Here is a 44,896-nt window from a genome sequence, read left to right on the forward strand (position 1 = left end):
GCCGGCTGACCGCCCGGTGCGCGTCGGCCACCCCGTGTCCGCCGTCCGTACCCGCGTGCCGGTCCGCCGTTTCGTCGTTTCCGCGCTGTGCAATGATCCTGGCGGGCCCGGGGGTGCGCGTGCGCCGTGGTGTCGCCGGCGGGCTCCGGCACACGAGAGGAATGGACGGACGTGACCGCGCAGAGACCGGACGACGGCGGAGCGCCGCGGGATCGGGAGGACGGCGTGCCGTCCCTGTCCGACGACGTCTGGCAGCGGTTCCTCATGGACAGCGAGCACGCCATCCGCACGTCCGCCCCGAAGGAGCCCTCCGCACGGCAACGGGCGGCGGGGCGGTCCCCGCACCCAGCGCCTCAGGCACCACCGCGGCCGCCCCGCCACGACGGCGCGGACGCCGTCGGCGACCTCTGGCACCCCGACGACCCCTGGGAGGGCCCCGCCTGGCGCGGACTCGACGGGCGCGCCCGGCTGCGCCGGATCGGACGCGTCGTGGGGGCGGCCGCCGCGATCGCCCTGGCCCTGGGCGCCTGGTCCCAGCTGTCCACCGGCGCCGGCACGCCCGCCGAGGGACCCGGCGACACCGTGCTCCAGCAGTCCGAGGAGGCCCCCGTGACGCTGCCCCCGGGGACGTCCGTGCCGGCCGGGCTCACCACCCCGTCGGCCACCGGGATCCAGGCCGGCTGACATATCCGGCTGAAGGATCCGGCCGACGGACCCGGCTGGCGGGCACGGCCGGCAAGGCCGCCTGACGATCCGGCCGGCACGCCGCCGCCCCGCGCCGTGTGAGCACGGCGCGGGGCGGACGGCATCCGCTCAGCCGCCCAGCGCCGCCAGGACGACCCCCTTGGCCTCCTCCTGCACCCGGCGCAGGTGCTCGGGGCCCCGGAACGACTCGGCGTAGATCTTGTACACGTCCTCGGTGCCCGACGGGCGGGCCGCGAACCAGGCGTTCTCCGTGGTCACCTTGATGCCGCCGATGGGCGCGCCGTTGCCGGGCGCCTCGGTGAGCACCGCGGTGACCGGCTCCCCCGCCAGGGTGTCCGCGGTGACCTGGGCCGGCGAGAGCTTCGCCAGGCGGGCCTTCTCCTCGCGGGTCGCCGGGGCGTCGATCCGCTCGTAGGCGGGCTCCCCGAAGCGCGCGGTCAGTCCGGCGTAGTGCCGGGACGGCGTCTTCCCGGTGACCGCGGTGATCTCGGAGGCGAGCAGCGCCAGGATGATGCCGTCCTTGTCGGTGGTCCACACCGAGCCGTCGCGGCGCAGGAAGGACGCCCCCGCCGACTCCTCGCCGCCGAAGCCGAGCGTCCCGTCGCTCAGTCCGTCCACGAACCACTTGAAGCCGACCGGCACTTCGACCAGCTCACGCTTCAGGTCGGCGGCGACGCGGTCGATCATCGCGGACGACACCAGGGTCTTGCCGACGCCCGCTCCCGAGGGCCACCGCTCGCGGTGCGCGTACAGGTAGCCGATCGCGACGGCGAGATAGTGGTTGGGGTTCATCAGGCCGGCGTCCGGGGTGACGATGCCGTGCCGGTCGGCGTCCGCGTCGTTGCCGGTCGCGATGTCGAAGCGGTCGCGCTGTCCGATGAGGGACGCCATTGCGTGCGGCGACGAGCAGTCCATGCGGATCTTGCCGTCCCAGTCGAGCGTCATGAACCGCCAGGTGGGATCGGTGAGCGGGTTGACCACCGTGAGGTCCAGCCGGTGTTCCTCGGCGATCCGGCCCCAGTAGGCGACGGACGCCCCGCCCAGCGGGTCGGCGCCGATGCGGACGCCGGCCGCGCGGATCGCGTCCAGGTCCAGCACGTTCGGCAGGTCGGTGACGTACGTGCCGAGGAAGTCGTACCGGCCGGTGCCGGGCGCGGCGAGGGCGCGGGCGTACGGGATGCGGCGGACGTCCTTCAGGCCGCCGCGGATGATCTCGTTGGCGCGTTCCTGGATCCAGCCGGTGGCGTCCGAGCCCGCGGGGCCGCCGCTGGGCGGGTTGTACTTGAACCCCCCGTCGACGGGCGGGTTGTGGGACGGGGTGACGACGACGCCGTCGGCGAGTCCCGTGCCGCGGCCCCGGTTGTGGGTGAGCACGGCGTGCGAGACGGCCGGGGTGGGCGTGTGGCCGTCGGCGCTGTCGATGAGCACCGTCACGCCGTTGGCGGCGAACACCTCCAGGGCGGTGACCCGCGCCGGTTCGGAGAGAGCGTGGGTGTCCGCGCCGAGGAAGAGCGGTCCGTCGGTGCCCTGTGCGGCGCGGTACTCGCAGATGGCCTGGCTGGTCGCGGCGATGTGGTCCTCGTTGAACGCGGCCGCCAGCGACGAGCCGCGGTGACCCGAGGTGCCGAACGCGACGCGCTGCCCCGGGTCGTCCGGGTCGGGGTGGAGCGCGTAGTACGCCGTGACCAGCCGAGCGACGTCGACGAGATCCTCGGGACCGGCCGGACCGCCCGCTCGCTCGTGCTGCATGTGCCCACTCCTCCGCAAAAAGTCGGTTGTCACGCTTGCGGAGACATCTTTCCCCGCCGGGGCGTCGCCGCGCGAACGGGGTCGGTCCGCTCCGGCCCCCGGTGCCGTCAGATACGTCCGCCGGTCATCCGGGTCAGGGGCCCGTGGGTGTGACGTTCCGCACGGCGGCCCACCGCGTAGGAGGCGGCGGTCAGCGCGGTCAGTCCGGCGGCCGCGCCGGCGGCGACCAGCCTGCGGTTGGCGATGACCGTCCATGCGGTCTTGGCGCCCGCGGCGACCTGCCCGGAGGCGGTGACGACGGCCCGGCGGCCGGCCTCCACGCCCTTGACGGCGGACTGGGCGGCGCCGTTCGCCGCGCGGGCCGCGCGCTGGGTGCCGGACGCGGCCGCCGACGCGGCGTCAGCAGCCTTGCCCGCGACGCCGTCGGCGGCGCTCTTCGCGGACTCGGTCGTCTTGTCGGTGGCCTGCGCGGTGGCCGACTTGGCCTTGGACGCCGTGGCCCCGACGGTCGAGGTCTTCCGGTTCGCGTTCTTGTTCTGTTCGGTCATGGACACCTGTTTGCCGCAGACCCGGGCGGCAAACACATCCGGTCACGAGGCGCTGCTCACGGTCGGCGATCGTCAACGCGTCGCGATCGGGCGGTGTTTGAGATTCCCGCCCCGCGCCGGGCTGTACCCGGCCGCAGGGGGTAGAGAGGTAGACGAAGGACGGCGGGGACGACACCGCCGACGCTACCGAGAGGAGCTGCCATGCCCGGCATGGTGGAACGCATCAAGCAGTTCGCCCGGAGTCCGCAGGGACGCCGCACGACCGAGCAGCTGCGGCGGACCGCGGCCGACCCCCGGCGGCGGGCGCAGGCCCAGCGGCTGCTGGGACGGCTGCGCGGCGGCCGGCGCTGAGCCGGCCCCTCGCCCGCACCGTCCGGCACGCATCCGTGCGGACGGCAGGCCGATGACCGGAAAGGACTTCATGAACGAATCGTCGGTCCGCACCGTGGGCTGGGCCCGCTCCCTGCCGATGGGCCAGGGTGTCAAGGCGGCCCGTGACTGGGCGCAGGAGCACCTCGCCTCCCTGGGGTGGGACGAGACCGCTCCCGAGACGGTCCATGACGTGCTGCTCACGGTGTCGGAGCTGGTCACCAACGCGCATGTGCACGCCGGTACCGACGCGCAGCTGGTCATGTCGTGGGACACCCGCTGCCTGCACATCTCGGTGCACGACGGGTCCGCCTCCCTGCCCACGCCCCGCGAACCGAGCGAGGAGCGGGTCGGCGGGCGCGGCATGCTGCTGGTCGACGTCCTGGCCGACACGTGGGAGGCCCGCCCCTGCCCCCACGGCAAGACGGTCACCGCCTGCTTCCGCGCGCCGGAGGCCGTCTCCGGGTGATCACCCCGGCGCGGGGCGCGGCCCCGGCACGGCCTACGATCGGCCGGGCCGACCCCCCGCAAGGAGCCCCGCACGGTGACCGCCGTACTGCCCCCGCACCCCGCCACGCCCGCCCTGCCGGCTCCGCGCCGTCTGACCCGTACCGAGGACGGTGAACGGCTGCACGCCCTGCTGTGGACCGCCGGGCCCGGGCGCCGGATGATCAGCAGTGCGGTGCTGGGCGGCGGCATCGGCGAGCGGGCCTGGGTCCTCAACGCGCAGGTGGCGCACGGCTACCGGCGCACCGACCCGGAGCGGCACCTCGCCTCCCTCGCCGCGGACGCGGGCGTGCGCGGGCCGGGGGTGGGCCTGATGACGGCCGCCGACGTGTCGTCGTACGCGCACGCGCGTGACGCGGGGGCCGAGGCGTTCGTCACAGCGGGGATCGACGTGCGCGGCTGGGCCGCGTGGCCCGGTGAGGGCGCGGCGGGCGCCCCGGACCCCGGCACCGTCAACGTCGTGGTGGCCGTGCCGGCCGCGCTGTCCGACGCGGCCCTGGTGAACGCGGTGGCCACCGCCACGGAGGCGAAGGTCCAGGCGCTGGTGGAGAGCGGGTACGACTGCTCCGGCACCCCCACCGACGCGGTGTGCGTCGTCGCCGACGCCCCGGCCCCGCACCGGGAGGCGCACGCGTTCGCCGGGCCCCGGTCGCTGTGGGGGGCGCGACTGGCGCGCGCCGTGCACCGGGCCGTACGGGACGCCGTGACCGCGGCCGGCCGGGACCGTCCTGCCGTCCGCCGCCGGACATGAAACACCTGTTCCGGGGTACACGGCGTCGCATGGACGGCCTGGCCGAGCGGGCAGGTTGCTTCGCGGGCACAGATGGGGGACCGTTGCCGCCGTACCTGCTCACGCCGACGAGAAGGGGGGTGGGTGCGCGGCGCGCACCTCGTTCGTGATTCCTTCCCCCGGTTCCGGTGCCGGTCCGTGCGATACGCGCGACGGATCCGTTCCCACGTGGGACGACGCGCCCTGCCCCGTTCTGGTGCTGGACGCCCGCGGCCGGATCGTCGGCCGCAACCGCGCCGCCCGCCGCCTCACCGCGGCCTCCCCCGCCTCCGACACCCCGCCGTCCTGGCTGGCCGACGCGCACCGGCGCCAGGTCGCCGGAACCGACGTCCCGACGGCGGACACGCCGGCCGGGACCTTCGGCGACCGCTCCTACGAGGCCCGGCCCTCCCCCGCCGGCGACGGCCACGTGGCCTGGTGGCTGTTCGACCGTACCGACCTCGTGCGGGCTCAGGCGGCCGTACGGGAGACCCGTGAGCGGGCCGACGCCACCTCCGGCCTCTTCAGCACCCTGCTGTCCTCCCTCAACGTGCCGCGCTGCGCGGAGGTCGCCGCCCGGATGGCCACCGACCACCTCGCCGAGGCCGCCGTGCTGATCACCCCGCCGACCGGCCACCGGTACGCCGTCACCCACGCCCTGCGCGGGCAGCGGGTGGTGCGGGAGACCCGGCAGATCGACCCGCTCACCGTCCCCGGCCTCGACGAGGCCCTGCGCGGCTTCCCGCCGGTGCCGGCCCGCTGGATCAACCCGGACGCCGTACCGGACTGGGTGGTCCCCGAGGGCTTCTCCGGGCCGGTCGGCTCCGTGCTGGTCACGCCGCTGCCCGGGCACGGGGTGCCCGCCGGCGCTCTGATCCTGCTGCGCTCGGACACCGAGAAGGGGTTCTCGTCCGAGGAGGAGGCCTTCGCCCGGCTGTTCGCCTCACGCGCGGGCACCGCCCTGTCGGCGGCGCGCCTGTACAGCGAGCAGACCGCCATCACCGGCACCCTGATGCGGGAGCTGCTGCCGCCGCCGCTGAGCCGCGTGCACGGCGTCGACTACGCGGGCCGCTACCGCACCGCCATGGACCACGAGCGGGTCGGCGGCGACTTCTACGACGTCCACCCCGGCCCGGACGAGTCCGCCGAGACGTTCGTCGCGCTGGGCGACGTGGCCGGCAAGGGACTGGACGCGGCGGTGCTCACCGGGAAGATCCGCAACACGCTGCACGCGCTGCTGCCGCTCGCCTCCGACCACCTCCGGGTGCTGCGCATGCTCAACAGCGCCCTGCTCACCTCCCACCACGCCCGGTTCGCCACCCTGGTGCTGGCCTCCGTGGACCGCCGGGACGACGGCTCGGTACGGCTGCGGCTCACCAGCGCCGGGCATCTGCCGCCGCTCGTGGTGCGCACGGACGGCCGGGTCGAGGAGATGCCCACGCAGGGCACCCTCGTGGGCGCGCTGCCCGAGGTGACCGCGCGCACCGTGGAGACCGTCCTCGCCCCCGGCGACACGTGCCTGCTCTACACCGACGGCATCACCGAGGCCCGCGGCGGGCCCCTGGGCGGTGAGCTGTTCGGCGAGGAGCGGCTGCGGCAGGCCCTCGGGGGATGCGGCGGCATGCCGGGCGAGGCGCTGGTGGAACATGTGCAGATGCTGGCCGCGCAGTGGCTGGAGCCGGGCAGCCGGCACGACGACATGGCCGTCGTCGCCATTGGCGCCCCGCGCAACGGCCACCCGGCGGACGACGGCGCGCCGGCCGGTGGGCGCGGACGAGCACGGAGGAAGGCATGAGCGGTCCCCGGTCCTCGGCCGGTGAACTGGGCGAGGCGCTGTGGAAGGCGGTCGTCGAGGGCGACGAGTACGAGGCCGTCGACGTCGTCCGCGGCGCCCTGGCGGACGGCTGGCAGGAGGAGGACCTGCTGCTCGACGTGGTCGCGGCGGTGCAGGCGAGGGTCGGTGTCGAGTGGGCGGCCGACCGCATCAGCGTCGCCCAGGAGCACGCCGCCACGGCGATCAACGAGCGGGTGATCACCGCCCTCGCGCATCTGTCCCCCGGCATCCGGCCGGCGGCCCGCCGGGGCCGGGTCACGGTGAGCTGTGTGGACGGCGAGTGGCACGCGTTCCCGGCGCGGCTGGTCGCCGAGACGCTGCGGCTGCGCGGCTGGCAGGTGGACTACCTCGGCGCGCAGACGCCGACGCCGCACCTGGTCGCCCACCAGCACCACACCGACTCCGACGCCGTGCTGCTGTCCGGGTCGATCCCCACCCATCTGCCGCGGGCGCACACCGCCATCACCGCCTGCCGGTCGGTCGGCGTGCCGGTGGTGGCGGGAGGCAGGGCGTTCGGCGTGGACGGGCGGTACGCGCGCGCCTTGGGCGCCGACGGGTGGGCCCCGGACGCGCGGGGCGCCGCGGCCGTGCTGGAGGCCGGGCTGGACAGGCCCACGGGCGTCCGGCAGGCCGTCGACGACCTGCCGCACCTGGCCGACCAGGAGTACAGCGTGGTCGCCCAGTCGCGCGGCCGGCTGGTCAAGGAGACGCTGACGGAGCTGGAACGCCGCTTCCCGCCGATGCGGGAGTACAGCGAGGCGCAGCGGGAGCGCACGGCGGAGGACCTGGCGCACGTCGTGGACTTCCTGGCCACCGCCCTCTACGTGGACGCCGTGGAGGTGTTCACCGACTTCCTGGGCTGGACGGCGGACGTGCTGTCCGCGCGCAACGTCCCGCCGCACTCCCTGGTGACCGGCCTGGACATCCTCGCCGACCACCTGTACGACTTCCCGCGCGCCCTCGCCATGGTCCGGGCCGGCGCCGCCCGTCTGACCGGCAGGACCGACCCGGCGGTCACGGACACGGTGGTCTGACGGGAAGGGAGCGTGAGCGTCACGCTCCCCGGGCATGAGCGGTCACGCCCCCTCCCGTCGCCTCCGGCGCCCCACCGCCCCCGCCAGCCCGCGCAGCACCGCGCTGCGGCCGCGGTCGGGGACCGTCCAGAGCGGCTGGCCCCGTACGCCCCAGCGTTCCAGCAGGGCGTTCGCGGCGAGGAAGCCGGTGGTCGCCGCGCGTTCCATCAGGGCGACCGGCAGGGACGTGCGGACCAGGTCGCCGGCCACCACCAGGCCCGGGTCGGGCGTGCGGACCGTGGGCCGGTCCTCGTGGCCGCCCACCGGGAAGAGGGGGCAGTCGGTGCCCCACTCGTGGCGGGCGTCGACGATCGCCGCGTTCCGGGTCTCCGGATAGACGCGGTGCACCTGGTCGAGCAGCCGCTTCTGTTCGACCTCCGGGGACGACTCCGGGGGCAGGGCGTAGGCGTGCAGTTCGACGACGGATCCGCCGGTGCGGGCGGCCCAGCGGGCGGCCTCGTCCTCGTACCGTTCGAGGACGCTGACGTTGTCGAGGGTGCCGTAGCCGCTGGTGCCGAGGAAGCCGGGCCGGTCGGGGGCGACCGGGCGGTCCAGCCAGAGGCGGGAGACCAGGAACGGCGGGGCGTTGCGCAGCCGGGCGATCCGCTCCCGCCAGGGGGTGTCGCCGAGCCGGACGGAGCGGTCGACGAGGGCGCGCAGTCCGACGGCGTCCAGGGCGAGCACCACGGTGTCGTGGCGCTGCTCGTCCCGGTCGGTGGCGACCGCGTACCCCCCGCCGTCCAGGGGTTCGACGTGCTCGACGGGGGTGGAGGTGCGCAGGTTCGCGCCGTGCCGGTCGAGCAGGGCGGCGAGCGGCTCCCACAGGGCCGCCGGGAAGGGCGCGGCCGGCACGTCGAACAGCAGGCCCTCGGAGGAGCCGAGGAAGTAGATGTGGAACATCAGCGCCATCTCCGCGGCCGACAGCAGCCGCGGGTCGGCGAAGAAACTGCGCGAGAACACCTCGAACGCCAGGTGCCGGGCGCTCCGCGGGAAGCGGACCGCGTCGAGGAAGTCGTGCGCGCTGACGGAGTCGAGGCGCTCGTACACCTCGGGCACGCGGACGTCGAGCAGCGGCAGCGCGGCCGCCGCGTCCATCCGGGGCAGGTCGCGCAGCGGGAAGGACGGGCTGAGCGCGGCGAACCCGAGCGCGCTCCACGGCGGGGTGCGGGGCACGTGCCGGAAGCTGTCGCAGGTGCCGTCGCTGTGCCGCAGCGGGTAGTCGGGCAGCGGGGTGAGGCGTTCCAGGGCGGGGTCGGTGCGCCGGAGCAGGCCGCGCAGGTTGTAGTACTGGCGGAAGAAGGCGTGGAAGCCGCGGCTCATCGTCGCGGGCGTGCCGTCCTTCAGGTCGACGGGCCAGCCGCCGACGCGTCCGCCCAGGTAGGGCCGGGCTTCGTAGAGGGTGACGGCGACGCCGCGCTCGGCGAGGGCGGTGGCGGCGGCCAGTCCGGCGATGCCGCCGCCGACGACGGCGGTGCCGGGCCGGCGGTCGCCGTCGACGCGCGGCGCGCCGGGCGGGGGCATCAGCACGCGGGCGCGGCGGTCACGTCCGCGGCGGGCGGCGGCGGGGCGGTGCGGGCGGGTCATCGCGCGTCCTCCGGCACGGTGAGGGGCCGGCGCCCGGTGAAGGTGTGGGTGATGCCGGTCTGCCAGCCGGGCAGCGGCAGGCGGCGCACACGGTCGAAGCCGTTCGCCCGCAGCCGGTCCGCGAACCGGTCGGCGGTGTCGAACTCCACGACGCTGCGCCACAGATGGCGGTACAGGTCGCCGTCCCCGAGCAGGGTCGCCACGGGCTGGACGACGCCCCGGCAGACCAGGGTCCACACGGCACGGTCGGTGCGGCGTCCGCCGAGGGTGTACTCGTGCACCGCGAGGCGTCCGCCGGGCACGAGCAGTGCGCGCACGGTGCGCAGTACGGCGTCGGGGTCGGTGACGTTGCGGAACAGGTAGGCGGCGAAGACCGCGTCGAAGGGTCCGGTCACGCCGGCCTGCGCGAGCCGTTCGGCGGGCGCGTGGGTGAACGTCACGTTCGGCGGCCAGGTCTTGGCGGCGGCCCGCTCCAGCATGCCCGCGGAGGCGTCCACGGCGGTGATGTCCGCGCCCGGCAGCGCCTCGGCGAGCGCGGCGGTGGAGGCGCCGGTGCCGCAGCCGAGGTCGAGCACGCGCAGCCCCTCGCCGCCGCAGGGCAGGCCGAGCCGGCGTGCGGAGCGGCGCAGATGGGCGTGGTAGCCGGGGTTGGCGGCGACCAGGGTGTCGTAGCTGCGGGCGGCGTGGTCGAAGGCGGCGGCGAGGTTCTCGTCGCGCAGGAGGGTCATGGGGTCTCCGGGGTGGCAGGGACTGGACGTACCGGGGGCGGTCAGGGGCCTTCGTAGGGGCGGCGGGGCAGGCCGGGCAGTTCGAGCGCGGAGCGGAGCATCGGGCCGGCCGGTGCGTGCAGGCCGACGGCGAGGTCCTCGTGCAGGCGGGTGTCGCCGTCGAGGAACCGCAGCAGCCGGCGCATGGGGACGCGGTCGAAGAGCCGGCAGAACAGGGCGGGCCCGTCGGCGCGGCCGCCGGCCAGGGCGCGCAGCAGCACGGCGTCCATCGCCCGGGAACGGGCCGAGTGGGCGGGCGGCGGCACCGGGCGGCGGCCCTCGCGCAGGGCGGCGGCGACGGCCCGGGTCTGCCGCTGGAGACCGGCGAAGGTGTAGCCGGTGGAGGGGCGGGTGGCGCCGCCCGCGGCCCCGATGCGGAACACGGACTGGCCGGTCTGCCGGGGCATCACCGCGTCGGTCATCGGGATGACACCCGTCTCGGTGGACAGCACCTCGAGGTCGCCGAGCCGCAGCACGTCGTCCGTGTAGTGCCGTACGGCCGCCTCGTAGGCGTCGGGGGCGAGGGGCCGGGGGGAGAACTCGGTGTACTCCACCAGGGCGTCGTGCCGGCCGAGGGGCAGGACGTAGCCGAAGGACAGACCGTCGGCGGGCTGCGGGGTGCGGAAGTCCATCAGTTCGGCGGTGCCGGGCTCGAAGGCGGGCCGGGCGGTGCGCACGAACCAGCCGTGGAAGTGCTGGAGCAGCGTGGTGCGGGCGGCCGGCAGGCTGCCCGGCGGACGGGAGTCGAACACCCAGCGGGCCCGGACGACACGGGCGTGGCCGTCGCCGTCACGCAGCCGGACCAGCGCTCCCCGGGGCACGTCCTCCACGGTGTCGACGGTGCCCTCCACGCGCCGGACGTCCGCGCGGTCCGCCAGGTCGCGGGCGACGAGGTGCTCGAAGTCGTCGGAGCGGATCATCTTGTAGCGCAGCGGCGCGATGTCCCCGTCGATGCCGCGCCCGGCGGGATCGCGGACCCGCAGGCGCCGCCAGGACGCGGTGACCGCGGCGTCGAAGCGGCCGGGGCCCGCCTCCCAGAAGCACCAGGTGCGGCGCGGCGGCCGCAGCGGTCCGGGCGGCGCGTCCAGCAGGGCGACGGACGGCGCCCGGCCCCCGCTGCCGGGCCCGGCCAGCCGGTGGGCCAGGGACAGCCCGGCCGCCCCCGCCCCGACGATCGCGACGTCCGCGTCCAGCACGCCGGCACCACCCTCCTCCGTACGACACGACTCCGTACGCATCCGCGTGACCAGTTGTTTCCGTCCGTGTGCCCGGTCGGATCCGGGTCACTCGGGCGTGAGACGACGGGCGCGACCGGGAAGGCATGCGCCGGTCGTCCGGCGTACCGGAGCGATGCGCATGCCGATGAGAGGAAGACACCGGATGCTCCCCACTGGGGCCAAGGAACACCGCGCGGCGCTCGGGCCGCGCGCGCCGCGCCCGGCTCACCCGCCGGGACCCACCGTCCGGGTGCCGTCCGTCCGCGTGACGGCGGGGCCCGCGGACGGCCGTACGACAGGGCGCCGCGTGCCGTACGGGTACGCGGCCGGAGCGGGGGCCGGCCGGTGACCCGTACCGTTCCGGGGCGCACGGACCATGTCGTCGTCGTGGGGGCCGGGCTGGCCGGTCTGTCGGCGGCGCTGCACCTGCTCGGCGCGGGCCGGCGCGTGACCGTCGTCGAGCGCGACGGACTGCCGGGCGGACGCGCCGGGCGGACGGAGCTGGACGGGTACCGGATCGACACCGGGCCCACCGTGCTGACCATGCCCGACCTGGCGGACGAGCCGTTCGCCGCGGTCGGGGACAGCCTGCGCAAGCGGGTGGAGCTGGTGGAGCTGCACCCCGCCTACCGGGCGCGGTTCGCCGACGGCAGCAGCCTCGACGTGCACACCGGAGGCGAGGCGATGGCCGCCGAGGTGGAGCGGTTCGCCGGGGCCCGGGAGGCGGCGGGCTACCTGCGGATGCGGGACTGGCTGGAGCGGCTGTACCGGGCGCAGATGCGCCGGTTCATCGACGCGAACTTCGACTCGCCGCTGGGCCTGCTCCACCCGGACCTGGTGCGGCTGGCGGCGCTCGGCGGCTTCGGACGGCTGGACGCGCGCATCGGGAGCTTCCTGAAGGACGAGCGGCTGCGCCGGGTGTTCTCCTTCCAGGCGCTGTACGCGGGCGTCCCCCCGGCGCGGGCGCTGGCCGCGTACGCGGTGATCGCGTACATGGACACGGTCGCCGGCGTGTACTTCCCGCGCGGCGGCATGCACGCGCTGCCGCAGGCGATGGCGGACGCCGCCGCCGACGCGGGCGCCGGCCTGCGGTTCGGCCGGGAGGTGACCCGGCTGGAGCGCTCCGGCGGCCGGGTCACGGCGGTGGTCGCGGGCGACGAGCGGATCCCCTGCGACGCGGTCGTCCTCACCCCCGACCTGCCCGTCGCCTACCGGCTGCTCGGCGGGGCGCCCCGGCGTCCGGTGCGGCTGCGGCACTCCCCCTCGGCGGTGGTGCTGCACCTCGGCACCGACCGGACCTGGCCCGAGCTGGCCCACCACACCCTCTCCTTCGGCAAGGCGTGGCGCGGCACCTTCGACGAGCTCACCCGTGCCGGGCGGCTGATGAGCGACCCGTCGCTGCTGATCACCCGGCCCACCGCCACCGACCCGTCGCTCGCGCCGCCGGGACGCCATCTGCACTACGTCCTCGCGCCGTGCCCGAACACCGACATCGGGCCGGGCGCGGCCGAGTGGACGGACCTGGCGCCGCGTTACCGCGACTCGGTGCTGCGGGAGCTGGAGGGGCGCGGTCTGACCGGGCTGGCGTCCGCCGTCGAGGCGGAGTGCGTGGTCACGCCCGCCGACTGGGCCGCGCAGGGGCACGCGGCCGGCACGCCGTTCGCCACCGCCCACACCTTCGCGCAGACGGGCCCGTTCCGGCCCCGGAACCTGGTGCGCTCCGCCGAGAACGCGGTGCTGGCCGGCTGCGGCACCACCCCCGGCGTCGGCGTGCCGACCGTGCTGTTGTCCGGGAAACTGGCCGCGGCACGCGTCACCGGCGCCCGCGGCCCCGCCGGACGCGCGTCCCACCTCGCTTTCCGCACAGGAGGCCCCGCATGACCGAGCGTGAACTGGACGCGGCGGGCGTCACGGATCCGGCACTGCGCGAGGCGTACCGCCACTGCCGCCGGCTCAACGCCCGGCACGGCCGGACGTACTTCCTCGCCACCCGGCTGCTGCCCGTGGAGCGGCGGCCCGCCGTGCACGCCCTGTACGGCTTCGCCCGCTGGGCGGACGACATCGTCGACGCGCTCGGCACGGGCGCGGACACCGCCCGCCGGGACGCCGCACTGGCCGCGCTGGAGAGAGAGCTGGAGAAGGGGCTGCGGGACGGGCGGAGCGCCGAGCCGGTGGTGCGGGCCCTCGCCGACACGGCCCGGCGGTACCGCATCGACCACGCCCACTTCGCCGACTTCATGGCCGCCATGCGGTCCGACCTGGTGGTCACCGACTACGCCGACTACGCGGCCCTGCGCCGGTACATGCACGGGTCGGCCGCGGTGATCGGGCTGCAGATGCTGCCCGTCCTCGGCACGGTCACCGACCGCGGGACGGCGGCCCCGCACGCGGCGGCCCTCGGCGTCGCCTTCCAGCTGACCAACTTCCTGCGGGACGTGGGCGAGGACCTGGACCGGGGGCGGGTGTACCTGCCCGCCGACCTGCTCGCCGCGCACGGTGCGGACCGGGAGCTGTTGCGGTGGAGCCGCGACACCGGCCGCCGTGACCCGCGCATCACCTCGGCGCTGCGCGCCTTCGAGGGGCTGACGCGGGGCGTGTACCGGCAGGCGGCGCCGGGCCTCGCGATGCTCGAACCGGTGTCCCGCCCCTGCATCCGCACCGCGTTCGTCCTGTACGGCGGGATCCTGGACGCGGTGGCCGAGGACGGGTACGCGGTGCTGCACCGGCGGGCGGTGGTGCCGCGCAGGCGGCGGACGGCGGTCGCCGCGGACGGACTCGTCCGGGTGGCCGCCGCCAGACTGCGGGGCCGCGGCGCCGCCGTCCGCATGCCCGACCGCCCTCCGCTGACGGCGGCGGAGCCGGCGGCCCCGCGGGTGGTCGAGGAGGTCGCGTGACGGCGGGCGACGGACGCGGACGCCGGCGGCTGCCGCTCTCCCTGCGCCGCAACGCGGTGGCGTGGGAACGGCAGCGTCCCACCTGGCGGGACGCCAGGCCCGCCCTGATCGCCGGCGCGCTGAAACGGGCGCAGGCACGCCCCTCGGGCAACTGGTACGTCGTGGGCGCCTCCCGCGACGTGGGCGGTGACCGCCCGCTGGGCCGGACGGTGGCGGGACGGGAAGTGGTGGTCTGGCGGGACACGGAGGGGCGCGTGGTCGCCGGACCGGGCGTCTGCCCCCACCTGGGCGCACCGCTGCGGGACAGCCCGGTGCGCTGCGGCACGCTCGTCTGCCACTGGCACGGGCTCTCCCTGAACGGCGGGCCGTTCGCGGGCTGGGAGCCGTTCCCCGCGCACGACGACGGGGTGCTCGTGTGGGTACGGCTGGACGCGGTCGGCGGTGAGGAGCCGCTCGACGCGCCGGTCGTACCGCGCCGTCCGCTCCCGGCGCGCGCCCTGACGGCGGTGTACTCCGGGGTGGGCGTCTGCGAGCCCGAGGACGTCGTGGCGAACCGGCTGGACCCCTGGCACGGGGCCTGGTTCCACCCGTACTCGTTCGTCGACCTCACCGTGGCCGACGCGCCGGACGGTGCGAACCGCTCCGACGATCCGCACGGGGACGCGTTCGCCGTGGACGTGTCGTTCAAGGTGGCGGGCCGTCTGGTGGTGCCGGTGCGGGCGGTGTTCACGGCTCCCGAGCCGCGCACGGTCGTCATGCACATCACCGAGGGCGAGGGGGTCGGCTCCGTCGTCGAGACCCACGCCACCCCCCTGGGCCCGGACGCGTCGGGCCGGCCGCGCACGGCGGTGACCGAGGCGGTGGTGGCGGCCTCGGACCGCCGCGGCTTCGCCCTCGCCCGGACCGCCGCCCCCCTCCTCCGCCCCCTTGTCCGCACCGCCTCGGCCCGCCTCTGGCGGGACGACCTCGCCTACGCGGAACGCCGCTGGGCGCTGCGGTCGACGGGGAGGTTCCCGGGGGCGTAGACCCCGGCCCGCCCGGTGGAGACACCGGGCGGGCCGGGACACGCGGCCGGGCACGCCCGGGGGTGTCCTCCCCGTCCCGCCGGGCCCTCGGGGACCGGTCGGCGTGCCCCCGCTCACGGAACCACGCGTACCCCGACGATCGAGTCCGCGCCCGCCCCGGACCGGGCGCCGTCCGGGGGCGACCCCCGGGACGCCCCTCACCCGCCCCGTGCCGCCGCGTCCGCGCGTCCCCCTCCGCCCAGGAGTTCCGTGTGGGTCAAGGACGCACGGGATTCCAGGCGGGGCAGGTAATGGCGGGTCGCCCTGGTGACCACCGACGGCATCGCGGCCCGTACCGGCTGGCCCAGGCGGAGCCAGCGAGGGTAGTACACGGCTGTGCTGCGTCGTTCGACCGCCGTGGCGAGGCGGGCCGCGGCGCGGTCGACCGGGTACACGTTCCGCACCGGCCACGGCATGTGACCCCGTAGTTCCCGCATCACGGTGTGACGGTCGGCGTCCTGGATCAGGTCGGTGCCGATCCAGGTGAGGTAGCCGAGGCCGACGGCCACGCCGAGGTGGGCGACCTCCGCGCGCAGGGAGTGGGCGAAGGCCTCCGCCCCCGCCTTGGAGGCGCAGTACGCGCTCATCATCGGGGCGGCGCCGATGGCGGCCAGCGAGGCGACCTGGAGGTGGTACCCCCGGGTCGCCGTCAGGTCCGGCAGGAACGCGCGGGCGGTGGCCGCGCTGCCGGTGAGGTTGACGTCGATGATGCGCCGCCACCGCGCGGGGTCGGAGTCCGCGAACAGTCCGCCGTCCGTCACGGCGGCGTTGGCGACGACGACCGAGGGGCGGCCGAGCCCGGTCCGGACCGCGTCCGCCGCCCGCGCCAGCGCCGCGTCGTCGGTGACGTCGACCTCGTGCGCGAGGGCGGGCCCGGGCAGCGCGTCGGCGAGTTCCCGCAGCCGCTCGCCCTCGTGGCCGAGCAGCGCCACCCGCATGCCGCGTCCGGCGAGGTCGCGGGCCAGGGCGGCGCCGATCCCGCGCGCGGCCCCGGTGATGACGGCGGTGCGTCCCCGCAGCGGGCCGCCGCTCATCCGCCGTCGCCGCCCTTCCCGCCGGTCACCTGCGGGTCGGTGTCGGGGCGGGCGGTGTGGTGCGGGTGGCCCGCGGTCCTGCGGGCCTCCTTCATCTCCGCCTCGAAGAGGTGGTCGCGGCCGTCGGCCAGCTCCTCCACGGCGGCCTGCTCCAGCTCCCGGAACGGCCGGTAGTAGGTGCGGTCGTACGCCTCGACGATCTGGAACGTCCAGTGGCCGGGGATCACGTTGCGGCCCAGCACCTGGGTGCGCACGGTCTCCGCCCAGTCCGGGTGTCCGGCGTTGTGCAGCAGTTCCACGGCCCGGTCCAGTTCCAGGTCGGCGGTGCCGGTGAGCTGGTGGAAGCTGTAGAGGTGGCCGCGGGCCCGTTCGGTGGTCTCCAGTGCCTTCGACAGTGATCCCAGCGCCTCGACCGTCTCGTCGCTGACGCCCTCCGGGCGCCGGTGCGCGCGGTCGGGGCCGTCGCCGGGCTGTCCGTCGTGTCCGCTCATCGTCGCGCCTCTCCTCTGGAGTCGGTGTCCGGCCGGCGGCCGGCGGGGGTCATGCGGGCCGTCCGCCCCGGTCGGGCTGCCGGCGTCCGGTGCGGTCGCGGTGGGCCAGCAGCCGCTGGGCGCCGGTCAGGCCGGGCGCGAAGGACCGGCGCAGGGCCGCCCGCGCGGCGTTCGCGCCGGGCGCGCCGTGCACGCCGCCGCCCGGGTGGGCGCCGGCGGACGCCAGGTACAGGCCCTTGACGGGGGTCTCGGGCCGTCCGGTGCCGGGGGCCGGGCGGAAGAACAGCTGCTGGTGCATGGCGGTGGTGCCGCCGTTGATGGCGCCGCCGTGCAGGTTCCGGTCGAGGGACTGGAGCGTGGGCGGGGCGAGGACCCGCCGGGCCCGGATGCGGTCGCGGAAGCCGGGCGCGAACCGCTCCACGTGGCGTTCGACGCGGTCGGCCATGCGTTCCTGCTCGTCCTTGTCCCAGGAGCCGGTGAGGCCGTCGTCGCCCGCGTCCCCCACGACGCGGTGCGGGACGTGGGTGTAGGCCCAGGCCGACTCGGTGCCCTCCGGGGAGCGGGACGGGTCGGAGGTGGTCATCTGGCCGAACAGGGAGAACGGACGGTCGGGGATCCGGCCGGTGGCGAGCTGGGCGGCGAAGCGGGTGAGTTCGTCGAGCCCGTCGGCGAGGTGGACGGTCCCGGCTCCGGCGGCGCCCTCGCACCGCCACGGGACGGGCCCGTCCAGCGCCCAGTCGACCTTGAAGGTGGCGAAGTCCCACTGGAAGCGCTCCAGGTCGGACAGCAGCTGCTGCGGCAGGTCCTCGGGGGCGACGAGTTCGCCGTAGAGGGAGGGCACGGACACGTCGGCGAGGACGGCGCGCCGGGCGGGGACGGTCTCCCCGTCGGCGAGGCGCACCGCGACCGCGCGCCCGTCGCGCACGACGACCCGCCGCACGTGCCGCCCGCACTGCACCACTCCCCCGCGCGCCTCGAGGCGCCGTACGAGGGCGTCGGTGAGGGCGCCCGCGCCGCCGGCCGGCACGGGGAAGCCGTACGTCTGTCCGAGCATGGACATCAGCCAGCCGAAGCCGCCGCTGCCGGCGGCCTCGGGCGCGAGGTCGGCGTGGAGGGCGTTGCCCGCCAGCAGCAGTCCTCCGCCCTCGCCGCGGAACTCCTCCTCCGCCATGCGGCGCACCGGCAGCACCAGGGTGCGCGCCATGCGCAGCCCTCCGGTGCCGCGCAGCCGCACGGCGAGCCGGAGGCCGGAGCGGACCGGCGGGAACGGCGTGAACAGGGCGTCCAGCAGGTCGGGGCGCAGGCGCTCCCACATGGCGTGCAGCCGTCGCCAGGCGTCGCCGTCGCCGGGCGCGAAGGAGTCCAGGGAAGCGGCGGTGACGCTGACGCTGCGGTCCAGGACCGCGCAGCGGCCGTCGCTCAGCGGGTGGGCGACGACGTGCGGGGCGTGGCTCCAGCGCAGCCCGTGGTGCTCCAGGCCCAGTCCGGCCACCACCGGGGAGGCGGCGGCGAGCGGGTAGAAGGAACTGAACAGGTCGCTGGCGAAGTCGGGGTGGACGCCGTGGTCGTGGCGCACGGCGCCGCCGGGCTCGGGCTGTTCCTCCAGGACCTTCACGCTCCAGCCGGCGTCGGCGAGCAGGTTCGCCGCGACCAGGCCGTTGGGCCCGGCGCCGATGACGACGGCGTCAGCCACGGGCGCCTCCCGTCCCGGGCTCCGGCTGCACGACCTGGCCGAGCGGCCGGCGTTCCTCCGCCTCGGCGGCCTCCGTCTCGACGAGGTGCGCCAGCCGGGCGAGCATGGCCCGGTGGCGGAGCTGGATGAGGGCCTCGACGGCCACGTTGTGCACGAAGCCGCCCGCACCGCGCAGGGGGTGCTCGTCCACCTTGACGAGGCACTGGTCGCCCCAGGGCTGCACCTCGATGGCGATGCGCGCGGTGCCCAGCGGCCCGGCCTTGGCCTCCAGTTCCAGCACCTCGCCGGGGATGCAGCGCCGGACGACGGTCTCGTTGTGCAGCTTCAGCGGGCCGATGCGCACCTCGTAGCCGATCGCGGAGCCGAGCTGCGGCCAGTGGCCGCGCACCGGCTTCGACGAGGACGCGCCCACCACCCAGTCCGCGTAGCGGGTGCCGTCCTCCAGCACGGCCCACACGGACCGCGGGTCCGTGCGGATCAAGCGATGACGAAGCGCCACTGTTGCCTCCTGTGTCCCTGAGCGCCGCCGGTCAGCTTTGAGTGCCCCGCCTGACCGGCGTCAACCAGGAGGACCGCCGGACGGGTCAGGCCGCGGGGCGGGTGGGGGCCAGCGCCCAGCGGATGCCGGCGGTGACGGCGGTGCCGAGCGGGCGGACGCACAGGCCCTCGGCGGGCACGCGGGGCACCCGCAGCGCGCGGGACGCCCAGGGCGGCAGCAGGGACACGGCGTTCGCGGCGAGGACGCCGTACGGCAGCCGGGCGAGCAGCGGGACGGGCGGGTCGAGCAGCAGGAACCGCGCGGTGGCCAGGGCGTCCGGAGTGGCGTGCAGCTCGTCGCGGTAGGCGGCGAGCCGCTCGGCGAGCTGGGCGCGGTCCACGGGCGGGTCGGGGACGCCGAGGGCGGTGGCGATGCGCGCCATGTCGGCGACGTACGCGTCGCAGCCCGCGGCGTCCAGCGGGCGGGCGCCGTAGCGCTGGTGGGCGCGCAGGAACATGTCGACCTCGGCGACGTGCACCCAGCACAGCAGGTGCGGGTCGGACGCCCGGTACTCCCGGCCGTCGGGCGCGGTGCCGTGGACCGTCCCGTGGACGGCGCGCACCCGGTCGACGGCCTGCTGGGCGCTGTCGGCGGTGCCGTACGTGGTGACGGCGAGGAAGGTGCTGGTCCGCTGGAGCCGCCCCCAGGGGTCGCCGCGGAAACCGGAGTGGGCGGCGACGGCGGCCATGGCGAGCGGGTGGAGCGACTGGAGCAGCAGGGCGGACAGGCCGCCGATGAACATCGAGGCGTCGCCGTGCACCCGGCGGACCGGCCGCTCGGGGCCGAACCAGCGCGGGCCCGGGGTGCCGTGGATGCGGGCGCGGTTGTCGGGCCCGTCCGGTCCGGCCACCCGCGAGAAGATGGCGTGGCCGATGCGGCCGCGCAGTGCCGAGGCGGGTTCGGCGATCCGTTTCATGCCCGTCGGGCCTCCTCCCGCCGGCGAGGCCGGCCGGTGTCCTACGGTTACGTCTGCCCCGGTCGCCGCTCCGTACCCGCGTGCGGGGCGGGCCCGGTCAGGGCACGTCGCCCCGCCACTCGTACACCCGGTCGCCGGCCGCGCGGGGCGCGTACACCGCGCGGCCGCCGGGGCCGTAGCGGCCTATCTCGGTGGGCAGGCCCACGCCGTGCCGCCGCTCCGCCGGGCCGTGGCCGGTGACGTCCAGCAGCAGGCCGTCCAGCGGGCCTCCGGACAGCTCCGCGTACACCCGTCCCTCGCGCGGGCCCGGGTCGTCGTGGTCCGCCCCGTACACCCTGCCGCGCATGAACTCCGTCTCGTCCATACCGGCAGGGTGGCATCCGGCACTGACAACGGCCCGCTACGCCGGCTCCTCGCGGGGCACCGCCGCCCACGGCGCGGCCGCGCGTCCCTGGCTCCAGGCGAGCAGCCCGTCGCCGTCGACGCAGACGATGCCGCACTGCTCGGCGTACTCCAGGGCCGGGACGGTGAACTCGCCGGTGGTGACGACGACGGCGACGTCGGCCTCGTGGACGGTGAAGCAGGTGCCGCCGAAGCGCTGGAGGTCCTGCGAGCCGACCTTGTTGTCCTCGCCGTAGCGCTTGCACTGGACGACGAGGCGGCGGCCGTCGGGGGTCAGCGCGGTCACGTCGGCCCCCAGGTCGCCCGCGCCGCCGACCACCCGCACCCGCGTGCAGCCGTCCCGGGCGCACAGCTCCGCGGTGGCGGCCTCGAACTCGTCGGGCGTGAGCGCCTCGTGGTCGATCCCCTGGGCCACGGGCAGCGGTGAGGTGACCTCCTCGGGCGGGCCGGCCTGGGCGGGGATGGTGAGCGGGGCCGGCGCCGGGGCGTCCAGGGCGTCCAGGGCGGTGGAGGTGCCCCGGGCCAGCGCCTCCCCGGCGTGCCGGGCGATCCGCGCCGCCGACAGCCGCCGCCTGCGGCGGCCGCGGGCCAGCGCGACGGCGACGACCAGGCAGAGCAGCACGACGGCCCACACCGGGCGGCGCTGCACCACCCCGGCCAGTGCCCGCACCGCCAGGCCCCCGACGACCAGCGCCGCGGCGAGCAGTCCGAAGAACATGGCGGTGGAGCGCAGGTCGAAGCGCCGGCCGGGGCGTGACACACGGGTACGACGCTCGGGCATGGTCACCGTGGTGACTCCTCTCTCTGACGGGCCGGACGCCGGCGTCCCCGGTGGCCGGGGCACGCCGGAGATCACGTAGGCCGTCTGCCCCCGATCGGCGCGCTCACCGGATGCGGGGACGGACGGCCTGTTTCGGTGCGAGGAGGGAAAGAGGCGACCCGTGGGGGAAGTCACGATGGCCGGGGAGGCACGGCCGGACGGAGGAGGCGGACGGTGGACTGGCGGGTCTTCGCTCAGCGCATGGCGTCGATGGCCCGGGATCTGCTCGCGGAGCACACGCTCGACGCGACGCTGGAGCAGATCTCGCGCTCGGCCGTGGAGCTCGTGGACGGCTGCGACGCCTCGGGCATCCTCGTCCTGGGCGAGGGACGGGTGCGCTCGCTGGCGCCGACGGAGGAGTTCGTGTCCGTCAGCGACCGGCTGCAGGGGGAGCTGTGCGAGGGACCGTGCTTCGACGCGGCCCGGCCCGACCGCCCGGAGCGGGTCTTCCGCATCCCCGACCTGACGGAGCCCCCGGAGCACTGGCCGCGCTTCGTGCCCCGGTGCCGGGAGCTGGGGGTGGGCAGCATGATGGGGTTCCTGCTGTACACGCGGGAGGAGGAGCTGGGCGCCCTCAACATGTACTCCCGCAAGCCGGGGATGTTCACCGAGGACAGCGAGACCGCGGGCTGGCTGCTGGCGTCGCACGCGGCGGTCGCCTTCGCCACCGCCCGTACCGGCGCGCAGCTGCGGGAGGCCATCGCCACCCGGCATCTGATCGGCCAGGCGATGGGCATCCTGATGGGCCGGCACCACCTCGCGGAGGACCAGGCGTTCGACCTGCTGCGCACCCGGTCGCAGCGCACCAACACCAAGCTGCGGGACGTGGCGCGGCAGGTCTGCGAGTCGGGCGGCGCGGAGCCCTGACCGCCCGGCTCGTCACACGGCGCGCGCTCAGCGGGCGGCGCCGGTCCAGGTGTGGGCGACGTCGATCACGAGACGTCCGTCGAACTGCAGCACACGGAACGGCAGCCGCCCGCGCACCCCGAGGCCGATCTGGGTGTCGCCCTCGAAGCTGCCGGCGAACCGCGCGTCCCGGAAGGTGCGGTATCCGGTCAGGTCCACGCCCGGCAGGACGCCTCCGGCGCGCGCGGGCAAGGTGGCCGCGCCGGTCTCGGGGTCGTACGCCGGTGCGGTGACGCGCACCTCGAGGATCGCGCCGCCGGAGACGGGGACGTGCCGTCCCGATCCGTCCTGGTGGAGCCGGTCGACGTAGCGGACGACGTGGCCGAGGTCGCCGCGCGCGGCGCCGGGCACGTCGACGACCATGCGGTCGTAGCAGTCGTGCCGGCCGGTGCGCACGTCCCGGACGGAGGCGGTCGTGGCGGCGGTGGCCGCCTTGTCGCCGCTGCCCCAGCCGGTGGAGCAGGCCGCCGCCGTGGCCGGCGCCGCCGGCGGGGCGGCCACGGCCGGGACCGCCGCCGTCACCAGCGTGGCGCCGAGCAGCACGACCGTCGCGCAGACTGTTCTTGATTGAAGCATTTTCGGCCCCCTGGGACGACAACGTTCTGGTATCCGGTGGGACGACCGGGATGCCCCGATGGTTGCGGTCCGTGCGGCCGGTCGCCGTACCGGCGCGCATGACACATGCTGGTGGGGAGCGGACGAACGTCCCGTTCCGTGTGCACCGGGAGGGCGCTACATGGGTGGTGCAGCCGCCGCACCGCGCGGGAAGCGGCCGGCGGGCCCGCCCCTACCCGGCGCGGGGAAGAGCCGGACCGGTTCCCCGGAGGCGCGTGTCGAGGACGCGCTCGCGGACGCCGTGGTGGCGGCCGTGCGGGGCACCGGGGGGTACGGCGGGGCGGTGTACCTGCGGTCGCCCGACCGCAGGTCGCTGGTGCTCTGCGTGGTGTCCGGCGTACCCCGCGGGCTGCTGAAGCCGTGGTGGCGGATCCCGGTGAGCGGCGCGTTGCCGATGTGCGAGGCGTTCCGCAGCGGCGAGACCCAGTACCTGCCCGACGACCGGGCGACGATGCTGCGCTTCCCGCAGTTCACGGCCGCGCTGCCGTACTCGTTCGCGCACGCCCACCACCCGGTGCGGGTCGGCGGCGAGACGGTGGGCGTCCTCACGGTGCTGCACTCCTCCGGCCGTGAGCCGGCCCGGGAGGAGCAGGTGCGCGAGGGGTTGCGCCGGGCCGGACGGGACATGGAGGAGCGCCTCACCGCGTTCGCCCGCCGCCTGCCCGGCCGCACGGACGCGGACGCGCCGGCGTACGGCATCGAGTACGACGACCAGCCGGTCAGCGTGCGGCTGCCGACGCCGCCCGCCCAGGCGGTGGCGGTCGGCATGGTCGAGTGGAACCTGGACAGCGACACCTGGGCCGGGGACGACGACGCGCTGGCGCTGCTGGGCGTGGACCGCGACCGGTTCGGCGGCACCCTGGCCGCGGTCGAGGAGCGGGTGTCACCGGACGACCTGTACGAACTGCGGGCGGCCCGGCGGGAGGCGGAGGACACCGGGCAGATCCGGGGCCGGCACCTCCGGGTGCTGGAGGAGACGCGGGACGGCGCCGAGGCGGTCCACTACCGGCCGGTGGAGCTGTGGGGGCACGTGGTGCGGGCGGAGGGCACGGCCCGGCTGCTGGTGGGGGCCCTGGTCGACGTGGCGGGCGGGGTCACCGCCGCGGAGGCGGCCGAGCGGCTGCCCGACGGGCTGTTCTCCCTGGACCAGGACGGCAGGGTCATCTACGCCAACCGCCGCTGCCAGGACCTGCTCGGCTGCGATCTGGAGCGGCTGCTCGGCCACTATCCGTGGCGGGTCCTCACCTGGCTGCGCGACCCGGCGTACGAGGACCGCTACCGGGCGGCGATGCTGACGCAGCAGCCGGTGTCGTACCTGGTGCGCGACCCGGACGGGGTCTGGCTCGGCTTCGTGCTCTACCCGGGCGTGCACGGGCTGACCGGACGGGTCTTCCGCACGGCCGCCCCGGCGGGCGCCGAGCCCGGAGGGACGCTGACGCCGTCCCCGGCGCCCCCGGCGGACCCGCCGACCGGGCTGGTCGCCACCGCCCGCGCGGGGGCGCTGTACCACGTGGTGCAGATGGCCAGCGTGCTCACCGAGGCCGTCACCGTCCGGGACGTGTGCCGCGCCGTCTCCGAACAGCTGCTCCCGGCCTTCGGGGCGCAGGAGGTCGCCCTGTACACGGTCCGCGACGGACGGATGTACCTGCTGTGGGAGGACGGCTACCCGCAGCACTTCCTCGACCCGTTCGAGGGGGTGCCGCTGGACGCCGACCTGCCCGGGGTGCACACGCTGACCACGCGCCTGCCGCTGTTCTTCGAGTCGCCGGAGGAACTCGTCGGCGCGTACCCGCATCTGGCACTGGACCCCATGACCTCCTGGGCGTTCCTGCCGCTGATCGCCTCCGGTCACCCGATCGGCTCCTGCATCCTCGGCTGGAACACCCCGCACCGCTTCACCGCGGAGGAGCGCAGCGCGCTGACCGCGCTGGCCGGTCTGACCGCGCAGGCCATGGAGCGGGCCCGGCTCTACGACGCCGAGTCGGCCGTGGCGCGCGGGCTGCAGGAGGGCCTGCTGCCGCACCGGCTGCCCGCCGTCGGCCGGCTGCGCACCACCGGCCGCTATCTGCCCGGCACCAAGGGCATGGACATCGGCGGCGACTGGTACGACGTCATCCCGACGGGGCGCGGGGTGGCGCTGGTCATCGGGGACGTGGAGGGGCACAGCGTGGGCGCCGCGGCCGTCATGGGGCAGCTGCGCAGCGCGGTGCACGCCTTCGCCTCGAGCGGGCGGCCGCCGCAGGAGGTCATCACGCACACCAACCGGCTGCTCGCCGAACTGGAGACGGACCTCTTCGCCACCTGCTGCTACGTCGAACTGGACCCGACGACCGGGCACGCCCGGGCCGTGCGGGCGGGCCATCCCCCGCCGTTGCTGCGTCACCCCGACGGGAGCGCGGAGACGCTGGACCTGGAGGGCGGGGTGCTGCTGGGGGTGCAGCCGGACGCCGCCTACCCGGTCACCGCGCTCACCCTGGAGCCCGGCAGCGTGCTGGCGCTCTACACGGACGGGCTGGTCGAGGTGCCCGGCAGCGACATCGCGACCGGCATCGACACGGTCCGCCGGTGCCTGGCCGGCAGCCGGACCGGCTCCGTGGAGGAGCTGGCCGACCGGCTGATCGGCGCGGCCCGCCGCACGGAGGACCGGCCGGACGACGTGGCGCTGCTGCTCACGGCGTACGACCGGGCGGGCACGGCCTGACGCCCGGGAGGCGGGCGGAGGCGCCGGCGGTCGGGCGGGGTAACGGAGAGCGGCAGGACCCCGAGGGATCCTACCGCCCGCCGCGTGCTGAACGTCAGGCGTTGCGCCGCACGCTGCGCAGGACGAGGAAACCGAAGATCACCAGCACTCCGCCGATGGCGGCCGGCCACAGCTGGGCGCCGGTCTCGGCGAGGCTGCCGCCGGCGCCCTGGGCCTGGGCGCCGCCCTCGAGCTCGGGGAGGCTGCCGGGCACCTGGGCGGCCTGGGCTGCCTGGCCGCCGTCACCGGCGTCCGCGCCGCCCGTGACGTCGTTCCGGTCACCGGCGTCGGCCGGGTCGGAGACCTTCACGTCGGGCTGTCCGGGCGCGGCCGTGGCCTCGCCGTCCGCGGGCTTCTCGGTCGCCGCGGGCTGCTCCTGGCCGTCGTCCTTGCCGCCCTGGTCGCCGCCGTCCTGCCCGCCGCCCTGGTCGCCGCCGTCCTGCCCGCCGCCCTGGTCGCCGCCGTCGTCGCCCTGGCCCGGGTCGTCGGGCGTGGCGGTGGGCTGCTCGCCGCCGTTGTCGCCACCGTTGCCGTCGCCACCGCCCCCGTCGCCGTCGCCGCCCTCGTTGCCGTCGCCACCGCCCCCGTCGCCGTCACCACCGTTGCCGTCGCCGTCGTCGCCACCGTCGCCGTCACCACCGTTGCCGTCGCCGTCGTCACCACCGTTGCCGTCGCCGTCGTCGCCACCGTTGTCGCCGCCGCCGTTGTCACCGCCGGCGCCGCAGGTGCGGCCCTCGTTGATGCAGTCGACCATCTCGTTCATCAGGTCCTCCTCGAAGACGTTGATGAAGTCGCCGTGGTCGGTGATCGGCTTGTGCAGCTGCTCGGGGAAGGAGTCCACCGCGAACAGCGGGACGGTCTTGCCGCCGTCCTCCAGGCTCGGCGCGTCGACGTCGTACACGATGCGCTGGACGAGCTGCGGAACGGGCTGGAAGCCGGCCGGGCAGTTGCCCTCGGCGTCCGTGAACGCCATGTGCGTACGGTGGTTGGCGCTGTCGATGTTGCGGCCGTCCCAGCAGCTCTGGAAGGCGAACGTGCGGACCACGTCACTGCCCTCCGGGCACAGCGGGTACTTGTCCTTCAGCTGCCGGTCCTCGAAACCGGTGCAGCTCCAGGAGGCGTTGGCGTTGGCCGGGCCGTTGACGAAGGACTTGGCGTCGCCGGTGATGATGCGCAGCAGCCGGGGCATGGCCGTGACCTTGCCCTTCGGGTTGCCGACGAAGGTCAGCGTGACGTCCTTCGGGGTGACGATCTCACCGACGTTGCCCTCGATGCCGCCGCCCGGGGACCGGGCGTCGCGCTCCTCGGTGCCGTTCTGCAGGCGCAGCACCGGCCAGTAGTAGGAGGACCTGTCGCGCTGGTCCTCGCAGCTGGTCTCCGCCCGCGCCAGCTCCTCGTCGCTGACGAAGGCGTCGGTGGCCTGGTTGCCGATGTAGTCGTGGAAGTGGTGGGCGCCGTTGCTCACGCCGGGGGCGGCGATGACGTTGTCCGAGTTGAACAGGCCGTTCTCGTTGACGCCGCACTCGCTGGTGAAGGTGCCGGTGGAGGCGTTCCCCGACGGCTGCGGGGTGTTGACATCGGGCTGGACGCTCTCGATGGAGACGTAGTCGCCGGGCACCGGTCCGTTGCCGGCCTGACCGCCGTTGCCGCCGCCCTGCTGGTCGCCACCGTCCCGGCCGCCCTGCTGGTCGCCGTCGCCGTTCTGCCGGCCGTCGCCGTCCTGCTGGTCCTGGTCGTCGCCGGGCTGCTCACCGCCGTCGCCGCCTTCCTCGGGGGCGGGGACGTTGCCGGAGTCGCGCACGGCGCAGGCGGCGAGGTCGTCGAGGTTCTGCGGCCGCTCACCGCCGGCCTTCTCGATGGCGGCCCCGATGCGGGCCAGCACCGCGGCGCGCTTGTCCTTCAGCGGTCCTGCGATGGCGTTCCCGGCGAAGCCGGGGTCCTGGCGGACCGCGTCGGCCGACTCGCCGAGCCGCTGGTAGGCCTCGGCGATCTGGGCGTCGAGCCCCGCGAGTTCCCTGTCCACCTCCGCGCGGGCCCGGTCGGGCACCGCGGTCAGCTCGGTGGCCACGTCGGGACAGTCGATGGTGGCGGCGCCCGACAGCACCTGCGCGTCCGCCGTCCCGCCGTCCGTCGCGGAAGCGTAGACATTGGCCGCCATCATGCCGCCGCCACCCAGGATCAAGGCGAAAGCGGCGAGCGTCGCGCGCTGTTTGGGGCGTCTGCGTGTGTTGCGTGCCAAGGCAGTACTCCTACGCTTCTGTCGCGGGGGTCGGGCGTTCGATTCCCACGCTCCATACGCGGGCGGACCGCATCGTGTTCAGCCGGCTCACGATTTCTTCCCGGAATCCCAGCGGGCGCGGGCCACTCGGGACGCACGGCCCCCGCCGGACGGGACGCGTCCGGCGGGGGCCGCGGGCGTCAGCGCACCCTGTCCTCCCTGCTCGGGCCCGCTCAGGTGATGTTCACGTCGCTGCACAGGAAGTACGTCTGGTCGGAGTGCGAGGCCTGCCAGATCGTGTAGACGACGTGGTGGCCGCTCAGGCCGGACGTCCTCACCGGGATCGCGTAGTGGTTGCCCGGGGCGTAGGACCCGGTCCGGGTCACCAGTTGGAGGTCGTCCCAGCGCAGCCGCTGGGTGGTGGGGTCGAAGCCCTGCTTGGTGACGTAGACGAGGAAGTAGTCCGCGCCGTGGCTCGCCTGGTCGTACAGATCGACGGTGAAGCTGCTGCCCACGTCGGTGGTCTTCCAGGCGCCCGGCGTGTCGAGGGAGCGGTAGCGGCCGTTCTCGGTGTGGCCGCCGCTGCAGAGCCGGCCGTCGGGGACGACCGCCCGGAAGTTGCCGCCCGACCCGTCGCGGTAGAGGCCGTTCCAGTTCCACATGGCGTTGGGGTTGTCCTGCCAGGCCTGCCAGCACATCGGGTCCTGCTGGGCCATCGCCGGGTTCTGGAAGTCGCTGCCCCACCGCTGCCAGCAGCCGTAGTTGCGGGACGCGGGGTCCACCACGGAGCCGTGGGCGTGGGCCGTGCCGCTCCAGGGGACCAGGCACAGCAGTGCGGCGACGACGGCGCTCAGGGCGAGGGCGAGCCGGGACCGGCCCCTCGGCAGACCACGCGGAGAAATGTCCTGCGCATGCCAATTCATGGTTCTTCCTTCCGTCACGGGGTCGTGGAGTGCGGGCGCGCGCACCCGCCGCGCGCGCCCTCTGGGAGCGCTCCCAGAGGGCAATCTGCGCCCGGACGGCGGAAGGGGCAACCCTTCGTTCTCGCCACTTCCGTCACCTCGTGGCGTGTTCGACGCTTTCGACGGCGAAGGCCCGCGCAGACGTGCGGGAGGGCGCCTCTCAGAGCCGGTCGAGGTCCCGCGTGGAGCGGCCGAGGCAGACGACCGAGTCGTCCGTCGGCGCGTCGATCTCCTCGAAGCCCATCCGGTCGTAGAAGGCACGGGCGGGCTTGTTGGCGGCCGTCATCACGAGGTGCACGGCCGGGACGCCGCGCTCCGCGAGAGCGGTGAGCAGGGTGCGCATCAGGCACCGCCCGTGGCCCCGGCCCTGCCACTCCGGCAGCAGGTCGATGTGCAGATGGGCGGGCCAGGCGGCCAGCTCCGGCACGACCATGCGCTCGGGGTGGTGCAGCAGCCGGGCGATCTCCTCGTCCGGGGTGGCCGGCGGGCCGGACGGTGCGGGATGGCGCTCGGCCACCAGGGGGAGCCACTCGGTGCGGAACCGCTCGGCGAACCGGGCGGTGTCGGCGGCGCCGACGACATAGCCGACCGCGCGCCCCCGTCCGTCGTCCAGCACGAAGGCCAGCTCCGGCTCCAGGTGGGCGTAGGGGGCGGCGAAGGCGGCGGTGAAGACGGAGGGGTCGGCGTAGTGGGGGCGGCTGTCCCGGCCGTTGTGCGCGGTGCGGACACAGATGTCGTCGAGGGCCTCACGGTCCTCGGGGCGGTACGGACGGACAGCGGGAGACTCGGTCATGGTGGGCATCCTGCACCTGTGGGAGCGCTCCCACAAGGTGTTCCCCGCAGGGTCGCGTCACCCGCGCGCCCGGGCGTGACATGGCGTCGCGGGGGCACTCGGTCGCCATGAAGCTGCATATCCCGGGCCGGGACCACCGGCCGGCACACCAAGACGCGCCGGACGAGTCCGCGTCCTCGCGGCGGGCCGGACAGCCGGCGCAGGAGCCGGGCCCGAGCGACGCGGTGGAACGGGCGGCGCCGGACACCCCGACGAAGCTGCCCAAGGGCGCCTGGAAGGCGGCGCTGAAGGGCAGTGTGCGCGAGTTCAAGGACGACGAGCTCACCGACCGCGCCGCCGCCCTGACGTACTACGGAGTCCTGGCGCTGTTCCCGGCGCTGCTGGCCCTGGTGTCGCTCCTCGGCCTCACCGGGAGGTCGACGACGGACAAGGTCCTGGAGAACGTCCAGGAGCTCACCGCCCCCGGCGCGGCGCGGGACATCATCACCCAGGCGATCCAGCAGTTGCAGGGCAACGCGGGCGTCGGGTCGCTGGTGGCCATCGCCGGTCTGCTGCTGGCCGTCTGGTCGGCGTCGGGCTACGTGGCGGCGTTCATGCGCTCCTCGAACGCGGTCTACGACATGCCCGAGGGCCGCCCGATGTGGAAGGTGCTGCCGGTCCGCGTGGGCGTGACGGTCGCCCTGCTGCTGATGGCCACGGTCAGCGCGCTGATCGTGGTCTTCACCGGCGGGATGGCCCGGCAGGCGGGCGATCTGCTCGGGCTGGGCGACACGGCCCTCACGGTGTGGTCGATCGCCAAGTGGCCGGTGCTGGTCCTGCTGGTCACCGTCATGATCGCGCTGCTGTACTGGGCCGCGCCGAACGCCAAGGTGAAGGGGTTCCGGTGGGTCACCCCGGGCAGCTTCGTGGCGCTGCTGATCTGGCTGGCCGCGTCCGCCGGGTTCGCCCTCTACGTCGCCAACTTCGGTTCGTACAACAAGACGTACGGCACGATGGCCGGTGTCATCATCTTCCTGATCTGGCTGTGGATCACCAATCTGGCGATCCTGCTGGGACTGGAGTTCGACGCGGAGATCGCCCGGCAGCGGGCCATCGCCGGGGGGCATCCTCCGGAGGAGGAGCCGTACACGCAGCCGCGCGACACCCGCGCCTGGGACGAGCAGGACCGGCAGAGGATGGACGGCGCCTGACCCCGGCGGGACCCGGCGGGCGTCAGTCCGCCAGTCCCGCCGCGAGGGTGGCGCCCAGGTCCCAGCAGCGCTCCAGGGCGGCCTTGTCGGGCTCGCCCGTGACGGTCACGGCCTCGGCGGCGCGACGCCAGCCGAGGCCGGTGGTGACCGACTCGATCCCCCGCACGGCGCCGGTGATGTCGTTGCCGCCGTGCACGTAGTACCCGAAGGGGCGACCGCGGGTGGAGTCCAGGCAGGGGTAGTAGATCTGGTCGAAGAAGTGTTTGAGCGCGCCCGACATGTAGCCGAGGTTGGCGGGCGTGCCCAGGAGGCAGCCGTCGGCGTCCAGGACGTCGGCGGCGGTCGCGGACAGCGCGGCGCGCCGCACCACCCGGACGCCCTCGATCTCCGGGGCGGTCGCGCCGGAGACGACGGCTTCGAACATCGCCTGGCAGTTCGGCGAGGGCGTGTGGTGGACGATCAGCAGGGTCGGCACGTCCACGACACTGCCGTGCCGGCCGCCGCGTCCGCAAGCCGGACCCGGCGAGGCGCCGTTGTGACGGCGGGGCACGAGTGGCACGATGCCCGGCATCGGCGACTGGGAAGCGGGGTGTGTCGTGGGCGGCGAGGAACACGGATCACCGGCGGCGGCGTTGTTCGACGCGCTGGGCAGCGACTACGAGAAGGCGTTCGCGTCCTCCTCGGCCCACCGGGCGTCGCTGACCTGGCTGCTCGCACGGCTCTCCCCCGGCAGCACGGTGCTGGACGTGGGCAGCGGCACCGGACGGCCCACGGCCGCCACGCTGGCCGGCGCCGGACACCGGGTGCTGGGCGTCGACGTGTCACCCGTGATGGTGGAGATCGCCTCCCGGCAGGTGCCGGAGGCGGAGTTCCGGTGCGACGACGTCCGGCGGATGCCGCTCCCGGAGGACTCCTACGACGCGGTCTGCGTGTACTTCGCGCTGCTGCAGATGACCCGGGCGGAGCAGCGGGAGCTGGTCCACCGGCTGGCGGCCGCGCTCAAGCCGGGCGGCCGGCTGGTGCTGGCCACCGTGCCGCTGGACGTGGAGGAGTTCGACGGGGTGTTCATGGGGCATCCCGCTCGCGTCACCAGCTTCGCGGCGCAGGACGTCATCGCCCTCGTACGGGAGGCGGGGCTGTCGGTGGAGTGGGAGGAGAGCACGATGTTCACCCCGAGTCACCCGGAGGCCCGCCCGGAGCCGCATCTGTTCCTGCACTGCCGGCGGGGCGACGCCTGACGCCCCGCCGCCCGCGCCGTCACGACACGGTCCTGGTCCCCCCTGTGCGGCCTGGAGGTCCGCGAGGAGTCCGGCCTGGCCGGCGAGGACGCCGGAGAGGATGGTGCGCGCCCCCCGCAGCAGCTCCGCCACGTGGGGGTCGGTCGGCGAGTGGTGGACGGCCGAGCCCTCTTTGCGGCCGACGATCAGGTTCGCCCGGCGCAGCACGGCGAGCTGCTGGGAGAGGTGCGCGGGCTCGATGCCCACGTGCGGGAGCATCTCCCCCACCGAGTGCTCGCGTTCGCCGAGCAGTTCCAGCCCCCTGATCCGGGCGGGATGGCCCAGCGTCTTGAGGAACTCGGTCTTCAGCTGGTACTGCGGCGTGGTCATCGTGCCGTCCCCTTTCCGGCGCGGCGGCAGGAGACCTGGAGGTGGGAGCCGCCGAACACGGCCGCGAGGGCGCCGGCGACCACGGCGGTGGCCGGTCCGGCCTCCGCGCCGAGGCCGGAGGACACGCCGAAGCCGAGGGCGAGCGGCAGCGCGACGACCGCGACGGTCAGTCCGGCCGGCAGGTCCCGGCGGGGGTGGCGGCGGGCCTGGGCGAGGTCGGCGCGGGTGGGGAGCAGGGAGGCGACCCGGGGCCGGATCCCGGCCGACGGCAGCGGTACGGACACGGCCCCTCTGCTCCGTTCGCGACGGCAGGACGAGGCAAGCATGTAGTGACTTGCGAAAACCTGCGATTCATCAGGTCGCCACGTCGGATCACCGTGCTGTCACGGGTGCGGCGGGATCAGCCGGTCATCCGCTTGCGCCACATCGGTTCGACCTGGCGCCACTCGGCCTCCCACCGGTCCAGGCGCCGCAGCCGCAGCCGGGCCCGGGCGGCCCACCCGGCGAGCAGGACCGCGCCCCCGGCGAGGAGGGAGACCGTGATGCCGGCCATGGCGATCTGGAAGTCCGCCTCGGCGCCCTCGGGCGGCGCGGACACGAGCCGGCCGGACGCGTCGTTGTACACGGTGACCTCGGTGCCCTCCTCGCTGCCGACGGGCACCTCGGCCCGTCCGGTGCGGCGGGCGCCGTCGGGGGCGGTCCAGCGCACCTCGGCCCACACGCCGCCGTCGCTGTTCTCGGACACGGGGGCCGCGTCGCGCACGTCCTCGACCAGCACGGCCGGGACCGGGCGGGTGCGCTCCCGGCGGTCGTCGAGCGACGCGTCCACCGCGCCCGCCGTCGCCAGCCCGGCGAACCCCGAGAGGACCAGGGTGAGGACGGCCGTCGCGATCAGCAGCCAGGCCTCGGCGACGTCGCTGCGGCGGCACAGCGGGTTGCGCCGCCAGCGCCACCAGGGCACCGTGGGCCTCGCACCACGCGTCCTCGCCATGGGAGGTCACCTCCTCGCACGGGTGCCGACCGCGCCCCCCTCCAGGGTCGCGCGTCGTCCCCCGGCCCGCACGGGCGGAACGTGTCTTTCCGCGGACCTGCGCGACAGAGCGGCGGGACGGCCGGGTCCCGCCGCCGTGCCGGGTCCTGCCGTGCGGTGCCGTGCCGTGCCGTCAGACGGTCGGGGGCACGGCCACCACCTCGTGCTGCGGGACGCCGAGGACGACCTTGAGCGCCCCCGTGCCGGCCGCGTCGGCGAAGACGTCGTACGCCTCCTGCATCTGGTCGAGGGGGAAGGTGTGGGAGACCAGGCGGCGGGTGGGCAGCCGGCCGGCCGCGGCCATCCGCAGCAGCGTGGGCGTGGAGTGCGTGTCGACGAGGCCGGTGGTGATGGTGACGTTCTTGATCCAGAGGTCCTCGAGGTGCAGGGTGGCGGGCGCGCCGTGCACGCCGACGTTGGCGACGTGCCCGCCGGGGCGCACCACCCGGGTGCACAGTTCGAAGGTCTCCGGGGCGCCCACCGCCTCGATCACCACGTCCGCGCCGAGTTCCCCGGTGAGGTCCTCGACGAGCTGTTCCGGGCCCTCGCTCGCGTCGGCCACCGCGTCGGCGCCGAACTCCTTCGCCGCCTGGAGCCGGGCCGCCGCCAGGTCCACGGCGACCACCCGTTCCGGCCCGAACAGCCGGGCGGTGGCGATGGCGGCCAGCCCGACCGGTCCCGCGCCGACCACGACGACGGTGTCCCCGGGCCGCACCCGCCCGTTGAGGACGCCCACTTCGTAGGCGGTGGGGAAGATGTCCGCCAGCAGCACCGCGTCCTCGCCGGCGAGGGCGCCGGGCAGCGGGTACACCGACAGGTCGGCGAACGGCACCCGTACGTACTCGGCCTGGGTGCCGTCGACGAGGTGCCCGAGGATCCAGCCCCCGCCGCCCCGGCACTGCCCGTACATGCCCTCGCGGCAGAAGCGGCAGCGCCCGCACGCGGTCACGCAGGAGACGAGCACCCGGTCGCCGGGCCGTACGGTGCGGACGTCGGCGCCCGTCTCGACGACCTCGCCGACCGCCTCGTGACCGAGGACGGTCCCCGGGCGCACCTCGGGCACGTCGCCCTTGAGGATGTGCAGGTCCGTCCCGCAGACGGTGACGGCGTCGACGCGGACGATGACGTCGCCGGGCTCCCGGATCTCCGGATCGGGAACCTCCTCCCATGCGGACTGTCCGGGGCCGTGGAAGACGTAACCCTTCATGCCGATCCTCGCCCTTCTCGCTGAGCGGCGGGCCTCGGCGCCGGGCGCACGCGCCCGCCTGCGGCGGCGGAGCCGGGGTGTCCGGAACCGCCCTGCCCTTCCAGTGTGTGCGCCGTCCGCCGGTTGTGCCGACACGGGCGGACAGGGGCCGTGCCCGCGGGCTCAGGCGACCGGGCGGGCGATGCCGCTGTGCAGCAGGTGGCGGGTCCGCCGCGCGAAGTCGCCGAGGCGCAGGGCGAGGCGGGTGGCGAGGTCGTACAGGCGGCGTACCGCGGCGAGGCGTTCCAGGCGCGGGGCGAGGGCGGACAGGGTGATGGCGAGGGCGACGCCGGTCCAGGCGACCGGGCCCAGCGGGACGCAGCCGAAGAAGTGGCTGACGCCGGGCGTCTGCACCAGGGCGGCGAGCACGGCGGCGGAGCCCAGCGCCGTCACCCACACGAGCGTGCTGTGGCGGCGCCCGGAGAGGGTCTGCACCAGCTGCGCGCCGACCACCCCGCACAGGGCCATGGTGGTGGAGCGGCGCTCGGTGCCGGGGGTGAGCCGGCCGATCAGGTACGCCGTGACCGCGCCCAGGCAGGTCGTGACGCCGCGCCGCCGGATGGAGCGCAGCAGCGGCGCGCCGAGCACGTCGAGGCTCATCGGGCCGGTGGCGGCGTGCGCCGCCGTCGACGGGTCGGCGCTCGGCGTCACCGCCACCGCCATGGCGGGGAACATGTCGGTGAGCAGGTTGACCAGGAGCAGCTGGCGGGTCGACAGCGGCGAGGAGCCGGCGAGCAGGGTGCCGAGCACGCTGAAGCCGACCTCGCCGGCGTTGCCGCCGATGAGGATGCTCACCGCGTCGGCCACGCTGCGCCACAGCGCCCGGCCCTCGGCGAAGGCGTCCACCAGGACGGACAGGTCGCCGCCGGTGAGCACGATGTCGGCGGCGTTGCGGGCGGCCGCGGAGCCGCGGCTCTCGATGCCGACGCCCACGTCGGCGGCGCGGATGGCGGCGGCGTCGTTGGCGCCGTCGCCGGCCATCGCCACCACCCGGCCGGCCTGCTGCAGGGCCTCCACGACGTGCAGCTTCTGCTCGGGCGCGACGCGGGCGACGACCCCGGCGCCGTGCAGGGCGCGGACCCTCTCGGCGCGGCCCATGGCGACCAGGTCGTCCCCGGTGACCACCTGCGTCTCCTCGGGCCAGCCCAGTTGGAGCGCGATGGCGCGGGCGGTCTCCGGGTGGTCGCCGGTGAGCATGACGGGCAGGATGCCGGACTCCCGCAGCGCGGTGAGGAGTTCGCGCGAGGTGTCGCGCGGTACGTCCGCCAGGGCGACGAACCCGACGAGCTCCAGGCCGGAGAGGCCGGCCTGCAGCTCCGCCTCCGGATCGGAGCCCTCGCACGGGCGCCGGGCGACGGCCAGGACGCGCAGTCCCCGCCCGGCGAGGGTGTGGGCGGCGCCGGCCGCCTCGTCGGGCAGGTCCGCGCAGGCGGGCAGCACGGTCTCGGGGGCGCCCTTGACGACGAGGTACGCGCCGTCCTCGCCGTCCCGGCCGACGGCCGCCGCGTAGCCGCGGCTGGCCTCGAAGGCCAGCTCGCCGTCCGCCGTCCAGTCCTCGTCCGGCGGTGCGGCGTCCAGCACGGCCTCGTCGGTGGCGTGCGCGACCTTGCGTCCCTCGGCGGTCTCCTCCTGCGGACAGGCCCGCGCGGCCAGCCGCACGACCGGTACGGCCCGCTCGTCGTCCGGGGCCGGCAGGGCGCCGTCGGCGGTGGCCACCCGCACCAGGCGGAGGCGGTTCTCGGTGAGGGTGCCGGTCTTGTCGAAGCACACGGTGTCGACCCGGCCGAGGGCCTCCAGGGTGCGCGGGGTGCGCACCAGCACGCCCCGGCGGGAGAGGCGGCGGGCGGCGGCCATCTGGGCGACGGTCGCGACCAGCGGCAGCCCTTCGGGCACGGCGGCCACGGCCACCGCGACCCCGCCGCTGACGGCGCGCCGCAGCGGGCTGCCGCGCAGCAGGGACAAGCCGGTCACCAGCGCGCCGCCGGTGAGGGTGACGGGCAGGGCCTTGCGGGTCAGCTCCTGCAGCCGGGCCTGCACGCCGGCGGGGGGCGGGGTGCGGGAGGCGAGGGCGACGGCGCGGCCCGCCTCGGTGCGGTCGCCGGTGTCCACCACCAGCGCCTCGGCCCGGCCGGCCACCACGGTGGTGCCCTCGAAGACCATGCAGGTGCGCTGTGCCACGGGCGCGCCCGGCGTCGGGGCGACGTTCTTGGCCACGGGCAGCGACTCGCCGGTGAGCGACGACTCGTCGACCTCCAGCCCGTCGGCGCTCAGCAGCCGGGCGTCCGCCGGCACGACGTCGCCGGCCGCGAGGTCGATCCGGTCGCCCGGCCGCAGCCGCGCGGCGTCGACGGTGACCGTGCGCTGGCGGGTGACGCGGCGGCGCGCGCGGGGCTGCTGACGGGCGGCCAGCCGGGCGAGGGCCCGTTCGGCGCGCAGCCGCTGCAGGCCCCCCGCGACCGCGTTGAGGTCCATGGCGCCGACCACGAGCAGCGCGTCCACCAGGGAGCCGAGCAGCGCCGACGCCACCGCTCCGGTGGCCAGGACGGGGGTGAGCGGGTCGTCCAGCTCGCGGCGGATCGCACCGACCGCCTCCCACGTCCAGCGGGCGGGCGCGGCGGCGCCGGTCCCGGCCAGGCGCGCGGTCCGCTGCCTCACGCGGGCGCCGAGCAGGGCGAGTCCGACGGGTTCGGCCTCGGTGCGGGTGTCCCGCAGGAGACTGTGTGCCTCGTCCGGTTCCAGGGCGTGCCAGGGCACGTGCAGCCGCGGCTCGGGCGGGGTGGCGCGGGCCACGCGGACGGCCGCGGTCCAGCCGGTGAGCAGGGCGCCGGCGGCGGCCATGTTCACCGGGGCGTGGCGGGTGAGCCGCTGCCACACGCGGCCGCCGGGGGTGCCGCCGCGGGCCACCAGCAGCCCGGAGAGGGCGGCGCCCGCGCGGGCCAGGGTCTGCGAGCGGCGGCCGACCCGGCGGGCCGCCGGGATGGCGGTGAGCAGCCGCCAGACGTCCTCGAGTCCGCCGGGGGCGAGGGCGTCGGCGCCCCACGGGACCGCCGAACGGCCGTCGGTGAGGGCGATCGCCACGTCGCCGGCGGGCAGCCCGTCCGCGACGTCCCGGTCCCCGCCGGCGGGCACGCGGGCCACGCTGACGACGATGTGCCCGTCCTGCTGGAGGGCGCGGACGATGTCGCCGAACGGCAGGCCGGCGGGGGCCACCTCGTCGGCGAGGCGGGTGATGTCCTTCAGCTCGGAGCCGCCGGTGACGACGACGTGCAGCCCGGCCCGGCGCGCCGCGTCGAGCACCGCCTCCGCCTGCGGGTGCACGGGGTCGTGGTACGGCGCGGGCTCCTCGTCCTCGGCCGGGGGGAGGCCGCGGAGCGCGTCGGCGTGCAGGACCAGCGAGTCGGCGATCTCCAGCTGGCGCAGCCGGTCCCCGCCGCGCACCAGCACGCCGGTGCGGGCGAGCTGGGTGCCGAGCACGGAGTTGAAGGCGGCGGGGCCGTAGCGCGCGGCCTTGGGCGATCCGGCGAGCACGGCCTCGGCGGCCTCGCCGGTGTCGTGGGTGACGAGGAGGGTGGCGGCGGCCCCGGCCACGCTGCCGGTGCCCGCGCCCGCCGCGTACGCCTGCGCCGGGGTCACGCGCAGGGGCGGGCGGACGCCCTGCGGGGGCGGGACGCTGATGCGCCGCTCACGGCACACGTCGTCGTGGAGCGCCTCGAAGGCCGCCGCGCGGGCGGTCGCCTCGGTGAGCTGTCCGGTGCGCAGCAGCGCGTCGAGCAGCAGCGACACCGGGGACTGGGCGGCGCCGTGCGCGGCGGCGTTGGCGGCGGCGAGCAGCAGTTCCATGCCGCTGCCGCCGAACCGCTCGCGCAGCCGGGCGCGGAAGCGGGGGTTCTCGCGCAGCAGGGTCACCAGGGCGGTGACGGCCTTGGGGCTGCGAGGCAGGCGCAGCGACCGGCCGGCGAGGGCGCCGGCCGCACCGGCGGCGTCCAGCAGCAGCGCGGCGGCGGCGACCCGGACCTCGCGCGGGTCGCCGGGGTGCGCGGTGCCGTCGTCCGCCTCGGGGGCGGTGTCCTCGGCGAGCCCGAGGGGCGCGGCGGCCGCGACGGCCCGCTCGGCCACGCGGTCGCCGGCCGCGTCGTCCACGGCGGTCACCACGAGCCGGGCCAGCCCCTCGTCCCAGTACGCGGCGACGACGTCGGGGTGGTCGAGCAGCTCGGCGGCGACCCGGCGGGCGAGGGGGCCGACGGCGGCGTCGGGGTGGCGCAGCGCCAGGTGCACGCGGTGGCCGGCCCGCCAGTGGCGGTCGCCGCCGAGGGCGTTGCGGGCGACGTGCGTCACGCGGCGCGTGGTGACCTGGACGGAGGCCACGCCGTGGGCCGTCCCGCGGGCCGCCCCGGCGGCGGCCCCGGCCACGGCCCCGGCGAACGGGGCGACATCGAACAGTGCGAGCATTCCGGATCCCCTGCCCGCGCCTCAGCCGGAACGCCGGCCGTGTCCCGGCCGCCCGGGAGCGTCGTCGTGCCCGGTCGCCGCGGCCACCTTCCGCAACGCGGACGCGGTCCCTTCGTCCCCCACCTTGGCGGGCTGCACGTGCGGTGCCGGTTCACCGCCGGGGCGGTGCCTGGTGGGGGTGAGACGGTCGCCGGGGCCGGCGGGGGGACGGTGGTCACCGGAGGCGTCGGCGGACGTGCGGCGGGCCGCGCGGGCCGCGTCGGCTTCCGCGCCCGCCGGGGCGGGGGCCCCGCCCTCGCGCGTCGCGGCGGCCCACGCCTCCTCGCCGTCACCTTCACCGCCGCCGTCGCCGGCAGGCGCCTCCGGCGTGTCCCCGGCGGCGGCCTCCCGCTCGTCGCGGGGCCGGGTCAGCCAGGCGACCGCCGCTCCGGTCACGGCGACGGGCCACTCCACCAGGCCGGCGACGCCGAGGACGCCCGCACCGGTGTAGACGGCGATGCGGCGGCCGCGGGGGGACACCGCGCCGAGGGTGTCGAGGGCGGTGCCGGCCGCCTTGCCGGCCTGTCCGGCGCCCGGCAGCCGCCGCAGGTGCGAGGCGACGGCCCGCAAGGGCTGCGGAAGCTCCGACGCACGCGACGTGTCCTGCTCCATGTCGACCTCCACCACCGGACACCCGGGCCCGTTTCGACGGTTCTCACCCATCGTCGGTCCGGATCGGCCGGCGCGCCGCCCGGGTACGCCCGAAGCGGTCTCCCCCGCCGCCGGCGCGGGCCTGCGCCCCGTGTCGGAACGGGCGCTCCGGGTACCAGGAACAGGCACACACGGCGTGCGCCCGCGACGGGCACGGAGACAGCGGCCGTCCACACGGTCCGGCCGCGAAAGGAGTGGTCATGACGGAGAACGGCGAGGACGTCGTCGGGACACGGCGCCCGGGGACACCGGATCTCCGCCTGGCCTCCGACGTCCCCGAAGAGGCGCCGCCGCTCGACCCGCGGGCCGAGCCGCCGCTCGCAGGCGCCGACGACTCCGGCCTCCCCCGCGACCGCAACCAGGCCATCCTGGAGGCGGCCAAGCAGGTCGGCGCGGTGCTGAAGCGGGGCGGGCACCTCTTCGCGCTGGCGGGCAGCGTCGCCGTGCACGCCCACGGCGGCAGCGGCAACCTCCAGCACGACGTGGACTTCTGCGTCCGCCCGGAGGACGCGGGCCCGGTCGCGGCCACGCTGCGGGACGCCGGGCTGACCGTCTACAGCCCGCCCGAGGACTGGCTGATCAAGGCGACCTGCTTCGGGCAGGACGTCGACGTCATCTTCGAGCTGGCGCACCGCCCGGTCTCCGAGGAGATGCTGCGCCGCGCGCAGGAACTGCCCGTCGACTCGGTCCGGATGCCGGTCCTCGCGCCGACCGACCTGCTCACCGGCCTGATCGCCGCGTTCTCCGAGCACCACTGCGACTTCGGCGCCGTCCTGCCCATCGCCCGCGCCCTGCGCGAGAAGGTCGACTGGGAGCAGGTGCGGCGCGACTGCGGCGACGCGCCCATGCCCGCCGCCTTCTTCTTCCTGCTGGAACGCATGAACGTCATCCGACCCGCCCGTGGAGGGAACCCATGAACACCCACGACGCCGGTCCGGCGGGCGGCATCCCGCCCGCGGGCCCCGAGTACCGCGTCGCCCATCTCCAGGACCGTCTCGCCTCCGGCGAGCTGGGCGAGCTCGGCGTGCGGGCCCAGGTCCGCGGCGGGGCCGTCCTGGTCACCGGGACCGTGCCCTCGGCCCGCTGCCGGGACGACGTCCTGGACGTCGTGCGCGAGGAACTCGGCGGGCTCGACGTGCACTGCGACATCGTCGTGAACGAACCCTCGTCCCCCGACCACGCGGAGGAGCTGTCATGATCCGGGTCGCCGCCGTCGGGGACATCCACATGGGGCCCGACACCCGGGGCGTGCTGCGTCCCGCCTTCGACACCCTGCCCGACTGCGCCGACCTGCTGCTGCTGGCCGGCGACCTCACCCGGCACGGCACGACGGACGAGGCCCGGGTGGTCGCCGACGAGATCCGCGGCCTCGGGGTGCCGGTGGTCGCGGTGCTGGGCAACCACGACCATCACGACGACCGGCAGGACGAGGTGTCCGGGCTGCTGCGGGACGCGGGCGCGCACGTCCTGGAGGGCGAGGCGGCGGTCCTGCGGATCGGGGACGCCCGGGTCGGGGTGGCCGGCACCAAGGGTTTCGGCGGCGGATTCGTCGGGGCGAGCGCCGGGGAGTTCGGCGAGCCGGTGATGAAGGAGTTCGTCCGGGTCTCCCGCCGCTGCGCCGACGGGCTGCGGACCGCGCTGGAGCGGCTGGTGCAGGAGGACTGCGACGTGCGGATCGCCCTCACCCACTACTCCCCCGTGCCGGAGACGCTGGCCGGTGAGCCGCCGGAGATCTACCCGTTCCTGGGCAGCTATCTGCTGGCGGAGGCGATCGACACCGTCGGGGCCGACCTCGCCGTGCACGGGCACGCGCACGCCGGCAGTGAGCACGGCATGACCACCGGCGGCGTCAAGGTGCGCAACGTCGCCCAGCCGGTCATCGGCCGGGCCTTCCACGTCTACCACCTGCCGCTGCGCGAGCGGGTCGGCGCCGACGCGCGGGCGTCGGCGGGCTGATCCGCCCCTCGGTCCTTCGAGCGCCGCCGGTCCTGCCGGCGGCGCTCTCCCGTGCGCCGTCCCCCGTACCGCCTGTGGTGTGAACGCCCCGCACGGCATGCCTGCGACGAGCATGTCGTCTGCTTAGCATGCAGCTCCGTGTCCGCGGCCCCGCCGGCCCGCGGCCGCCGTCCACCCCGCATCCGTACGAGAGGACACCCGATGGCGCTGCCGGGCCGTACCGGACGACCTGCCCCCGCGCTCGCCCGCACCCCGCACGACGCCGAACTGCGCACCGCCGTCCGCCAGGTGTCACGCCGTCGCTTCCTGACCGTCACCGCCGCGGCCGCCGCCCTGGCCTTCTCCACCGGCCTCCCCGCGCGCGGCGCGTTCGCCGCGCCCCGCCTCGACGCGGCCCGCGTCACCGAGGACCCGTTCACCCTCGGAGTCGCCTCCGGTGACCCGCTGCCGGACTCGGTGCTCATCTGGACCCGGCTGGCCCCGGCGCCCTTCACCCCGGACGGCGGGCTGGGGCAGCGGCAGGTCGAGGTGGCCTGGGAGGTCGCGCTCGACGCGTCCTTCGTGCTGGTCGTGCGCAGCGGCACCGTCCTGGCCCACCCGGAGTACGCGCACAGCGTCCGCGTGGACGTGCGGGGCCTGGACCCGGCGACCTCCTACCACTACCGCTTCCGCACCGGCTCCTGGATCAGCCCGGCGGGCCGCACCCGGACCGCCCCCGCCGCCGGCGAGGACGTCTCGCGGCTGCGGCTGGCCGCGGTGGCCTGCCAGGCGTACCACGACGGCTACTACACGGCGCACCGGCACCTGGCGCAGGAGGACGTCGACGTGGTGTTCCACCTCGGCGACTACCTCTACGAGTACGCCGTGGACTCCGCGGGCGGCGCCCGGGGTTACACGGACCGGGTGCTGCCGGCGGTGTTCGCCCGGGAGACGACGACCCTCGCGGACTACCGGATGCGGTACGCGCTCTACAAGAGCGACCCGGATCTGCGGGCGGCGCACGCCGCGCACCCGTTCGTCGTCACCTGGGACGACCACGAGACGGAGAACAACTACGCGGCGGACATCGACGAGAACGGCAGCGACCCGGAGCTGTTCCTGGTCCGGCGGGCCGCCGCCTACCGCGCCTACTGGGAGAACCAGCCGCTGCGCGCGGACCAGCTCCCCGACGGGCCCGACGCCCGGCTCTTCCGCCGGCTGCACTGGGGCACGCTCGCCCAGTTCGACGTCCTCGACACCCGTCAGTACCGCTCCGACCAGGCGTACGGCGACGTCCCGCACGTGCCGGGACCCGAGTCGGACGACCCGGCGCGCACCCTCACCGGGGACGCCCAGGAGCGCTGGCTGCTCGACGGGTGGGCGTCCTCCGGCGCGCTGTGGAACGTGATGCCCCAGCAGGTGTGCTTCTCCCAGCGCAGGCTGGACCTCAACGCCCGGGCCAAGCTGTCCATGGACGCCTGGGACGGCTACCGCGCGAACCGCGGCCGGCTCGTCGCCGGGGCGAAGGCGGCCGGCGTCGACAACTGGCTGGTGCTCACCGGCGACGTCCACGTGGCGTACGCCTTCGACATCAAGGACGACTTCGACGACCCCGCCTCCGCCACCGTGGGCACGGAACTCACCTGCACCTCCGTGGCCAGCGGCCGCGACGGCGTGGAGCGCCCGGCCAACTGGGACACCTACCTGCGGGCCAACCCGCACCTGCGCTTCTACGACGGCCGGCGCGGCTACCTGCGGGTGGAGCTGAACCGGGAGAACGCCCGCGCCGACTTCCGGACCGTGCCCGTCGTGACGAGGCCCGGCGCGGCCGTCTCCACCGCCGCCTCCTTCGTCACGGAGGCCGGCGCGCCCGGTCTGACGCCCGTGTGACGTCACCCGTCCGCCCCGCCCGCCTGCTGCACACGGGGCCCGGCCCCGTTCCGTACGTGCGAATTCCGGCGTGTCCTGACATCCCGTCGGGCGCGCCGGGCAAGGACTCAGTCTCCGCGACGGCATCGCCGCCCGAACGAACGGAGACGTACCGAATGGTCCTCAGACACGTCCGAGCCGCGCGCCGCCCGGCGCTCGTGGCGCTCGGCGCCCTCGTCCTCGCCGGGCTCCCCCACGCCTCGGCGGCGGACGCCTCCCCCACGACGGGCCCCGCGCCCGGGGCGGCCCAGACCCTCGGCGCCGACCGGCCCTCCCCGCACCTGCTCAGCGCCCTCCAGCGCGATCTGGACCTGGACGCGGAGCAGGCGGCCACGCGTCTGGTCAACGAGGCCGAGGCGGGCACCCGCGCCGGCCGGCTGCGCAACTCCCTGGGCGAGCGGTACGCGGGCGCATGGCTGCGCGGCGCGACCGCAGACGAGCTGACGGTGGCGACCACCGACGCCAGGGACGTGCCGGCGATCGAGGCCGAGGGCGCCACCGCCCAGGTGGTCGAGCGGTCCCTGGCCGCACTGCGGGTGGCGAAGGAGAAGCTGGACGCGGCGGCCGGCCGCGTCTCCACGCTCGACACACCCGTCTGGTACGTCGACGTGGTGAGGAACCGGGTCGTGGTGCAGGCCGTCGACCAGGCGGCGGGCGCCGCCTTCGTGGAGGCCGCGGGGGTGGAGGGCGAGGACGTCGGCATCCGCCTGGCGGCCGAACGGCCCCGGCTGCTCCAGGACATCACCGGCGGCGACGCGTACTACATCAACGACTCGGCCCGCTGCTCCATCGGCTTCTCCGTCACCGAGGGCGGCCGGGGCGGCTTCGTGACGGCCGGCCACTGCGGCCGGGCGGGCGCGACCACCACCGGCTACGACCGCACCCCGCAGGGCGCCTTCCAGGCGTCGGTGTTCCCCGGCCGGGACATGGCGTGGGTGGCCACCCGGAGCCAGTGGACGCCGACGCCCGACGTGAAGGCGCAGGACGGCCAGGAGGTGCGGGTCACCGGCTCGGCGCAGGCGCTCGTCGGGGCATCGGTGTGCCGGTCCGGTTCCACCACCGGCTGGCACTGCGGCGTGATCGAGCAGCACGACACGAGCGTCCGCTACCCGGAGGGCCGGGTCGACGGGCTGACCCGGACGACGGTGTGCGCCGAACCGGGCGACTCCGGCGGTCCGTACGTCGCGGGCGCGCAGGCGCAGGGGGTCACCTCCGGCGGCTCGGGCGACTGCGCCGGCGGCGGCACGACGTTCTACCAGCCGGTCAACCCGATCCTCTCCGAGTACGGGCTGACCCTGACCACGGCGGCCGCGGCGGCCGCGTCCGGGCAGCAGGAGACCGGCGCCCGGGCGTGGACCGCGGGCCGGGTCTACGAGGCGGGCGCCACCGTCACCCGTGACGGGGTGACGTACCAGTGCCTGCAGTCCCACCAGGCGCAGGACGCGTGGGCGCCCGCCGGGACCCCGGCGCTCTGGCAGCGGCTCTGACGCATCGGACGGCACGGCGCCGGCGGGGGGGGGGGGGGGGGCCCCCCCCCCCGCCCGGGGCGGGGGGGGGTGGGGGGAGGGGGGGGGCGCCGGCGGCAGGGGGGGGGGGGCCGGCCCCGGGCCCG

Annotated in this window: 39 protein-coding genes and 2 pseudogenes; 18 read left to right on the plus strand and 23 right to left on the minus strand. The window is 75.9% G+C overall.

Annotated elements, in window-relative coordinates; translation table 11 throughout:
* The first annotated feature begins 171 nt into the window (after positions 1–171).
* Positions 172–684, plus strand: coding sequence for a hypothetical protein (locus tag ACIQ8B_RS25540; RefSeq protein ID WP_403549920.1), 513 nt, complete (start codon positions 172–174; stop codon positions 682–684).
* Between the two features lie 129 nt (positions 685–813).
* Here the strand turns inward: ACIQ8B_RS25540 and pgm are convergent, their stop codons facing one another.
* Together pgm and ACIQ8B_RS25550 are read right to left on the minus strand one after the other, a co-directional pair.
* On the minus strand, positions 814–2,454 hold the full coding sequence (pgm, locus tag ACIQ8B_RS25545; protein WP_403549922.1) for a phosphoglucomutase (alpha-D-glucose-1,6-bisphosphate-dependent): 1,641 nt from the start codon (positions 2,452–2,454) through the stop codon (positions 814–816).
* Positions 2,455–2,561: 107 nt separating this feature from the next.
* On the minus strand, positions 2,562–3,002 hold the full coding sequence (locus ACIQ8B_RS25550) for a hypothetical protein (RefSeq protein WP_403549924.1): 441 nt from the start codon (positions 3,000–3,002) through the stop codon (positions 2,562–2,564).
* Positions 3,003–3,203: 201 nt separating this feature from the next.
* Between ACIQ8B_RS25550 and ACIQ8B_RS25555 the strand changes: the two genes are divergently transcribed.
* The 5 genes from ACIQ8B_RS25555 to ACIQ8B_RS25575 all read left to right on the plus strand — a co-directional run bounded on the left by ACIQ8B_RS25555 (position 3,204) and on the right by ACIQ8B_RS25575 (position 7,515).
* Positions 3,204–3,353: a hypothetical protein gene (locus ACIQ8B_RS25555; protein WP_290008624.1), complete on the plus strand. Its 150-nt coding sequence runs from the start codon at positions 3,204–3,206 to the stop codon at positions 3,351–3,353.
* 70 nt (positions 3,354–3,423) lie between these two features.
* Positions 3,424–3,840 carry an ATP-binding protein gene (locus tag ACIQ8B_RS25560; RefSeq protein ID WP_290008625.1) on the plus strand — a complete coding sequence of 139 codons (417 nt, stop codon included), beginning with the start codon at positions 3,424–3,426 and terminating at the stop codon, positions 3,838–3,840.
* 75 nt (positions 3,841–3,915) lie between these two features.
* Positions 3,916–4,629 carry an adenosylcobinamide amidohydrolase gene (locus ACIQ8B_RS25565; RefSeq protein WP_403549927.1) on the plus strand — a complete coding sequence of 238 codons (714 nt, stop codon included), beginning with the start codon at positions 3,916–3,918 and terminating at the stop codon, positions 4,627–4,629.
* A 235-nt stretch (positions 4,630–4,864) separates the two neighbouring features.
* Positions 4,865–6,442, plus strand: a complete 1,578-nt coding sequence (locus ACIQ8B_RS25570) for a PP2C family protein-serine/threonine phosphatase (protein ID WP_403549929.1) — start codon at positions 4,865–4,867, stop codon at positions 6,440–6,442.
* Complete coding sequence (locus ACIQ8B_RS25575) at positions 6,439–7,515, plus strand: B12-binding domain-containing protein (protein ID WP_403549931.1); 1,077 nt, start codon at positions 6,439–6,441, stop codon at positions 7,513–7,515. The genes ACIQ8B_RS25570 and ACIQ8B_RS25575 overlap by 4 nt, the downstream gene beginning before the upstream one ends.
* Positions 7,516–7,557: 42 nt before the next feature.
* Here ACIQ8B_RS25575 and ACIQ8B_RS25580 read toward each other — a convergent pair whose 3' ends face one another.
* The 3 genes from ACIQ8B_RS25580 to ACIQ8B_RS25590 are packed head-to-tail and all read right to left on the minus strand — an operon-like array spanning position 7,558 to position 11,101.
* The gene (locus tag ACIQ8B_RS25580) at positions 7,558–9,138 is read right to left on the minus strand and encodes an NAD(P)/FAD-dependent oxidoreductase (protein WP_290008634.1); all 1,581 of its coding nucleotides are present in this window, start codon (positions 9,136–9,138) and stop codon (positions 7,558–7,560) included.
* On the minus strand, positions 9,135–9,866 hold the full coding sequence (locus tag ACIQ8B_RS25585) for a methyltransferase domain-containing protein (RefSeq protein ID WP_403549934.1): 732 nt from the start codon (positions 9,864–9,866) through the stop codon (positions 9,135–9,137). Before ACIQ8B_RS25585 ends, ACIQ8B_RS25580 begins: the two co-directional genes overlap by 4 nt.
* Positions 9,867–9,907: 41 nt before the next feature.
* Positions 9,908–11,101 carry a lycopene cyclase family protein gene (locus ACIQ8B_RS25590; protein WP_403549936.1) on the minus strand — a complete coding sequence of 398 codons (1,194 nt, stop codon included), beginning with the start codon at positions 11,099–11,101 and terminating at the stop codon, positions 9,908–9,910.
* Between the two features lie 366 nt (positions 11,102–11,467).
* On the opposite strand from ACIQ8B_RS25590, the gene ACIQ8B_RS25595 reads away from it, so the two are divergent.
* Genes ACIQ8B_RS25595 through ACIQ8B_RS25605 form a run of 3 tightly spaced genes read left to right on the plus strand, consistent with a single transcriptional unit; the run spans position 11,468 to position 15,041 of the window.
* A complete protein-coding gene (locus ACIQ8B_RS25595; protein WP_403549938.1) occupies positions 11,468–13,003 on the plus strand; it encodes a phytoene desaturase in 1,536 nt (511 codons plus the stop codon).
* Positions 13,000–14,016: a phytoene/squalene synthase family protein gene (locus ACIQ8B_RS25600; RefSeq protein ID WP_403549940.1), complete on the plus strand. Its 1,017-nt coding sequence runs from the start codon at positions 13,000–13,002 to the stop codon at positions 14,014–14,016. Before ACIQ8B_RS25595 ends, ACIQ8B_RS25600 begins: the two co-directional genes overlap by 4 nt.
* Positions 14,013–15,041: a DUF5914 domain-containing protein gene (locus tag ACIQ8B_RS25605; protein ID WP_403549942.1), complete on the plus strand. Its 1,029-nt coding sequence runs from the start codon at positions 14,013–14,015 to the stop codon at positions 15,039–15,041. The genes ACIQ8B_RS25600 and ACIQ8B_RS25605 overlap by 4 nt, the downstream gene beginning before the upstream one ends.
* A gap of 197 nt (positions 15,042–15,238) precedes the next feature.
* Here the strand turns inward: ACIQ8B_RS25605 and ACIQ8B_RS25610 are convergent, their stop codons facing one another.
* The 7 genes from ACIQ8B_RS25610 to ACIQ8B_RS25640 all read right to left on the minus strand — a co-directional run bounded on the left by ACIQ8B_RS25610 (position 15,239) and on the right by ACIQ8B_RS25640 (position 20,941).
* Positions 15,239–16,114: an SDR family oxidoreductase gene (locus tag ACIQ8B_RS25610; protein WP_403549944.1), complete on the minus strand. Its 876-nt coding sequence runs from the start codon at positions 16,112–16,114 to the stop codon at positions 15,239–15,241.
* The gene (locus tag ACIQ8B_RS25615; protein ID WP_403549946.1) at positions 16,111–16,605 is read right to left on the minus strand and encodes a hypothetical protein; all 495 of its coding nucleotides are present in this window, start codon (positions 16,603–16,605) and stop codon (positions 16,111–16,113) included. Before ACIQ8B_RS25615 ends, ACIQ8B_RS25610 begins: the two co-directional genes overlap by 4 nt.
* 49 nt (positions 16,606–16,654) lie before the next feature.
* Positions 16,655–18,298, minus strand: coding sequence for a phytoene desaturase family protein (locus tag ACIQ8B_RS25620; RefSeq protein ID WP_403549948.1), 1,644 nt, complete (start codon positions 18,296–18,298; stop codon positions 16,655–16,657).
* The gene (locus ACIQ8B_RS25625; RefSeq protein ID WP_290008652.1) at positions 18,291–18,797 is read right to left on the minus strand and encodes an SRPBCC family protein; all 507 of its coding nucleotides are present in this window, start codon (positions 18,795–18,797) and stop codon (positions 18,291–18,293) included. The genes ACIQ8B_RS25620 and ACIQ8B_RS25625 overlap by 8 nt, the downstream gene beginning before the upstream one ends.
* An 85-nt stretch (positions 18,798–18,882) precedes the next feature.
* Positions 18,883–19,752 carry an oxygenase MpaB family protein gene (locus ACIQ8B_RS25630; protein WP_106415686.1) on the minus strand — a complete coding sequence of 290 codons (870 nt, stop codon included), beginning with the start codon at positions 19,750–19,752 and terminating at the stop codon, positions 18,883–18,885.
* A gap of 97 nt (positions 19,753–19,849) precedes the next feature.
* Positions 19,850–20,116, minus strand: a complete 267-nt coding sequence (locus ACIQ8B_RS25635) for a hypothetical protein (protein ID WP_106415685.1) — start codon at positions 20,114–20,116, stop codon at positions 19,850–19,852.
* 36 nt (positions 20,117–20,152) lie between these two features.
* Positions 20,153–20,941 (minus strand): restriction endonuclease, encoded by a 789-nt coding sequence (locus ACIQ8B_RS25640; RefSeq protein WP_106415684.1) that lies wholly within the window; start codon positions 20,939–20,941, stop codon positions 20,153–20,155.
* A gap of 207 nt (positions 20,942–21,148) precedes the next feature.
* On the opposite strand from ACIQ8B_RS25640, the gene ACIQ8B_RS25645 reads away from it, so the two are divergent.
* Complete coding sequence (locus tag ACIQ8B_RS25645; RefSeq protein WP_403549951.1) at positions 21,149–21,841, plus strand: GAF and ANTAR domain-containing protein; 693 nt, start codon at positions 21,149–21,151, stop codon at positions 21,839–21,841.
* Between the two features lie 27 nt (positions 21,842–21,868).
* Here the strand turns inward: ACIQ8B_RS25645 and ACIQ8B_RS25650 are convergent, their stop codons facing one another.
* Positions 21,869–22,456 (minus strand): hypothetical protein, encoded by a 588-nt coding sequence (locus tag ACIQ8B_RS25650; RefSeq protein ID WP_403549953.1) that lies wholly within the window; start codon positions 22,454–22,456, stop codon positions 21,869–21,871.
* Positions 22,457–22,616: 160 nt separating this feature from the next.
* Here ACIQ8B_RS25650 and ACIQ8B_RS25655 point away from each other — a divergent pair, with 160 nt between their 5' ends.
* Positions 22,617–25,196: a SpoIIE family protein phosphatase gene (locus ACIQ8B_RS25655; RefSeq protein ID WP_403549955.1), complete on the plus strand. Its 2,580-nt coding sequence runs from the start codon at positions 22,617–22,619 to the stop codon at positions 25,194–25,196.
* Positions 25,197–25,290: 94 nt separating this feature from the next.
* On the opposite strand, the gene ACIQ8B_RS25660 is transcribed toward ACIQ8B_RS25655, so the two are convergent.
* From ACIQ8B_RS25660 to ACIQ8B_RS25670, 3 genes are all read right to left on the minus strand, one after another.
* Positions 25,291–27,393, minus strand: a complete 2,103-nt coding sequence (locus ACIQ8B_RS25660; RefSeq protein WP_403550026.1) for a DUF1996 domain-containing protein — start codon at positions 27,391–27,393, stop codon at positions 25,291–25,293.
* A gap of 293 nt (positions 27,394–27,686) precedes the next feature.
* A complete protein-coding gene (locus ACIQ8B_RS25665; RefSeq protein ID WP_403549957.1) occupies positions 27,687–28,376 on the minus strand; it encodes a lytic polysaccharide monooxygenase in 690 nt (229 codons plus the stop codon).
* Positions 28,377–28,575: 199 nt separating this feature from the next.
* Complete coding sequence (locus ACIQ8B_RS25670; protein ID WP_403549959.1) at positions 28,576–29,208, minus strand: GNAT family N-acetyltransferase; 633 nt, start codon at positions 29,206–29,208, stop codon at positions 28,576–28,578.
* A 107-nt stretch (positions 29,209–29,315) separates the two neighbouring features.
* On the opposite strand from ACIQ8B_RS25670, the gene ACIQ8B_RS25675 reads away from it, so the two are divergent.
* On the plus strand, positions 29,316–30,398 hold the full coding sequence (locus ACIQ8B_RS25675) for a YihY/virulence factor BrkB family protein (protein WP_290008671.1): 1,083 nt from the start codon (positions 29,316–29,318) through the stop codon (positions 30,396–30,398).
* 22 nt (positions 30,399–30,420) lie between these two features.
* Here ACIQ8B_RS25675 and ACIQ8B_RS25680 read toward each other — a convergent pair whose 3' ends face one another.
* Positions 30,421–30,873 (minus strand): flavodoxin family protein, encoded by a 453-nt coding sequence (locus ACIQ8B_RS25680; RefSeq protein WP_403550028.1) that lies wholly within the window; start codon positions 30,871–30,873, stop codon positions 30,421–30,423.
* Positions 30,874–30,958: 85 nt separating this feature from the next.
* Here ACIQ8B_RS25680 and ACIQ8B_RS25685 point away from each other — a divergent pair, with 85 nt between their 5' ends.
* Positions 30,959–31,636 (plus strand): class I SAM-dependent methyltransferase, encoded by a 678-nt coding sequence (locus ACIQ8B_RS25685; RefSeq protein ID WP_403549962.1) that lies wholly within the window; start codon positions 30,959–30,961, stop codon positions 31,634–31,636.
* Between the two features lie 27 nt (positions 31,637–31,663).
* Here ACIQ8B_RS25685 and ACIQ8B_RS25690 read toward each other — a convergent pair.
* The 6 genes and pseudogenes from ACIQ8B_RS25690 to ACIQ8B_RS25715 all read right to left on the minus strand — a co-directional run.
* Positions 31,664–32,005: pseudogene (locus ACIQ8B_RS25690) on the minus strand (ArsR/SmtB family transcription factor); the annotation flags it as partial.
* A gap of 29 nt (positions 32,006–32,034) precedes the next feature.
* Positions 32,035–32,331: pseudogene (locus ACIQ8B_RS25695) on the minus strand (SulP family inorganic anion transporter); the annotation flags it as partial.
* A 74-nt stretch (positions 32,332–32,405) separates the two neighbouring features.
* A complete protein-coding gene (locus tag ACIQ8B_RS25700; RefSeq protein ID WP_403549964.1) occupies positions 32,406–32,996 on the minus strand; it encodes a hypothetical protein in 591 nt (196 codons plus the stop codon).
* Between the two features lie 172 nt (positions 32,997–33,168).
* Positions 33,169–34,242: an alcohol dehydrogenase catalytic domain-containing protein gene (locus ACIQ8B_RS25705; protein ID WP_290008678.1), complete on the minus strand. Its 1,074-nt coding sequence runs from the start codon at positions 34,240–34,242 to the stop codon at positions 33,169–33,171.
* A gap of 162 nt (positions 34,243–34,404) precedes the next feature.
* Positions 34,405–38,730, minus strand: a complete 4,326-nt coding sequence (locus ACIQ8B_RS25710) for an HAD-IC family P-type ATPase (RefSeq protein ID WP_403549967.1) — start codon at positions 38,728–38,730, stop codon at positions 34,405–34,407.
* 21 nt (positions 38,731–38,751) lie between these two features.
* Positions 38,752–39,381: a hypothetical protein gene (locus ACIQ8B_RS25715; protein WP_403549969.1), complete on the minus strand. Its 630-nt coding sequence runs from the start codon at positions 39,379–39,381 to the stop codon at positions 38,752–38,754.
* 239 nt (positions 39,382–39,620) lie between these two features.
* Between ACIQ8B_RS25715 and ACIQ8B_RS25720 the strand changes: the two genes are divergently transcribed.
* From ACIQ8B_RS25720 to ACIQ8B_RS25740, 5 genes are all read left to right on the plus strand, one after another.
* A complete protein-coding gene (locus ACIQ8B_RS25720) occupies positions 39,621–40,337 on the plus strand; it encodes a nucleotidyltransferase family protein (protein ID WP_106415674.1) in 717 nt (238 codons plus the stop codon).
* On the plus strand, positions 40,334–40,618 hold the full coding sequence (locus tag ACIQ8B_RS25725; RefSeq protein ID WP_290008685.1) for a BON domain-containing protein: 285 nt from the start codon (positions 40,334–40,336) through the stop codon (positions 40,616–40,618). The genes ACIQ8B_RS25720 and ACIQ8B_RS25725 overlap by 4 nt, the downstream gene beginning before the upstream one ends.
* A complete protein-coding gene (locus tag ACIQ8B_RS25730; protein WP_403549972.1) occupies positions 40,615–41,376 on the plus strand; it encodes a metallophosphoesterase in 762 nt (253 codons plus the stop codon). The genes ACIQ8B_RS25725 and ACIQ8B_RS25730 overlap by 4 nt, the downstream gene beginning before the upstream one ends.
* Positions 41,377–41,577: 201 nt before the next feature.
* Positions 41,578–43,245 carry an alkaline phosphatase D family protein gene (locus ACIQ8B_RS25735; RefSeq protein WP_403549974.1) on the plus strand — a complete coding sequence of 556 codons (1,668 nt, stop codon included), beginning with the start codon at positions 41,578–41,580 and terminating at the stop codon, positions 43,243–43,245.
* Between the two features lie 155 nt (positions 43,246–43,400).
* Positions 43,401–44,771: a trypsin-like serine protease gene (locus ACIQ8B_RS25740; protein WP_403549976.1), complete on the plus strand. Its 1,371-nt coding sequence runs from the start codon at positions 43,401–43,403 to the stop codon at positions 44,769–44,771.
* Positions 44,772–44,896: the final 125 nt, after the last annotated feature.

It is taken from the genome of Streptomyces sp. NPDC096105, assembly GCF_044763335.1.
Classification (GTDB): Bacteria; Actinomycetota; Actinomycetes; order Streptomycetales; family Streptomycetaceae; genus Streptomyces.

Bases quoted from the DNA above. Each gene is read 5' to 3' on its own strand.
- ACIQ8B_RS25550 (WP_403549924.1), bottom strand. From the start codon at position 3,002: ATGACCGAACAGAACAAGAACGCGAACCGGAAGACCTCGACCGTCGGG.
- ACIQ8B_RS25600 (WP_403549940.1), top strand. From the start codon at position 13,000: ATGACCGAGCGTGAACTGGACGCGGCGGGCGTCACGGATCCGGCACTG.
- ACIQ8B_RS25665 (WP_403549957.1), bottom strand. From the start codon at position 28,376: ATGAATTGGCATGCGCAGGACATTTCTCCGCGTGGTCTGCCGAGGGGC.
- ACIQ8B_RS25685 (WP_403549962.1), top strand. From the start codon at position 30,959: ATGCCCGGCATCGGCGACTGGGAAGCGGGGTGTGTCGTGGGCGGCGAG.
- ACIQ8B_RS25735 (WP_403549974.1), top strand. From the start codon at position 41,578: ATGGCGCTGCCGGGCCGTACCGGACGACCTGCCCCCGCGCTCGCCCGC.
- pgm (WP_403549922.1), bottom strand. From the start codon at position 2,454: ATGCAGCACGAGCGAGCGGGCGGTCCGGCCGGTCCCGAGGATCTCGTC.
- ACIQ8B_RS25630 (WP_106415686.1), bottom strand. From the start codon at position 19,752: ATGAAACGGATCGCCGAACCCGCCTCGGCACTGCGCGGCCGCATCGGC.
- ACIQ8B_RS25710 (WP_403549967.1), bottom strand. From the start codon at position 38,730: ATGCTCGCACTGTTCGATGTCGCCCCGTTCGCCGGGGCCGTGGCCGGG.
- ACIQ8B_RS25615 (WP_403549946.1), bottom strand. From the start codon at position 16,605: ATGAGCGGACACGACGGACAGCCCGGCGACGGCCCCGACCGCGCGCAC.
- ACIQ8B_RS25555 (WP_290008624.1), top strand. From the start codon at position 3,204: ATGCCCGGCATGGTGGAACGCATCAAGCAGTTCGCCCGGAGTCCGCAG.
- ACIQ8B_RS25705 (WP_290008678.1), bottom strand. From the start codon at position 34,242: ATGAAGGGTTACGTCTTCCACGGCCCCGGACAGTCCGCATGGGAGGAG.
- ACIQ8B_RS25700 (WP_403549964.1), bottom strand. From the start codon at position 32,996: ATGGCGAGGACGCGTGGTGCGAGGCCCACGGTGCCCTGGTGGCGCTGG.
- ACIQ8B_RS25580 (WP_290008634.1), bottom strand. From the start codon at position 9,138: ATGACCCGCCCGCACCGCCCCGCCGCCGCCCGCCGCGGACGTGACCGC.
- ACIQ8B_RS25655 (WP_403549955.1), top strand. From the start codon at position 22,617: ATGGGTGGTGCAGCCGCCGCACCGCGCGGGAAGCGGCCGGCGGGCCCG.
- ACIQ8B_RS25560 (WP_290008625.1), top strand. From the start codon at position 3,424: ATGAACGAATCGTCGGTCCGCACCGTGGGCTGGGCCCGCTCCCTGCCG.
- ACIQ8B_RS25725 (WP_290008685.1), top strand. From the start codon at position 40,334: ATGAACACCCACGACGCCGGTCCGGCGGGCGGCATCCCGCCCGCGGGC.
- ACIQ8B_RS25635 (WP_106415685.1), bottom strand. From the start codon at position 20,116: ATGGACGAGACGGAGTTCATGCGCGGCAGGGTGTACGGGGCGGACCAC.
- ACIQ8B_RS25585 (WP_403549934.1), bottom strand. From the start codon at position 9,866: ATGACCCTCCTGCGCGACGAGAACCTCGCCGCCGCCTTCGACCACGCC.
- ACIQ8B_RS25720 (WP_106415674.1), top strand. From the start codon at position 39,621: ATGACGGAGAACGGCGAGGACGTCGTCGGGACACGGCGCCCGGGGACA.
- ACIQ8B_RS25675 (WP_290008671.1), top strand. From the start codon at position 29,316: ATGAAGCTGCATATCCCGGGCCGGGACCACCGGCCGGCACACCAAGAC.
- ACIQ8B_RS25650 (WP_403549953.1), bottom strand. From the start codon at position 22,456: ATGCTTCAATCAAGAACAGTCTGCGCGACGGTCGTGCTGCTCGGCGCC.
- ACIQ8B_RS25610 (WP_403549944.1), bottom strand. From the start codon at position 16,114: ATGAGCGGCGGCCCGCTGCGGGGACGCACCGCCGTCATCACCGGGGCC.
- ACIQ8B_RS25715 (WP_403549969.1), bottom strand. From the start codon at position 39,381: ATGGAGCAGGACACGTCGCGTGCGTCGGAGCTTCCGCAGCCCTTGCGG.
- ACIQ8B_RS25670 (WP_403549959.1), bottom strand. From the start codon at position 29,208: ATGACCGAGTCTCCCGCTGTCCGTCCGTACCGCCCCGAGGACCGTGAG.
- ACIQ8B_RS25740 (WP_403549976.1), top strand. From the start codon at position 43,401: ATGGTCCTCAGACACGTCCGAGCCGCGCGCCGCCCGGCGCTCGTGGCG.
- ACIQ8B_RS25730 (WP_403549972.1), top strand. From the start codon at position 40,615: ATGATCCGGGTCGCCGCCGTCGGGGACATCCACATGGGGCCCGACACC.
- ACIQ8B_RS25575 (WP_403549931.1), top strand. From the start codon at position 6,439: ATGAGCGGTCCCCGGTCCTCGGCCGGTGAACTGGGCGAGGCGCTGTGG.
- ACIQ8B_RS25660 (WP_403550026.1), bottom strand. From the start codon at position 27,393: ATGGCGGCCAATGTCTACGCTTCCGCGACGGACGGCGGGACGGCGGAC.